This window comes from Bradyrhizobium commune (assembly GCF_015624505.1).
GTDB lineage: Bacteria > Pseudomonadota > Alphaproteobacteria > Rhizobiales > Xanthobacteraceae > Bradyrhizobium > Bradyrhizobium commune.
The window spans coordinates 115,344-171,297 of record NZ_CP061379.1; the positions used below are offsets into that span (position 1 = coordinate 115,344).

Genomic DNA, 55,954 nt, shown 5'->3' on the forward strand with positions numbered 1-55,954 from the left:
CTTCGACACTTTCGGCATCATCGACACCATGACGCGCGGCGGTCCCGGCACGTCGACGGTGACGCTGGTCTACAAGGTCTATTCCGACGGCCTGCTCGGCGGCAATCTCGGCAGCTCGGCGGCGCAATCGGTGATCCTGATGGTCATGGTCATCGTGCTCACGGGCATCCAGTTCCGTTTCGTCGAACGCAAGGTGACCTACTGATGGTCGAAGAAGAGGGCTTTCGACGCTACGTCGCCCACATCATCCTCTGGATCGGGATCGCGATCGTCGCGTTCCCCGTCTACATCGCCATCGTCGCCTCGACCCAGGACAATGCGCTGATCGCCAACGGGCAGATGTCGCTGTTGCCGGGCGGGCACTTCTTCGAGGTCTACTACCAGACCATCTTCGTCGGCACGAGCGGCTCGACCCGCGAGCCGGTCTACAACATGATGCTGAACTCGCTGGTGATGGCGCTCCTGATCGCAGTCGGCAAGATCGCGATCTCGATCATCTCGGCCTACGGGATCGTCTATTTCCGCTTTCCGTTCCGGATGCCGATCTTCTGGATCATCTTCATCACCCTGATGCTGCCGGTCGAGGTGCGCATCTATCCGACCTACAAGATCGTCGCCGATCTGCACATGCTCGACAGCTATGCGGGCCTGGCGCTGCCGCTGATCGCGTCCGCCACCGCAACGCTGCTGTTCCGGCAGTTCTTCATGACGGTGCCGGATGAGCTGCTTGAAGCGTCACGCATCGACGGCGCCGGCCCCCTGCGCTTCTTCTGGGATACACTGTTGCCGCTCTCGCGCACCAACATGGCGGCGCTGTTCGTGATCCTCTTCATCCTCGGCTGGAATCAATATCTCTGGCCGCTCCTGATCACCACCCGCGACGACATGCAGACCATCCAGGTCGGCATCCGCAAGATGATCACTACCACCGATGCGCTGACCGAATGGCCGGTGGTGATGGCGACCGCCGTGCTCGCCATGCTGCCGCCGGTGTTCGTCGTCGTCGCCATGCAGAAATTGTTCGTGCGCGGCCTGGTCGAGACGGAGAAATAGAGAGTTATGGCCAACGTCACCCTGCGCAACGTCCGCAAGACCTACACCGGCGGCTTCGAGGCCATCAAGGGCGTCAACGTCGATGTCGGCGACGGCCAGTTCTGCGTGCTGGTCGGCCCCTCCGGCTGCGGCAAGTCGACGCTGCTCCGCATGGTCGCAGGGCTGGAGACCGTCACCGGCGGCGAGATCGACATCGGCGGCCGCATCGTCAACCAGGTCGAGCCCGCCGACCGCGACATCGCGATGGTGTTCCAGAACTACGCGCTCTATCCGCATATGAGCGTGTTCAACAACATGGCCTACGGCCTGCGCAACCGTGGCATGGCGGAAGCCGAGGTCAAGACCCGGGTCGAGGAAGCCGCCCGCGTGCTCGAGCTCGCGCCGATGCTGGAGCGCAAGCCGCGCCAGCTCTCCGGCGGCCAGCGTCAGCGCGTCGCCATGGGCCGCGCCATCGTGCGCCAGCCAAAGGTGTTTTTATTTGACGAGCCGCTCTCCAATCTCGACGCCAAGCTGCGCATCGCGATGCGGGTCGAGATCCGCAAATTGCAGCGCCGGCTCAACACGACGTCGATCTACGTCACGCATGATCAGCTGGAGGCGATGACGCTCGCCGACGTTCTCGTGGTGATGAATGGCGGCCAGGTCGAGCAGGTCGGCAATCCGCTGGCGATTTACGAGAAACCGGCCACGACCTTCGTCGCCTCCTTCATCGGCGCCCCGCCGATGAATTTGATGTCGACGCGCACTGAGGAGATCAAGTCGCAGCTCGGCAGTGCCGGCGAGGCCGGCATCCTCGGCATCCGCCCGGAAGATTTTGTGATCACCGATCAGACCCCGGCCGGCGGCGTTGCGCTCCCGCTGACCGTCGAAGCCATCGAGCGCGTCGGCGCCGAAACCTTCGTTTACGGCTCGCGCGCGCAGGACGAGCAGCGCGTGGCCGCCACCCCGGGCGAGCTGCCGCCCGGTGAGGTCATCGTCCGCATTCCCGGAACCGAGGCTCCGGCCATCGGCGAGAAGATTCGTGTCGCGGCAGTGCGGGCAAAACTGCATCTGTTCAGTGGCGACGGGCGGACGCGGATCGAGGCCTGACCGGCCCCTTCGACCAAAGAGTCGAAAACAACCCCATGCACAGTAGAACGGGGTCTGTTTTCGTTTAGATAAATCGGCCCCGGACACGCCGTGTCCGGATTGGGCGACGGCGGGCATTGGCCATCCACAGGCCCCCGCTACGTCCTTGAACCGACACGGGGATATGACCATATTGCTGACCAAGGGGCGCCGCTTCCGGGCCCTGAAATGCCAAAGTCGCTTCGAGAGGACTTTGTAAACTATGTCTCGTGTTCCCACGCTTTCCAGTCCGTTCCTTCTGGGCTTCGACGAGATCGAGCGCGTGCTCGACCGCGTCGTCAAAGGCGCCGACGGCTACCCTCCGTACAATATCGAGAGGTGCAGCGGATCGGACGGCCAGCCCGAGCGGTTGCGCATCACGCTGGCGGTCGCCGGATTCACCCGCGACCAACTCGATGTAACCATTGAGGAAAACCAGCTCGTAATCCGTGGGCGGCAGCAGGACGACAAGGCCCGGCAATACATCCATCGCGGCATCGCCGCGCGCCACTTCCAGCGCACCTTCGTGCTGGCGGAGGGGATGCTGGTGCTGGGTGCGGATCTGAAGAACGGGTTGTTGTCGATCGACCTGGCCCGGCCAGAACCGGAGAGGATCGTTAAGACAATCGCTATCAATGAGCACGAATAATGGAACGAGTAGCGGACTCGACCGCTTAGTTTCTGTGAAGGAGTCGAGACCATGAGTGAAGGTCACGTTGTATTCGAATACGAAGCCAAGAACGTCTCGCCCGAGACGCTGGCAAACCTCGGCGAAGGTCACATCGCCTATGTGAAGCAGATCCGCTCCGAGGACGTGCCCGGCCTGTTTCCCGAAGCGCCCAAGATTGCGCCCGGCCTCAAGCTGTTCGCGCTCCACGCCGCCGACGGCACGCCGATCATGCTGACCGACAGCCGCGAAGCCGCGGTCGCGAACGCCTGGAGCAACGAGCTGCAGGCGGTGAGCGTGCACTGAACACGCGCGCGTCGCATCGACGAATAGAGATTCAAGCGGGCATGCCTACGCAAGAAGGCGTGCCCGTTTTTATTTTGATGCGATGAAGGTTCGGCGTCATTGCGAGTGCAACTCTCGTGTCCCGGACAAGCTGCAACGCGCAAAAGCGTTCCAGCGCAGAGCCGGGACCCGGAAAGCAACACGGTCAGCGTCAGCCGCATGGACCCCGGCTCTGCAGCGCACCTCTGAAGAAGCGCTGCGCTGCGTCCGGGGCACGAGAGCGGAGATGCTCGCTCATTCGAAGGCGTCATTTCAGAAAACCAAGCCCTTCGCGCGCCGTGTCATAGGCCCATTTGTCGCCCGGCGGCAGTACGAGCACGCTGTTGAAATCGGCGCGCGCGTGCTTGGCGTCGGACATCATCATGTAGAGGAGGCCGCGATTGACCAGGGCGATCTGGTTTTTCGGATCAAGCCGCAACGCTTCTGTATAGTCGGCGAGCGCGCTTGCGTGCTCACCGAGGTCGCGCAACGTGCTGGCGCGATTGCTGTAGGCCATCGAATTTCCCGGCTGAAGCCGAATTTCTTCGCTGTAATCGGCAACCGCGCGTCGGTCATCGCCCTTCTTGCGCCAGGCGGGGGCGCGCATGTGGTAGGCCTTCACGTAAGCCGGACTGATCCGGGTGACTTCGTCGAGCTCCCTTATTCCACCGTCGATGTCGTCCTTTCTCAGCAGAGCGATGGCCCGACAATAATGACTGCCGGCACTTCCGGGCTCCAGACCGACCGCCTTGTTGCAATCGTCCAGCGCCTCGTCGGTCTTATCCTGGTCGAGACGGACAAGTCCGCGCAGCTCGTAGGGCCATGCGGCGGCCGGATTGCTGCGCATCGCCTCGTCGTAGTCGGCGATGGCGTGGTCGTAATCGTCCTTCGCCGCGTACGATTGTCCGCGGATCACGAGGGCCAGATAGGCTTGCGCGGGATTGCGCTCGATGGCCTCGGTGAGATGCGTGATCGCCAGATCGTAGTCGCGCTTGTTGAAATGCTCGATGCCGCGAGAGGTATAAGCCGGCCCGTAGCCGGGATCGAGGCGAATGGCCTCATTGAAATCCGCCAAAGCGAGATCCCGGTCGCCTCTCACGGAATAGGTGCGCCCGCGACACTGATAGGCCCGCGCGAAATTCGGATCGATCCGTATCGCCGCGCTGCAATCCTCGAAGGCATGATCCTTGTCGCGCTTGTTGAACCAGGCTTCGCCGCGCTTTTCATAAGCAGCCGCATTGCCCTGGTCGGCGGCGATGATTTCGGTCGTTTCCGCGATGATGCGATCGTTCGAGGCATCGTCGGCACGGGCCAATGCCGTCACGGCGATGGCGAGAGCACAAAGCAGACCGAAGACACGCCCTGTCGAACCGCAACTCATGCCTCAAAATCCCCCGGATCGAATCGGAAATCCTCGGGGACGACATCGCAGCCCCGGCTGCGACATAAGTCGCGGACGGTGCGGCTCGGGTTCGAACGGGAGTTAAGCCGCCGTCGCCGGCGGCAGGGCGAGCACCGAATAGATCGCCTGGGCGTCGCGCGAGGCGCGGAGTTTTTTGGCGATGTCCTGGTCGCGCAACAGGCGGGCGATGCGGGCCAGCGCCTTGAGGTGATCGGCGCCGGCGCCTTCGGGGGCGAGCAGCAGGAAGACCAGATCGACCGGCTGGCCGTCCATCGCCTCGAAATCGATCGGGCGATCGAGACGGGCGAACAGGCCAAAAATCTTTTCCAGCTTGGGCAGCTTGCCGTGGGGAATCGCGACGCCGTAGCCGACCGCGGTGGTGCCGAGCTTCTCGCGCTGGAGCAGCACCTCGAACACCGCGCGCTCGTTCTGGCCGGTCAGCTCGGCGGCCTTGGCCGCGAGTTCCTGAAGCGCCTGCTTCTTGCTGTTGACCTTCAATGCCGGAAGTATCGCCTCGGGGGCGACCAGATCGGTAATCGGCATGGAAGTGTTCCGAGGTGAATTAAACCGTCAGGTTCCGAATTGGCCTGCTCGGTCAGACCGAGCCCGGCCGGCGTCAAGAAGGTGAAGCAGGAAGCGGACTTAGCTCAGGTCCCGCTGCGTCCTGATGTGGGGCGCTTCTACTCCAACGCAATCCCGGTGCCAACTCCCGCGTGCGGCTTTGCCACGGTCATTGTTAAGGGCTGTGGTTGATACGGGGATGTCATTTACCCGGCCTCGATTCTTGTTTTGACGCGTTTTCCTAACGCGAACCGGCATCCACTTCGCTCGAAAACGCTCTAACCGCCCGATTTGCCACCCGGCGGGTCGATCCAGCCGACATTGCCGTCGGCCCGGCGGTAGATGATGTTCACCCGGCCCGAGGAGCCGTGCTGGAATACCAGGCAGGGCGCCCCGCTGAGGTCCAGTTCCATGACGGCTTCGCTGACCGAGAGCAGCTTTAGCGAGGTGGTGGCCTCCGCAATGATCACGGGGCTGTAGCCGGTGATCTCGTCGTCGTCCTCCCCTTCGCCCGGCGCCTCGAGCACGTAACTCGTGGCGTCGAGCGCGGCGAGCGCGGCGGAGGCGACATGGGCCTTGCGGGCCGAGCGGTCCTTGAGCCGGCTCTTGTAGCGCTTGAGCCGCTTCTCGATCATCAGCAGGGCCTGGTCGGCGCTGGCATAGGCGTCCTGTGCGTTCGAATCGGCCTCCAGCGTAATGCCGGAATCAAGATGCAGCGCACAGTCGGTGCGGAAGCCGAAGCCATCCTTGGAGAGCGTGATGTGGCCGGAATAATTGCCGTCGAAATATTTTCGCAGGACCTCTTCGGTCCGGTCGGCGACGCGGCCGCGCAAGGCCTCGCCGACGCTGACGCTCTTTCCCGAGATGCGGAGAGTCATGTGATACCTCGCTTGGTTTGAATGCCCAGCTTGGATCGGTCGCGATAGGGGAATTGAGAGTAGCGCGATTTCGCGCCAGCGCAATCAGGCCGGCTCGGTGTTGCGGGAGCGATCGGACATTGCGGTGGAGAGGACGTTACCAAGAGTGCTCTGCTTGTCGCGACGGCGTTGCACCGAAGACGGAATGCGCATGGCCTCGCGGTACTTCGCGACCGTGCGGCGGGCAATATCAATGCCCGAAGCGCGCAACCGTTCCACGATGGTATCATCCGACAGGATCGCGGCAGGCTCTTCCGAATCGATCAGCTGCTTGATGTGGTGACGCACGGCTTCGGCGGAGTGCGCCTCGCCGCCGTCGGCGGACGCAATCGAGGCGGTGAAGAAATATTTCAGCTCGAACGTGCCGCGATTGGTCGCCATGTATTTGTTGGCGGTGACGCGCGACACCGTGGATTCATGCATCTGGATGGCGTCGGCCACCGCCTTCAGATTCAGCGGCCGCAGATGCGCGACGCCGTGGGTGAAGAAGCCGTCCTGCTGCCGCACGATCTCGGTTGCGACCTTCAGGATGGTGCGGGCGCGCTGGTCGAGCGCGCGGACCAGCCAGGTCGCGTTTTGCAGCGCGTCGGTGAAATAGGACTTGTCGCCGTCCTTGCCGATCTTCTTCGACAGCTCGGAATAATAGGTCTGGTTGACCAGCACGCGCGGCAACGTGTCGCTGTTGAGCTCGACATGCCAGCCGCCGTCGGGACCCGGGCGGACATAGACATCCGGCACCATGGTCTGGAGCCGCGCCGAGCCGAACTTCATGCCGGGCTTGGGATTGAGACGGCGGATCTCGCCGATCATGTCGGCGATGTCCTCGTCGTCGACGCCGCAAACCTTGCGCAGGCCCGCGATGTCGCGCTTGGCGAGGAGATCGAGATGCTCGACGAGCGCCTGCATCGCCGGATCGTAGCGGTCGAGCTCGCGCAACTGGATCGCCAGGCACTCACTCAGATTGCGCGCGCAGACGCCGGGCGGGTCGAATTTTTGCAGCACGGCAAGAACGTCCTCGACGTCCTTTTGCGTTGCGCCGAGCCGCTCGGCGGCTTGTCCAAGATCGGGCGGCAGATAGCCGGCCTCGTCGACTAGGTCGATCAGATACTGCCCGATCATGCGCTGCGCCGCGCCGGTGAAGGCGACCGAGAGCTGCTCGGCGAGATGGTCCGACAGCGTCATCTCGGCCGCGACGAACGCCTCGAGATTGTAGTCCTCGTCGCCGGAGGCGCCGCCGCCCCATTCGGTGTAGGTGGTTGGGGCCGCGTCCTGGGCGTTGCGCGCGGCAGCCTCCGCCGGCTCCTCGGAGAAGACGTTGTCCAGCCCGGTATCCAGGGTCTGCTCGATCTCGGCGCGGCTGCCGAGATCCTTGCTCATCCATTCTTCCTGGCCAGGCTCGAAGGCGTCACTGGTGCCGCCGCCCGGCTCGTCGCCGTGGCTGCCGCCGAACTCGTCGCTGTCGCCGAACTGGGCGGCCTCGGCCGGCGCTTCGCCGCCGGGGGCCTCGTCATTGGCCCGCTCCAGCAGGGGGTTACGCTCGAGTTCCTCCTCCACGAAGGTCGTGAGATCGAGATTGGACAATTGCAGCAGCTTGATCGCCTGCATCAACTGCGGCGTCATGACCAGCGACTGCGATTGCCGGAACTCTAATCTCTGCGTAAGCGCCATGAAGCAAGAACCGTTCCCAAAAAATTGGTCCGATTTTTGCTTATCCTAGTCTTGGCTCGATGTACACGCCTTGACGAAATCGAAAAACGGGCTAGAGGCGGAATTCCTCGCCAAGGTAAAGCCGGCGAACGTCAGGATCATTGACGATCTCATCCGGGCTACCCTCGGTCAAGATCTCACCGGCATAGACGATATAGGCACGGTCGGTGAGGCCGAGCGTTTCGCGGACATTGTGGTCGGTGATGAGCACGCCGATGCCGCGATTGGTGAGATGGCGGACCAGGTCCTGAATGTCGCCGACCGCGATCGGATCGATGCCGGCGAAGGGCTCGTCGAGCAGCATGTAGTTCGGACGCGTCGCCAGTGCGCGCGCGATCTCGACGCGGCGTCGCTCGCCGCCGGACAGTGCGATTGAAGGCGATTTACGCAGCCGCGTGATGTTGAATTCGTCAAGCAGCGAGTCGAGCTGCTGCTCGCGCTTCTTGCGCGAGGGCTCGACCACTTCGAGCACGGCGCGGATATTCTGCTCGACGGTGAGGCCGCGGAAGATCGAGGCTTCCTGCGGCAGATAGCCGATGCCTAACCGCGCACGCTGATACATCGGCAGCTTGGTGACGTCGTGGCCATCGAGCTCGATCGCGCCGCGATCGGCCTTGATCAGGCCGGTGATCATGTAGAACACGGTGGTCTTGCCGGCGCCGTTGGGACCGAGCAAACCGACGGCTTCGCCGCGGCGCACATAGATGCTGACGCCGCGCACCACCTGGCGGCTGCCGAAGGCTTTTTCCACGCTATGCACAGCCAGGAAGCCCGGCCGCCGCAGCAGCTGCGGTCCGCCGGTGCCGTTGGGCTTGGCGGCGGGCTTGCCCTTGGCAGCGACCTTGGGAGGCTGGGCCGCCGGCTGGCGCGGCCGTGCCTCGGCATAGGGATCCGGTGCCTGAACGGGCTGCTCGCGTGCCATCGGCGGCGCGTCCCGCACCGGGCTGGCGACGAGCCCGCCGACGCTGTCACCGAGTGCGGTGATGTCCTGGCGCGCAAATCCTGGCCGGCCGCGCTTGGCGGGGCGCCGACGGAACATGCTGAAGAGATCGACCATCCCCGCCTTCTAGCTGTCTTTCGGTGATCCTGCGCGGTCTTCGCGCGATCTACCCGCGCCGGCTTCTCGATTCGCCGACGCAGCATGAGTGAAGGGATGTCTCATGCCCAGTGAAACACGCCCGAAAAGCGGCGGACCCCGCTTCGAAAGCCCGTTGCGCTAGATACAGTCTTGTCGCGCCGGCTTCAACCTCGCGGCCGAAAATTATTAGCTAACACTTTGATTTATTTAGGCTTACCCGGAATGAGCGAGGGCATCGCGGCGCCGGAGCCAGGGGTTGCGGGCGTCCCGCATTTGCCGTTTCCACCGCCCTGGGACTGGATGAACAGGCCCTGCACCTTGCCGCTGTCGGATTCCACCCGCGAGACGCCGGTGGTCATGTCGACCATGAGGCGGTCGCCGCGCAGCACGTTCTGGCACTGGGTCAGGACCACGCCCCCGAGCATGGTGATGAGATTGGTCTTGGTGTCGAACACCGCGGTCTCGCCGGTCACCACCTGGTCCTTCTGGGTGACCACGACATTGCCGCGCGCTTCCAGCCGCTTGATCGAGGAGGCGCCGCCAGGCCCCGGCGTCGCCGATTGCATCGGCGCTGATTGCGTCGGCGCGGATTTCGCGCCCTTCGCAGGCGCGGTTTGCGCAGGCGTCGCCGCCTTGTCGCCACTCGATTCGTAGAACACCACCAGCGTCTTCGAGGTCATGGTGGTGTCGCCCTGCACGACCTTCACATTGCCGGAGAAGGTCGCTTCCTTCTTCTTGTCGCGCATCTCGAGCGAGGCGGCTTCGATCTGGATCGGCTGGTCGCGGTTCTGCGAAAAGCCCTGCATCGCGTTCGGCACGCCTTGCATCGTGCTTTGCGCAAACACTGCACCCGTCGCTATCAGCGCGACGCCGGCAAGCGCGGCAGCACTGACAATGGCGCGACGTCCGTCTGCGTTGCGCGGAAAAATGGCCATGAAAATCACTTTGAGTTCGCAGACTTGTTCTTCTTCGCCGCCGGTGCCGGCGCGGGCTGCTCGACAGGCGCGACAGCGGCGTCATCCGTGCTGATCTTGTCCAGATGCATCACCACATTGCCCTCGAAGCGAATGACGTCGCCGCCTTCGGTGATGCGCAAGCGATCGGCGGTCAGCGTGCCGTTGGTCAGCTTGACGTCGACGTGATCATCCGAGGAGACCGTGCCCTTGTTCATGTCGACGAAGGCCGAGTTCAGCCGCGCCTCGTAGCCGGTCGAGGTGCGCAGCAAGATGTCCTTGTGCAGATCGAGCTGCTGCTGCTTGTTGTCGAAGCGGCCATTGCGGGCGTCGAGGAACATCGTGGATTGATCCTCCATCAGGACCTTCGCGCGCAAATCCGCGAGATCGACATGGTCGGGATCGGTGATGTCCTGCGTCGCGGTCCTGGCCCAGAGCTCATAGGGCCGCTGGTCCGGCGTGAAGCCGGACAGATGCGGCGATTCCATCGTGATCTTGGTGCCTGTGACCACGAGGTTTCCGGAATCGACCTTCACCGGGATCATGGTGAAGGGATTGAGGAAGGTCGAGACAGCGACGATCGAGGCCATCGCCAGGACCACCGTCACCGGCACAGCGATACGCAGAATCCGCACCAGACGGCTGTGGCGCGCCGCGCTGGCAAACTTCGCCGCAAGCGCGGCGTCGTAGGTCGGAAACTGGGCCGAATTCACCGCTGCTCCAGGGTGTAGCTCACCTTTACCGGGTCAAACGCGCCCCATTGTACCCGGCACGGAAGGAATATGCAGCCCGCGACAGGCCGTTACGAAAGTGTCCGAAACGGGGCGGCGGCGCCAACCTAGCCGGTGCTGGACGTGTCAGGAATGCGCGAAAATGTCCTCCTCCTCCCAGCCCTGGAGGTCGAGCAACGCGCGGGTCGGCAGGAAGTCGAAACAGGCTTTGGCCAGCGCGATGCGGCCCTCCCGGACCAGCATCGCATCCAGCCGCTCGCGCAGCGCGTGCAGATGCAGCACGTCGGAGGCGGCGTAGGCGAGCTGCGGCTCGGTCAGGCTGTCGGAGCCCCAGTCGCTGGATTGCTGCTGCTTGGAGAGGTCGACATTGAGCACCTCGCGGACGAGGTCCTTGAGGCCATGGCGGTCGGTATAGGTGCGGGTCAGACGGGAGGCGATCTTGGTGCAGTAGATCGGGCCGGTCATCACGCCGAAGGTCTGGTACAGCACCGCGACGTCGAACCGCGCAAAATGGAAGATTTTCGTGATGGCGGGATTGGCGAGCAGGGCCTTCAGGTTCGGCGCGTCGGTATGGCCCTTCGGGATCTGCACCACATCGGCGCTGCCGTCGCCGGGCGACAGCTGGACCACGCAGAGCCGGTCGCGGTGCGGGTTCAACCCCATGGTCTCGGTGTCGATCGCCACTGCTCCGGTGTAGCGGGTGAGGTCGGGCAGGTCGCCGCGATGCAGGCGTACGGTCATGGCGTGTCAAAGCCTCGGGTCGAATCGGTTTGTCGGCAGCATAAGCTAATCGGGATTGCCTGCGATGTATCCACTACGAGCGGACGGCGCAAGCAGGGCTCGCGCCTCGCGGGCTCCGCAAATGGCCGCCGGCAGACGCTGCGGCCTGTCATAGAAAGATTAAGTCGGGTCGGTAGCGATGATCGCCGGGCCGCGGCTCTTGAAGAGCGCTCGGCTGCAATCACGACAGACCAGAGGTTTCTTCGTCATGAGGATCGACACGCCCCCTGACCTGCTGCAACTGGCGATCCAGCATTTCAACGGCGGAGAGCTGACGCAGGCGGAATCGCTCTGCCGAAAGCTTCTCAAGCGGCAAAAGGGCAATCCCGACGCCTGGCACCTTCTTGGTGTCATCGCGATGCGGATGGGACAGACCGAGAATGCGGTGGCCCACATCAGGACGTGCACCAGGCTCGCGCCCGGCAACGCCGCGGCGCTCTGCAATCTCGGCCTGGCCTACAAGGCGCAAGGGCGATTGAGCCAGGCTGCCGCCGTTCTCGAGCAGGCCTCGCGCGCGGCACCGGACAACAGCGAGATCCTGTACAATCTCGGCAACACCCGCGCTTCGCTGGGCGAATTCGAGGCTGCCATCGCAGCCTACCACCGGGCCGTGGCGTTGAACCCGGACCAGCCGGAGTACCACAACAATCTGGGACGCGCCCTGGAGGGCGATCGCAGCATCGGCGAGGCGATCGCCGCCTATGCGCGCGCACTGGCACTCCAGCCATCCTTTGCCGGGGCGCTGACCAACCTCGGCAATGCCTATCTCGACCTCGGCCGTCCCGCCGATGCGCTGCGGTGTCATCGGCAGGCGATTGCTCACCAGCCGGATTTCGATGCGGCCCATTCGAACCTGATCTTCGCACTCAACTTTGATCCGGCGGCCGGACCTGACGACCATGCGCGCGCGCGGGCGCAATTCGGCGAACGCCATCGCACGCGGATTTCGGCCGGCGCGGTCGCCCGCCCCTGCGATCCGGACCGACGGCTGCGCATCGGATATGTCAGCGGCCACTTCCGGCATCAGGCGGCGACCTACGCCTTTGCACCGGTGATCATCCATCACGACCGGCGGGCGTTCGACGTGATCTGCTATTCCGACACCGCGCCCGAGGACGGATTGACCCACAAGCTCCGCGACAGCGTGAAGACGTGGCGCGCCACGGCCGCGCTGTCCGACGCAGAACTGGCCGCCTCGATCGAAGCCGACAAGATCGACATCCTGGTCGATCTGGTCGGGCACATGGTCGGCAACAGGCTTGGCGTCTTTGCCCGCAAGCCTGCCCCCGTCCAGGTCAGTGGCTGGGGCGAACCGACCGGCACGGGTCTGTCGACCATGGACTACCTCTTTGGCGACCCTGTCCTGGTCCCGGACCATGTGCGCCCCCTGCTGCGCGAGCAGGTCATCGACCTGCCCTGCTTTCTGTGTTTCTGGACCCCCGAAAACCTGCCCGATCCAGGGCCGCCGCCGGCGCTGAACGCGGGCCATGTCACGTTCGGCTCCTTCAACCGGCCGGCAAAACTGTCCGATCCCGTACTTCAGCTGTGGGCGCGCATTCTGCGCGCCGCGCCGACCTCGCGCCTCGTGCTCAAGAGCCCCCATTTGAGCGACCTCGCCATTCAGCAGCGCATCAACGCGATCTTCGACAGCGAAGGCATTTCGCGCGATCGACTGACCATTCTCGGCAATTCAGATCGCGGCTCGCACATGAAAGCGTACCAGCTCGTCGACGTCGCGCTGGATCCGTTTCCTCATGGCGGCGGCATGACCACGCTCGATGCCATGGCGATGGGCGTTCCGGTCATCACCTGCCCGGGCCCGACGATTTCGTCCCGCCTTGCCGCCGCGTGCATCACGGCGCTGGGTCTGACCGACTGCGTCGCCGCAAGCCAGGAGGAGTACGTTGCATTGGCGCTCCGGATGACGGCGGACCTCGACGGCCTGGCGCGGCTTCGACACGCGTTGCGCGACAGGCTGGTCCGCTCGCCGATCGGAGATGCGCACGCCTATGCACGTTCCGTCGAAGCCGCCTATCGCGGCATGTGGCAGCGGTACTGCGAGGACCGCAACGAAGCAGGCGCGGTCAGATCGCCGCCAGCATGATGCAGACCATCGCCGCCACCGCGATGCGGCTCGCGCCGTCGCGGAAGGCGTAGATGATGGGGTCGTCGGGCATCTCGCGGCGATGCGCGATCATCAGCGCGCGGCCGAACCAGTAGAGCAGCAGCGGCGCGAGCAGCCATAGCATCCAGGGACGGCTGTAGAGCGGGGTCACCGCGGAGGACGACAGGTAGAGCGCAAACACCGTCACCGCGTTCATGGCGCTCGCCGCCGCCATGGCGGCGATGATGTGCAGGTCGGTGATGCGGTAGTCGCGGTTGGAGGGATCGGCGAGGCCTGCGCCCTGGCGCATGCTGAGCTCGCTGAAGCGCTTGATCAGCGCCAGCGAGGTGAACACGAACAGCGAGAAGATCATCAGCCATTCCGACAGCATGACCCCGGCGGCAACTGAGCCTGCGCCGATGCGCAAGGAATAGAGGCCGGCGAGCGTGACGACGTCGACCAGCATCTTGCGCTTGAGCACGAGCGAATAGGCGATGGTGGTGGCGAGATAGGCGGCGAGCACGCCGAGGAACAGCGGCGAGATGCAGAGACTGGCGACAAACGCGAAGGCCCACAGCACGGGGATTGCCGAAAGCGCCGACGAGATCGGCAAGTCGCCTGCCGCGAGCGCGCGATAACGCTTGGTCGGGTGCTGCCGGTCGGCGGCGAGATCGAGCAGATCGTTCATCAGATAGGCGCCCGACGCGCAGGCCGAGAACGCCAGGAACGCCAGCAGCGTAGTGCCGAAGGTGGCAACATTCATCTGATGCGCGGTGATAACGGGCACGAACACCAGCGTGTTCTTGGCGTATTGATAGACCCGCAATGCCTTCGCCCAGGTCTTGAGGTTGGGACGGCTGCGGGTGCCGCTCTCGACGCGATCAATCGAAGCGCGATCGAACGGCAGCTCGCCCGAAGCAAGATTGCCGGGCGCAACGACGCCGTCAAAGCCGAGATGCGCGGCGATGCCCGCGGCATGGTGGGCGAAGCGGCCGGCAACAAGATAGATCTTCGCGCCCCGCGCCCGCGCGGTGAGCGCCTGGTTCAGGACGTCGGCATCGTAGGGAAGATGGGCGTAATCGATTTTGGCGTCTGCCAGGATATCCGTCAGCGCCGCCATGCCGGCGCGTCCGCCTGCGCCAAAACGGGCCAGCATGCGGCCGGGGCCGGAGAACAGCGCCTCCATCAGCAGCTCCGAGCGCAGCAACGCGCCTTCGAGATCGATCACGAGCGTGCGCGCCGGCGCCGGGGTGGCCTGCGGCGCGGCCTCGTTCCGATCGTACTGCCAGACGGGCTGCTCCATCCGAAAACGCTCTTAACTTGTCGCGACACGACCGGCTCATAGGCCGGGGAGCAGGAAAATGGACGGCCGCGAGCCTAGGGGGCATTCGCTAAGGGCGGCTTAATTCGGCTGGCGCAGGGCGAGCGGCCATGGGGTCCCCGGGCTGTTGCATGGATCCCACAATCCGGCGCGGGCTCGGTATTCCAGCGGAACTTGCCGCGTGCGCCCGTGGAAATCGCCCCGGCCCGCCCTATCTGCCAGATTCGCGCTCACCGCAAACGAAGTGTCCATGACCGAACAGACGCTCGCCGCGCCGATCGACGACCAACAGGAACGCCAGCGCGGTTTCTCGCGCTACCAGTCACTCCTCATCGCGCTGCTCGCGTTCACGCAGTTCACGATCATCCTCGATTTCATCATCATGTCGCCGCTCGGCGCCATCCTGATGCCCTCGCTCAACATCACCACCGGGCAGTTCGGCATCGCGGTGTCGGCTTACGCATTCAGTGCCGGATTGTCGGGCATTATGGCTGCCGGCTTTGCCGACCGGTTCGATCGCAAGCGGCTGCTGCTGTTCTTCTATGTCGGCTTCGCGCTCGGGACCCTGCTCTGCGCTGTGGCGCAGAATTACCATGTCCTGCTGGCGGGCCGGATCGTGACCGGATTGTTCGGCGGCGTGATCGGCTCGGTCGTGCTTGCGATCGTGACCGACCTGTTTCCGCTGCACTTGCGCGGCCGGGTGATGGGATTCATCCAGACCGCGTTCGCCGCAAGCCAGGTGCTCGGCATTCCGGCCGGGCTGTTTCTCGCCAATCACTGGAACTGGCATCTCTGCTTCTTTGCGATCGTGGCGCTATCGATTGCGGCGATCGCCGTCATCGCCTTCGCGATGGAGCCGGTCGATACGCATCTGAAGCTGAAGCAGGACAGGAATCCGTTCCACCACCTGATCGCGACGGTCAGTGAGCCGCGCTACACGCTGGCCTTCGCGGTCACGACCTTGCTGGCGACGGGCGGCTACATGCTGATGCCGTATTCCAGCGCCTTCACCGTGAACAATATCGGCATCGACATGGTGCATCTGCCGACCATCTATCTCGTCTCCGGCCTGTTCAGCATCGTCACGGGGCCGATGGTCGGCCGCGCCAGCGACGCCTTCGGCAAATATCCGACCTTCGTGTTCGGCTGCGTGATGACGATCATCATGGTGCTGATCTACACCCATCTCGGCCACGTCTCGCTGGTGACCGCGATCACCGTCAACGTGCTGCTGTTCGTCGGCATCTTCTCGCGCATGATCCCGTCGCAGGCGCTGATCTCGGCGATCCCCGATCAGAGCCAGCGCGGCGCGTTCAGCGCGGTCAGCGCCTCGCTCCAGCAGCTCTCCGGCGGGCTCGGCTCGGTGCTCGCGGCCGCGATCATCTCGCAGCAGCCGGACGGCTCGCTGCTCCATTTCGACCGCATCGGCTACGTCGTCGTCACAACGACGATCGTCACGCTGGTGGCGATGTATTTTGTGCAGAAGTCGGTCGCGGATCGGGTGGCGAGGCGGGTGGTTTGAGAGTAGATGGCCTCACTCGGCGCAATGCGGTTTCTCAAACTCGAAAAACGCAGCGTGCTAGCTCCTGCTGCATATACTGAACACTATGTGTCAGCCATCTCGTAAGGCCGGCAAGATCGGGTGGCATATTCATATGCTGACCATGGACGTCGGATGTTGCCGGCAACCACCATCTCGCTGCGCTGGCGAGATGCATCTTTTCGATGCTTATCGTGCGCAGAAGATCATTCAAGTCCGGCATGCGTTGTTCCGCGCCGAAATCCTCAACCGCCTCAGCGAGCTCTACAGCAAAACCTTCGTTCTTCCTCTCAGCAAGACTTTCCAAAATGTCGATTTGCCAATGCGGGTGGCCCGCCCCTGAAGTTTGAAAAGAAAGACCAGCGCCAGTCCAATCTCGTATTCCAGGCCATTCCAGGCGAAACGCTTGGGGCTTGATAGGATCACCTAGATAACCAAAATGTACCGTGAGGCCAAGCTGGCGGAATACAAACGGGCGCGGACCAACCTCAATATCCCAGACCTCCTGCAGACCCAGCCATGCAAACAGATCTTTTTGCAGTGCTCGGAGGGGGACGACCCGGGCCGCGCCACCCCGGTTCCGATCCACGCGCTCGCACGCAGAACCCTTTAAGCCGACCCATACTCTCTCTGCTTGAGCCTCGGCATCGATCCTAAGCTGCTGAGCGTTGAAGCCGAGCAGTGGCGCCAGTTGAGAGGATATGGAGAGCCATCGCTGGTCGAGGGCTCCCTTGGTTGCGCGCAATTCAATGAGCGGCGCCTTAGATATTTGCGAGGCCTGGCGTGCCATAAAGCTCCGTCACGAGTTGGGCAGTTCGTGTACGCCAGACTGGGTCAGCAAGATCAATCGATTTTCCGTTTGCGGCCAGCCCTCGGACCAACTTCCCCTGCCGAGATGCAACACTTAGCTCGCGAAGGTTAGGAATTGGAATCGGACCGACATGGCGTGAGCTAACATCGTATTGGCCGCCAGCGACGTGGGGGGAATAGAGGGACAGTAGCTTGATGAATACAGGCGAGTTGAAAAGGGCCGTATACGCGGAAAGGATGTCCGACGTCGACAACTGTTGAGGATCATCGTCGACCAATACTGCCTTCGGCATCCAAACATGACCCATTACAGGGATGTATTCAGCTTCAAGATCAGCTGCAAAGCCACCCTCGGCAGCGAAGAATTTTGAAATGATGCGTGGTGTCTTGTCGAACGCATATGCGCGGGGATGCATCAGCCCCCACCAATCGGCTCGGCGGGCCCGAACGATCGATGCCCTACGCTCTAATCTCTCCCGATTTGGCCCAAGGTATTTTGCAAAGTAAGTTGGGACCGCCCGCTCAAGCTCCTGTTCTCTTGTGAACAAAGGTCCGCTCGGGCCATGAGGAAAGAAAACCCGGTACGGTTTGAAAAAGTGTGCGTTCTGGATCGAGTCTGACATTGTCGCCAGCCTGAAAAAGCCGCGCTCTTTATTTGGAAGGGTACGCCATTCATCAAGTGTAAGCAGCAGGACCTCGTTGAGTCCCGTTTGAACTCCTTGGGCGACATCGAACAAATCGCTGATCGAAGGCAACAAGGAATCTTTAAGGTCTCGGAGGATCCGTTCAGTGCTTGGGGTCGGGAGGCGCCATGTAGGACGTCCGCGTAAAGTAGAGACGGGGACTGGAAAGAGATTCCAGCCCTCTTCTATGACGGCGTTGCTGGGTGCTTTACCATTAAGCTTTCGCAAGTACCGGAGAGCGTTACTCGTTGCGTTCGACTCGTTTTCTGTAACTAGCGCCACGAACTCCGATGAAGGCGACTTCTTGGATTTCTGAATGACGGAACAAGCAACCTGCACCAGTGCATGCGTGAACAGGCCAAAGTCACCGATGGACCCCAACAGTCTAACTTGGCCAAGATCCAATAGGCGCTCGCGCCACGAGCCGGCTGCCTTCAACGAGAGCAAGCTCGATGGAAAAAGCGTCCCAACAACTCCTCCCTCTTTTACAGCCTCAAGCGCTCGAACTACAAAGGCCATACTGTAGTCTCCGCGCGATGCACTAGCGTCTGTTGCATCTCGCAGCTGCTCACGTTGCTCTGGCGTCTGCGCACCAAATGCGATGAAGGGCGGGTTCATCACGATGACGTCGGCGTGATGTGGCATCCCGAGATCACCAAGGGCATCCCCCACGCTCAATTTGAGTTCAACTCCGCCTTTTGGTTCCCAATCTCGTTTGGCCGCAGACAATACAAACCGCGCCATGGCGATGGCCGCGCTAGATATATCTGAGCCGACAAGAGTGAGACGGCCCTGAAAATTCATTCTTCGCAGGGCTCGATAAGCCTCGTGCAAAAAAGCGCCTGAGCCGCAGGAGGGATCGCCCAGCGTTAGCTCCGAACGTTGAGCCAAATCTGGGAGAGTATTGAAGACTTGCTCGACCAAGCTTCTTGCAAGTGCCGGAGGTGTGAAGTGAGTTCCGCCTCGGCTCGTCGGCTTCACCTCTGGAGCACCGATCAATCCGAATAGATCGAACCCGGTACCGCCACGCAAAAGCTCGAAGTGAGCCTCCTGGAATAGTTGTCCCCCAGCATGCCTTATCGCGAGGGCGGGATAGAGCTCCAGAAGAGAGAGCGAGCCAGTTGCCTGTTCAATTTCCGTTACTGCAGCTGCCAAGCCGCTTGAGTCTAGCCTGGAAAACAGCGTGGGGCCATCTCCGGATAGCCCATAAAAAGCGGGACGCTCCGATGCGTCTTCGCGTGCGATAAGGAACGCAAGAGCAGTCGCAAAGACATCAGTTGTTCTGATATCCTCAACACCAGCTTCGTGGCTCAATGCTCGGATCCGACGAAAGAAGCCCAGAAGGTGATCGACTACTGTCTTGTTCGATCTCAAACGATCGTCATTGAGGTACGCATAGAAGCGATCCAAGCCTCGGTCGACGCTATCACGATCGAAAACACGAGGTTCGGTAGGCTTATCCCATCGAACGACTGCCACTTTGGTGGGTGTAACCGTGACGTGATGAGGAATATCGCTCGACCACGCCCACGCGGCAGGGCTCGTATCCCGCCACAGCTCGTCGTCCGATGAAGATAGCGCGAACGTTCCACTGCCCCCGTCAAGCAGAACGGCGTGCTCTCCAGACGGAGCTGCTTCAGCGCCATCGAACAGCGGAGCTGTCGCCAAGCCAAATTGGCTGCTCCAAAGTTGCGTCGTCGTTAACTGGCTCATCGACGCACCTCAATCGCCGCGAACAGGGGAAGCTGCAATTCGGGTGGCGCTGCTTTATCTAATGCCAGGGCGCGCAGGTGGGGATCGAGGGGAAGGGCCACATGAGCACCCAATTCCAATTTTTCAGAAGCGCGCACCAGAACTGCATCGTTTGTGCTGGGAAACACGATCGATGTCCCCCAAAGGGCGGGAAAGGACGATTGCCGGAAGATCTTCTGGCAGTGCCCAATCGCCGGCCGCCACACGATTATCTCGATACCGAAGCGATCATGAAGTTCATTCAATACGCGCAATGACAAAATCGTTTGCCAAGAGAACAAGGCGTGTCTGCCTCGTCCTGCTGCCGGCACGTCGGGCGCAACCACGGCGCGTCTGCCACACCACTCGCGGAGCTGGTGCGCCGTCAGACCAGACAGACGGATCGCGTCGGATGCTTGAACAAGATCCATAGAGGATGGGTACCATACCCATTATAAGTTATGAAAGAATTTGTTTCTCAAGGCCATGGAGCAATTTCGGAGCCCACATCGTTTTCGGCTACGTTTAGGTAGCCAGCTTCTATTTCCGCACGATTTCCCGCAGTGAGCGCGGACCCGACTTGGCGGAGGAACCAAGGGTCGTCCGTCGGATAAACCGACGACCGCCCACAACCTTCGGAATCTGGATTGAAACGGTTCGGTCGATTCCACCACAAGGCAGAAACATCGGCGGGCTTCCAAAGCTGAAAGATGTGGCGAGAAGAGCTAGCCAGTGAGCTATGCAGGTAAGCCGTTTGGTACGCGAATAGCGCTATGGCTGGCGTCTTGCGTAGCCAGCATCTCTAAAGTCCCTGCCTGATCAATTTCAAGCGCTTGGGAGAGAGATGGTGCCCAGGAAAGGACTCGAACCTTCACGGCCGTTAAGCCACTGGCACCTGAAGCCAGCGCGTCTACCAATTCCACCACCTGGGCATGCCGTTTCGGCACGGGGGCGTGTACTACGGTTCGGTGACGCGGTTGTCAATCAGGCGATGGGTTGCGGATTGCGCAGCGCAAAACGGCCCGATACAAGCCTTTCAGGCGAACCCTTCCTGAGGAATAGACCCCATGGCAACGAATTCGGAAACTCTCGTCACGGTTTTCGGCGGATCGGGGTTTTTGGGCCGGAATGTCGTCCGGGCGCTGTGCCGCCGCGACTATAGGGTCCGGGTCGCGGTGCGGCGGCCGGAGCTCGCCGGATACCTCCAGCCCTCGGGCAGGGTCGGGCAGGTCCACACCATTCAGGCGAACCTGCGCTATCCGGCCTCGGTCGAGGCGGCGATGCGTGATTCGCATATCGCGATCAACCTGGTCGGCATCCTGGCCGAAAGCGGCGCGCAGACGTTTGACGCCGTCCAGGCCAAGGGCGCCGAGACCGTCGCCAAGGCGGTGGCCGCCGCCGGCGCCAGCCTGGTGCATGTCTCGGCGATCGGCGCCGATGCCGAGTCGCCCTCCCGCTACGCCAAGGCCAAGGCGGCCGGCGAGGCGGCGGTGACGGCGGCAGTGCCGTCGGCCACGATCGTCCGCCCCTCCGTGATGTTCGGGCCCGAGGACCAGTTCACCAACCGCTTTGCTGCGCTCGCCCGGATGTCGCCGGTGATGCCGCTGATCGGCGCGGACACGAAGATGCAGCCGGTCTATGTCGGCGACGTCGCCACCGCGATCGCGGATGCCGTCGAGGGCAAGGCCAAGGCGGGCGCCACCTACGAGCTCGGCGGGCCGGAAGTGCTGACCATGCGCGAGATCATGCAGGCGATCCTCGCGATCGCCGACCGCAAGCCGATGCTGGTGCCGCTGTCGTTCGGCCTCGCCCGCCTCAAGGCCGCGTTCCTGCAATTCGCGCCGGGCATGCTGAAGCTCACGCCCGACCAGGTCACGCTGCTTGAGCGCGACAACATCGTCTCGGACGCGGCGAAGGCCGCCGGCCTGACGCTGGAAGGCCTCGGCATCACGGCCGATTCGCTGGAAGCGATCGCCCCGCAATATCTCTGGCGCTTCCGCCCACAGGGTCAGTTCCAGCGCAAGAGCGCGTGAGGCTCAGAACTTCAGCTTCTTGAACACCGCTTCCGGCAGCGCCTTGATGATGAACATCACGAGGCGCCATTTGCCGCTGACATAGACGACGTCGGTCTTGTTCTCGACGGCAGCGAGGATCGCATCGCCGACCACGGGTGCTTCGACCGTGAGCGGGCCGATCAGCTTCATGCCCTCGGTCATCTTGGTGCGGACGAATCCGGGCTTCACCGTGACGACGTGCACGCCGCCGCGGCTCGCACGTGCGCGCAGGCCCGACAGGAAGGCCGAGAAGCCGGCCTTGGCCGAGCCGTAGACATAGTTCGAGGACCGCCCGCGATCGCCGGCGACCGAGGACACGCCGACGATGGTGCCATGGCCGCGCGCCAGAAACTTTTCGGCGAACAGGCCGAGGATCAGTGACGGCCCCTCATAGTTGGAGCGCATGATCGTGATGGCGTGGGCGAGATCGCTCTCCGCCTGCGCCTGCACGCCGAGCAGGCCGATGATCGAGATGACGACGTCGGGCAAGACCGGAAGGCTGCCGACAAACCCGTCGAACGAGGCGGTGTCGAGCACGTCGAACTTCAACGTGCTGCCTTCGATGGTGTAGCGCGCGCGCAGATCGGCGGCATCGGGCTCCAGCGCCGCAGCATCGCGCCCGGCAAGGGCGACATCGTAGCCCGCTTTGGCGAAGGCGCGCGCGGCGGCGCGGCCGATATCGGAGGAGCCACCGAGCACCAGTACGGATTTGCGCGACGTCACGGTTGCACCTCATCGAATAAACGCTGTGAAAGTTTTGAGCGGATAGCCCCGGCGGGATCGAGCGATTTTCGGATCGCGTTGAACCGCGCGAGCGCGGGATAGCCGGCCTCGAAGGTCGCGCGCGATTGCCGCGCGTCTTTCGCGAGATAAAGCCTGCCGCCGGCGGCGACGACCAGGCGGTCGATCTCGTCGAGAAAATTCAGGATCTCGCCCCTCACCGGAAAATCCAGCGCCAGCGTATAGCCCGGCAGCGGAAACGACAGCAGGCCGTCGCCCTGGCCGAGCTTCTTGAGCACCGCGAGGAAGGAGGCATCGCCGCGCCTGGAGACGCGATCGAGGATCTCGCCGATGGCGCTGCGCGCGCCCTGCTCCGGGATCACGCATTGATGCTGGAGGAAGCCGCGGCGACCATAGATGCGATTCCATGCCGCGATGCTGTCGAGCGGGAAGAAATACGGATAGAGCGAGACCACATGGCCGCCGCCGGCGCGGCGCGCGCCCATCCGGTAATAGAGCTCGTTGAAGGCGCGGATGCTGTATCGATTCAGCGTGATCGACGGCAGATCGACCGGCACGGCGAGGCCGGGATCGTTGCCGGCCGGAAATCGATCCGCGCTGTCGGCCAGTTCGTCGGCGCGCGCGTGCTCACCGAGATAGATCAGCGAACGGCCGAGATCGCTGCCGCGTGCCACGCAATCGATCCACGCCACCGAATAGGTTGCGGCATCTCCTGCATCGAGCGCGCGCATGGCGGCGTCGAGATCGGACGCGGCGATCACCCGCTCGCGGATCCAGCCGGTCTCGACGGTGCGCAGCCGCATCGTCGCTTCGAGGATGACACCGGTCAGCCCCATGCCGCCGATGGTGGCAAAGAACGCATCGGAATTCTGCTCACGCGAAGCTTCCATCACCTCGCCCTGGCCGGTGCGCAACAGGATGCTGTCGACATAGCGACCAAAACCGCCCTCGCAATGATGGTTCTTGCCATGCACGTCGGCCGCGATCGCGCCGCCGACCGAGGCGAATCGCGTGCCCGGCACGACGAAGGGCAGGAAGCCGCGCGGGCCAAAGGTGTCGATCAAGTCCGAGAGCAGCACGCCGGCTTCGAGACGAATGCGGCCGGTCGCGGGATCGAACGACCTGACCCGGTCGAACCCCGTCATCGCAATGGTCCGGCTCACCCCGATCGCCGCATCGCCATAGGCGCGGCCGTTGCCCCGCGCCACGGAGCCCGGCACGACGGCTTCGCTGACCGCCTCAAACGAGCGCGGCCGCGAAAGATCGGTATCGACGACCGGGAAGCGTCCCCAGCCGCTGACGAGGGTCATCGGTCAGCTCCGTCGCATGGCGCACACCGCCCTGCTCCCGGACCTGCCTAATGGTCAAAAGCTGATATTGCGTTGAGGCGCCTCAGCAAAGGTTAACGGCCGAGCGCCAGAGCGATCAGGCCGAGCGTGCCGACGATGACGCGCCACCAGGCGAACACCACGAAGCCGTGGCGGGTGACGTAACCGAGGAACGCCTTCACCACAATGATCGCGGTGATGAACGACACCACGAAGCCGATCGCGACGATGCCCATGTGGTCCATCGTCATCTCGGAGCGGTTCTTGTAGAAATCGTAGGCGAAGGCGCCGATCATGGTCGGGATGGCGAGGAAGAAGGAAAACTCCGCCGCCGCGCGCTTGTCGGCCCCCAAAAACATCGCGGCGACGATGCTGGCGCCGGAGCGCGACACGCCCGGGATCATCGCAATGCACTGCGCGATGCCGATATAGAGATACATCAGCAGCGGAAATTTGGTGGCGTCATGCTCGCGCGCCTTGAGATCGAGCCGATCGACCCACAGCAGGATGGCGCCGCCGACGATGAGCGAGAAGCACACCACCCAGGGATTGAACAGCACGCTCTTGATGTATTTGCCGGCGATGAGACCGACGATCACCGCAGGCAGGAACGCCACCAGCACGCCGATCACGAAGCGGCGGGCATAGGCATCACCGGTGAACATGCCGATCGCAACGTCCCACAATTTCTTGAAGTACAGCACGACGATCGCGAGGATCGCGCCGAGCTGGATCAGAACCGTAAACGAATCCCAGAAGGCGCCTTCGCCGAGGCCGAAGAAACGCTCTGCGAGCAGGAGGTGGCCGGTCGAGGAAACGGGAAGGAACTCGGTCACACCCTCGATGATGCCGAGGATCACTGCCCGTATTGCATCTGACATATTTACGGTCCATTTCCGCTGGAAAAGCGGGGCTCTTCTCGCCTATTCGCCCCTTTGCTGCAATCGCAAAATGCGCCATCACGCCCTTGCTTCGCGGTTTTGAAGGACTAGTGTGGCGCCGCACAAACATTGATGGATTCTTAAGCACCATCAAATACTCAAAGGCTTCATGTTTACGCTGTTTCATCATCCGTTCTGCCCGCATTCGCGCTTCATCCGCCTGGTCGCGGGCGAATACGGGCTCGACCTCAAGCTGGTCGAGGAGCGTAGCTGGGAACGGCGCGAGGCATTTCTGCTGCTCAATGCCGCCGGAGCCACGCCCGTCCTGGTGGATGACGAGCAGCCGCCGATCCCGGGCCCGGCCATCATCGCCGAATATCTCGACGAGGCCTATGGCGCCGAGATGGGACCCAAGCGCCTGATGCCGGAGACGATCGCCGAGCGCGTCGAGGTGCGCCGGTTGATGGCCTGGTTCAACGAAAAATTCTTCGAGGAAGTCTCGCACCCGCTCGTCACCGAGCGCATCTACAAGCGCTTCATGAGCGAGGAGAACGGCGGCGGCCCGCCCTCGGCCGACGTGATGCGCGCCGCGAAAGCCAATGTGCGCTATCATCTCGCCTATATCGGCTGGCTGGCGCAGACCCGTAATTTCCTCGCCGGCGACAGGCTCACTTACGCGGACCTCGCCGCCGCGGCGCATCTCTCGGCGATCGACTATCTGGGCGACGTGCCATGGAGCGAGGACGACGCGGCAAAGGCGTGGTACGCGCGGGTGAAATCCCGCCCGTCGTTCCGTCCGCTGCTCAGCGAATGGCTGGCCGGCGTGCCGGCGTCGCGGACCTATGTGGACCTGGATTTCTGAACTCCGATCCGTCTGAACTGAAGACGGCGCTTGCGCGCGAAGCACGCGCGCTCGGTTTCGACTGCATTGGCATCACCGAACCCGGCACGATCGAGAGCGCCGGAAAATATTTCCTCGAATTCATCGCGACCGGCGGCCATGGCGACATGGACTGGCTTGCGGCACAGCCGGAGCGCCGCGTCGATCCGCGCGGGCTGTGGAGCGACGTGCGCTCGGTGATCATGCTTGGTGTCAACTATGGCCCCGACCAGGATCCACTCGCGATCCTGGCGCAGCGCACGCGCGCAGCGATCTCGGTCTATGCACAGGGCGACGATTATCACGACGTGATCAAGAAGCGCCTGAAGACATTGGCGCGCTGGCTGGTTGCGACCGCACCTTCGGAAGTGAAAGTGTTCGTCGACACCGCGGCCGTGATGGAGAAGCCACTCGCGCAGGCCGCGCATCTCGGCTGGCAAGGCAAGCACACCAATCTCGTCTCGCGCGAGTTCGGCTCGTGGCTGTTTCTCGGCGCGATCTATACCACGCTCGAACTGCCGCGCGACGGTGCCGAGATCGATCATTGCGGCTCGTGCCAAGCCTGTCTCGACATCTGCCCCACTGCGGCGTTTCCCGCGCCCTACAAGCTCGATGCGCGTCGCTGCATCTCGTATCTCACCATCGAGAGCAAGGGCGCGATCCCGCACGAGTTTCGCAAAGCCATCGGTAACCGCATCTATGGCTGCGACGATTGCCTCGCAGCCTGCCCCTGGAACAAGTTCGCGCAACAAGGCCGCGAAGCAAAGCTCTCCGCGCGAAACGAATTGCGGGCGCCTCCACTCGCCGAACTGGCGCGGCTCGATGACGCCGCGTTTCGTGCGCTGTTCGCGAAATCACCAGTGAAGCGTATCGGCCGCGACCGTTTCTTGCGGAATGTGCTGATTGCGATTGGAAATTCCGGCGAGGTCGCGCTGGCGGAGGAGGCGCGGCGATTGATGCATGATGCAAGCCCGCTGGTGCGTGGCGCGGCGGTGTGGGCGTTGGGGCAGCTGCTGCCACCGAATGATTTCGCAGAGGCCAAGGCGACCGTGATCGCGAGCGAACGCGACGAGAGCGTTTGCGAGGAATGGCGGGCTGTTTCCCAGACTTGATTTCCCCGCGCGTTCCCGCAAAGTCGCGCGCCATGACAACAAACATGCCTTTCTTCACCCGCAACGGTGATACATTCCATCCGACGGAAGTCGCCAACGGTCCGTGGGATCCGAAATCGCTGCACGGGCGCGTCATCGTCGGCCTGCTTGGCTTCGCCATCGAGGAACGCCATTCCTGTCCTGAATTCGTGCCGGCACGGCTGACCGTCGACATGTTTCGGTTGCCGACGATCGACAAGCCGATCGAAGTGACGACGCGACTGGTGCGCGATGGCTTGCGCATCCGCGTGGTCGAGGCGGAATTCGTCTCCGGCGGCGTCAGCATGGCGCGCGCCTCCTGCCAGCTGTTGCGGCGAACGCAGAATGCAGACGGCAACGTCTGGTCGCCGCCGAACTGGGACGTGCCAAAACCCGCCGACATTCCCAAGCCGACCGATCCCAGGCTCGGCTTGAACGGCAAATGGGCGACGCGGCCGATCGTCGGCCATATGGGCTCGCTTGGTCCGCGCCGGCTCTGGATGAGCGAGGTGCGCGAGCTCGTGGCCGGCGTGCCGATGACGCCGTTCGTGCATGTCGCTACAGGTGCGGATTTCGCAAGCCCGTTTGCCAATGCCGGCGACAAGGGGCTCGGCTACATCAACAGCGATGTGACGATCTATCTGCACCGCCTGCCGGTGACGAACTGGATCGGCTTCGAGGTGGTGAACCATCACGCCACCGACGGCGTGGCGATCGGCGAATGCTGGCTCTATGACGAGCAGGGCCGGATCGGCACGGCGACGGTCGCCGCGCTGGCGCAGCGCAAGCCGATGCCGAAGCCGCCGCCGTAGCAGGGCACGCACCACCCCTCTCCGCCGTCATTCCGGGGCGCGCCCCTTGGCGCGAGCCCGGAATGACGAGAGGAGAGACCTACGCCAAATGCCGCTTCATCTCCGGCCGTGCCTTGAGCTCGGCGCCCTGCTTGCCGACGATCTTCGCAATGCGCTCTGGCGCAAACTTCAGATCGACGAATGCCGGCGCGGTGTTGGCGACCTCCTGATAGCTCACGATCTTGCCGTCGCGCAGCGTCATGATGGCGACGCCCTCGAACATCGCCCGCGCGCCGCCAGCTTCCGGCAAGGTTGACTTGTAGCTGAACGTGTAGCGCGCATAGAGCGTGGTGCCGGTGGTGACGGGGTCATGCATGTCCCAGCGGAAATCGGTCGCCGTGCGATAGAACCAGTCGTCGACCATCGCGGCGATCTTCTCGCGGCCCGCGAAGGCGCCGTAGAACACGTCGTGATAGACGCCATCCTCGGTGAAGAGACCAGCGAAGGCACGGCCGTCGCGTTGTTCGACGGCGTCGCAGAAGGCGCGCAGCATGGCGGTGGTGGTCATGGTAGTGCCTCCCGGTGTTTGTTGTTGTGCCCTCTCCCCTTGTGGGAGAGGGCAGCTCCGCTCGTAGACGCGCATTCACTTGGGTGAGGATCGGTCTCCGCAGAGGCAACCCCTCATCCGGCGCTTCGCGCCACCTTCCCCCACAAGGGGGGAAGGAAGAAGAGCACTTCACTCGATCTCGGCCACCGCGGCAAGAAGGCGCGCGATGTCCTGCGGGCGTGACAGGCGGTGGTCGCCGTCCTGGATCATGGTCAGCACGACGTCGTCGGCTGGCAGGCGATGCGTCAGCGCGAAGGCGTGCTGCCAGGGCACGTCCGGATCCTGCGCGCCCTGGAGAATGCGGACCGGACAGCCGAGATCGATGGCACTGCCGAGCACAAGGTGATTGCGGCCCTCCTCGATCAGGCTCCGCGTGATCGGATAGGGCGAGCCGTCGCCATATTCGGACGGCCGCAGCCAGAAGCCCCTGGTCTCGATCTCTTTCTTCACCTCGGGCGAAAAGTTCTTCCACATCAGTTCTTCGGTGAAGTCGGGCGCCGGCGCGATCAGCACCAAACCGGCGAGAGACGCTTTCCCCGCACGTTTCTTGATCTCGCGCGCGAGCAATAGCGCCATCCAACCGCCCATGGAGGAGCCGATCAGAACCTGCGGGCCGGTGCAGAACCGCTCGAACACCGCGACGCTGTCCTCGAGCCAGCTCCCGATGGTTCCCTCGGCGAAATCGCCGCTGGATTCGCCATGGCCGGAATAGTCGAACCGGACACACGCGCGGCCGCGTTCTCCAGCCCAGCCATCCAGCGCCACCGCCTTGCCGCCCTGCATGTCCGACTTGAAGCCGCCCAGCCAGATCAAGCCAGGTCCTTGGCCAGGTCCTTGCCCAACGCGGCGGCGCACCGCAATTCTGCGTGCTGACGGACCCTCGCCAACTTCGATGAAGTCAAGCACGGCATCGGGAATTGCATTGGTCATGGAACGTTTACTCTGGCTGTCGGGTTTGAGCTGTCCGGACGTGTTCCGCGAGATAACCCTGTACCCGCATTGACCCTTAGGGACGCTTGCGGAACAGGCGCAAGGTGTCTATGTCGAGCACCGTGCCGATGGGCGTGGCCAAAATGTCTCGCATTTGAGGGTTTTTCGCTTCTCGCACGAGCGACTTGCTTGCCCGCAAACGCATCTTCCTTCAAAATAGCCGCTTCCTTTCACAACTTTGGAGAACCACCCATTCGCCGTCCCAATAGAGCCCCGGCCCCTGCCAGCAAAGACGGGCCGCGCATCAACGATGATATTCGCAATGCGCAGATCCAGCTAATCGATCAGACCGGCGATAACAAAGGCACGGTCGAGACGATGATGGCCATCAAGATGGCCCAGGAAGCTGGCATGGATCTGGTCGAGATTTCGCCAAATGTCAGCCCTCCCGTCTGCAAGATCATGGACTACGGGAAGTACAAGTATTCCGCGCAGAAGAAAGCCGCCGAAGCCCGCAAGCGCCAGAAGACCGTCGAGATCAAGGAGATCAAGCTCCGCCCGATGATCGACGATCACGACTACGACGTGAAGATGCGCGCGATGCAGCGGTTCTTCGAAGAGGGCGACAAGGTCAAGATCACGCTGCGCTATCGCGGCCGCGAAATGGCGCACCAGGAGATCGGCACCAAGCTGCTCGACAAGATCAAGAACGACGTCGCCGAGCTCGCCAAGGTCGAGCAGGACGCCCGGTTCGAGGGCCGTCAGGTCGTCATGGTGCTGGCACCGCGCTGACGCCTGATCGTTGCAGCCGAAGTTTCAACGGCCCGTCCGGATCTCCGGCGGGCCGTTTTGTTTAATGGCTTTGTCCGACGTATCGCGGCCAGCTCCGCTGCACCTCTCCCGCTTGCGGGAGAGGTCGACACGCTCGCAAGAGCGTGGCGGGTGAGGGCTTTCTCCTCTTGGGGGTTCTCGCTTGCGAAGACACCCTCTCCCCAACCCTCCCCCGCGGGCGGGGGAGGAGCGCACCGCCGTGGTGACGACGATTTGCCTCGAACTTAGGTCCGCGTCGCCTGCCAGGTGCCGCTGCATTGGTCGCCGGAGATGATGCCCCGCCAGGAGCCTGCCCCGGCCGCGCCGCCGAGCCGGCCGCCGCCAGTGGCGTGGGAGGCGCCGACCGACACCTGAACCGCGACGGCGCCGCCACGATTGACCGTGCCAGAGACCCGTCCGCCACCAGCGGACGAGACCCGGTTGCCGGTCACGGTGAAGGGAACACTGTAGCCCGAGCTGCAATTGCCGCGGGTGGTGGCGAAGGTGACGTTCCAGACGCCGTCATAGCCGCCGATGCGGGCATCGGCGGTCGACGGGACGATGGCCGCGGCAAGCGCGGCGAGAAGCGCCAGACGGCGCGGAGAAGCGAAAACAGACAAAAGCGATTGAGAAAAATGGGCCATTTTAGTCCTGCTCTGGGCGACACGACTTGGACATGAAGGTAGCAATTCCGAATAGTCGCTGACTACGTTCCGGCGGTTCATCGTTGCCAATTCGCCCGTTCTCTGTCATAAGCCCGGCCTTCATCGCCCGGCTGATTAAGGGCTGCCGTGGCGGTGTTTCGTGCGGGTTTCGCGCTCGTTCGCAAAACCTGAGCACAATCAACGCTCTAACGAGCATTTTAGACGGCCAGCCGCCTTCGCGGGCGGCGTTCTGTTGTGGCCATAGGAGAGCAAAATGCCCAAGCTGAAGACCAAATCGGGCGCTAAGAAGCGCTTCAAGGTGACTGCCACCGGCAAAGTGATGTTCGCCCATCGCGGCAAGCGTCACGGCATGATCAAGCGGACGAAGAAGCAGATCCGTCAGCTTCGCGGCACCAGCGTGCTGTTCAAGACCGACGGCGACAACGTCAAGAAGTACTTCTTGCCGAACGCCTGATCGCGTCCACGATCATTGCCATCCACGCCGCGCCTCGCGCGGCGATCCGAAACCTAAGTCATCTCTGAAGGATTTTTGTCATGTCTCGCGTCAAACGCGGTGTGACCGCCCACGCCAAGCACAAGAAAGTCTACAAGGCCGCCAAGGGTTTCTATGGCCGCCGCAAGAACACCATCCGCGCCGCCAAGCCGGCCGTCGAGAAGGCGCAGCAATACGCCTTCCGTGACCGCAAGCGTAAGAAGCGGACGTTCCGCGCGCTCTGGATCCAGCGCATCAACGCGGCCGTCCGTCCGTTCGGACTGACCTACAGCCGATTTATCGACGGCATGGCCAAGTCCGGGATCACCGTGGACCGCAAGGTGCTGTCGGATCTCGCGATCAACGAGCCCGCGTCGTTCCAGGCGATCGCCGAGAAGGCCAAAGCTGCGCTAGCCGCCTAAAAGGCCGCGCTGGCCGCCTGAGGCTTGCGCTAGCGGGCTTTCGAGCCCGCAGCCTTCAGTGCGCGTTGCGAGTAACGCTGGGCGACCTCCGCCCGGCAGAACGCCGTGAACGACAGATACATGGTGCCGGACTTGTTCCGGTACTTGCCGTCGCACACGCGCATCTCGCGTTGGTAGGACTGCCTCTGGACGGCGCTGAGGCCGGGCCTGAAATCCGCCTCGCATTTCTTCTCGACGGCGGCGCCAAGCTCGACATCGCCGCTCGCGGTCAATTCGCAATCCTTGAAGACCTTCATCGCGCTTTCGCAGCCCTTCTGGGCACTGATGGTGTCGGCGACCTCGTCCAGCGTCATGGATTTGTCCATGCAGACCATCGCACGCGCAGGCGTCCCGGCGATGGACAGAACGATAGCAAGAACGGCCGGGCAGGATTTCGAAAGCATCGCGGAAGTCTCCTCGTATCTCCCTTGGTGCCCGGCCTCCGCGCGAGGTTCAACCCAGCCGGTCGCAAGCCCGAAATGACCGGCTTTTTGCTTGACGTTACGGCCTTCGGGCGGCGACAACCCAGCCGAATTTGGAGCTAAGGATTTGACTGTGTCCGACCTCGCAACGCTCGAAACTTCCATCCTCGACCAGATCGCCTTAGCCGGCGATGAAGCCGCGCTCGAAGCGGTGCGCGTCGCGGCCCTCGGCAAGAAGGGTTCGATCTCGGGACTCCTTGCCACGCTCGGCAAGATGTCGCCCGACGAACGCAAGACGCAAGGCGCCGCGATCAACCAGGCCAAGGACAAGGTCACCGAGGCGCTGACCGCGCGGCGCGACGTGCTGAAGTCGGCCGCGCTCGATGCGCGGCTGGCGTCGGAGACCATCGACGTCACCCTGCCGCTGCGCGATGCGCCGACCGATGCCGGCCGCATCCATCCGCTGAGCCAGGTCTGGGACGAGCTGACCACGATCTTCGCCGACATGGGCTTCTCGGTCGCCGAAGGACCCGACATCGAGACCGACGATTACAACTTCACCAAGCTGAATTTTCCGGTCGGCCATCCGGCGCGCGAAATGCACGACACGTTCTTCTTCCATCCGAAGGAGGACGGCTCGCGCATGCTGTTGCGCACCCATACCTCGCCGGTGCAGGTGCGCACCATGCTCAGCCAAAAGCCGCCGATCCGCGTGATCTGCCCAGGCCGCACCTATCGCATCGATTCGGATGCGACCCACACGCCGCAATTCCACCAGGTCGAAGGCCTCGTCATCGACAAGCACTCGCATCTCGGCCACCTCAAATGGATCCTGCACGAGTTCTGCAAGGCGTTCTTCGAGGTCGACCACATCAACATGCGCTTCCGGCCCTCGTTCTTCCCGTTCACCGAGCCGTCGCTGGAAGTCGACATCCAGTGCCGCCGCGACAAGGGCGAGATCCGCTTCGGCGAAGGCGAGGACTGGCTCGAGATTCTCGGCTGCGGCATGGTGCATCCGAACGTGCTGCGCGCCTGCGGCATCGATCCCGATGAGTACCAGGGTTTTGCCTGGGGCATGGGCATCGACCGCATCGCCATGCTCAAATACGGCATCGCCGATCTGCGCCAGCTGTTCGACAGCGACGTCCGCTGGCTCAACCATTACGGCTTCAAACCGCTCGAAGTGCCGACGCTCGCGGGAGGGCTAAGCTCGTGATGCTCGCTCTCCAATGTGAGACTGCGAAGATTCTCTCCGTTCCCTGCGTCGAGAGAGCCCTCTCCCTGCCCCTCCCCGGCTTGCGGGGGAGGGAACGGATGGAGCGAGCGCGTGGCCTCGCGGGTACGCATTCTTTGTCCGCACGACAGGTCGAACCCCCTCCCCCGCTTGCGGGGGAGGGTTGGGGTGAGGGTATCTCCTCAATGGGGTTGCCAATGGTTGATCCTAAACATCCCGATTGGAAAGTATCGACTAAGCTCCGCGCCAACGCTCGCGCTCTCAGGCGCAATTCGACCGATCCGGAACGTATCATCTGGTCAGAGCTGCGCGGCGGCCGGCTAAACGGCGCAAACTTCCGCCGTCAGGTACCAATTGAGAACTATATCGCTGACTTCATCTGCCATGCGGCCAAGCTCGTCATCGAACTCGATGGCGGCCAACATTTCTCCGATAAAGGCGAACGCGCAGATGCTCGGCGCTCTGCAATCATCGAAGCGCGGGGCTTCAAGGTGCTCCGCTTCAGCAATCTCGACGTCATGACCAATCGTGCGGGCGTTCTCGAAACCATTGCGACTACCGTCGCGGAGAGAGCCCCCACCCCAACCCTCCCCCGCAAGCGGGAGAGGGAGCAGACCGTCTCCGTGGAGAAGAAGCAGCCATGAAATTCACCCTCTCCTGGCTGAAGGACCATCTCGACACCGACGAGCCGCTGGAAAAGCTCGCCGACAAGCTCACCATGATCGGGCTCGAGGTCGAGAACATCGAGGACAAGGCGAAGGCGCTGAAGCCGTTCACCATCGCGAAGGTGATCTCGGCCGAGCAGCATCCGAACGCCGATCGCCTGCGTGTCTGCATGGTCGACACCGGCGACGGTGGCGCGCCGGTGCAGGTCGTGTGCGGCGCGCCGAATGCGCGCACCGGGCTCGTCAGCGTGTTCTCGCCGCCGGGCACCTACATTCCCGGCAAGGACATCACGCTCGGGGTCGGCACCATCCGCGGCGTCGAGAGCCGCGGCATGCTGTGCTCGGCGGCCGAGCTCCAGATCTCCAACGACCATGACGGCATCATGGAATTGCCGGCCGATGCGCCGATCGGCGCAGGTTATGCCGAATGGGCGGCGCTGGGCGATCCCGTGGTCGAGATCAATCTGACGCCGAACCGGCAGGACTGCACCGGCGTGCACGGCATCGCGCGCGATCTCGCCGCCGCCGACATGGGCAAGTTCAGGGATCCCTCGATCAAGCCGATCAAGGGCGAATTCCCCTGCCCCGTGAAGGTCACGGTCGAGGACGCCGCACTCTGTCCGGGCTTCGCGTTGCGCCTCGTGCGCGGCGTCAAGAACGGCCCGTCGCCGGAATGGCTGCAAAAGCGGCTGACCGCGATCGGGCTGCGCCCGATCAACGCGCTGGTCGACATCACCAACTTCATGACCTACGACCGCGCGCGGCCGCTGCACGTGTTCGACGCCAGGAAGGTCAAGGGCAATCTGGTCGTGCGCCGCGCCCGCGACGGCGAGACGCTGCTCGCGCTCGACGGCCGCACCTACAATCTCGATCCGGCCATTTGTGTGATCGCGGACGAGCACGGCGTCGAATCGCTCGCCGGCATCATGGGCGGCGAGGCCTCGGGCTGCGACGAAGATACCACCGACGTACTGATCGAATCGGCGCTGTGGAACGAGATCAACATCGCCCAGACCGGCCGCAAGCTCGGCATCAATTCGGATGCACGCTACCGCTTCGAGCGCGGCGTCGATCCGGCCTTCATGGTGCCGGGGCTGGAGCTTGCGACCAAGCTCGTGATGGAGCTGTGCGGCGGCACGCCGTCGGAGAATGTCGTGGTCGGCAAGACCTTTGGCGACGACCGCGTGATCGATTTCCCCGTGACCGAGGTGAAGCGTCTGTCCGGCATCGAGGTGCCGCAGCCGGAGATGAAGCGCATCCTGTCCCATCTCGGCTTCATGATGGCGGGCCCGGGCCCGGTGGTGAAGGTCGCGGTGCCGTCGTGGCGCTCGGACGTGCACGGCAAGGCCGACATCGTCGAGGAAGTCGTCCGCATCTACGGTGTCGACAAGGTGCCGATGACGCCGTTCGAGCGCGGCGAAGACGCGCGCAAGCCGGTGCTGACGCCGCTTCAGCTTCGCACCCGCCGCGGACGGCGCGCGCTCGCGAGCCGCGGCATGGTCGAGGCGGTGACCTGGTCGTTCATCACCAAGTCTGCGGCACAACTGTTCGGCGGCGGGCAGCGCGAGCTCGAGGTCGCCAACCCGATCGCAGCAGACCTCTCCGACATGCGGCCGAGCCTGCTGCCCGGACTGGTCGCGGCGGCACAGGCCAATGCCGATCGCGGCTTTGGCGATGTTGCGCTGTTCGAGGTCGGTCAGGTCTTCAAGGGCGATCGGCCGCAGGATCAGTTCATGGCGGCGAGCGGCGTGCGCCGCGGCCTTGCATCGTCGGAAGGATTGGGACGGCACTGGTCGGGCTCGTCGCAGGCCGATGTATTCGACGCCAAGGCCGACGCGCTCGCGGTGCTGGCCGCGGCCGGTGCGCCGATGCAGGCGCTTCAGATCGTGGCCGGCGGACCGGCATGGCTGCATCCCGGCCGCTCCGGCACGATCCAGATCGGCCCGCAGAACGTGCTCGGCACCTTCGGCGAGATGCATCCGCGCGCGCTCGAGGCGCTCGGCGCCGACGGCCCGCTTGTTGTGTTCGAGGTGATCCTCGACCGCATCCCCGAGGCGAAGAAGAAGCCGACCCGCGCAAAACCCTTGATCGAGCTGTCCGCGTTCCAGCCGGTCTCGCGCGATTTCGCCTTCATCGTCGACCGTGCCGTGAAGGCCGGCGACATCGTGCGCACGGCGCAAGGCGTCGACAAGAAGCTGATCACCGCTGTCAACGTGTTCGACGTCTATGAAGGCAAGGGCATCGACGACGGCAAGAAGTCGATCGCCATCGCCGTGACGATTCAGCCGCGCGAGAAAACCTTGACCGACCAGGAGATCGAAGCCGTCGCCGCGAAGATCGTAGCCGAGGTGACGAAGAAGACCGGCGGCGTCTTGCGCGGATGAGCCTCACCGATTTCCTCCCGAAGGACGTCAGCCTCACCATTGCGATGGCGCTCTGCGCCGTCGCTTTCGTTTCGGGCACTGCCCGTGGCTTCTCCGGTTTCGGCTCGGCATTGATTTTCATGCCGCTCGCGAGCAGCATCGCTGCGCCGCGGCTCGTTGCAGCGCTCTTGCTCGTCATCGATTTCGTTGCGGCGGCGCCGCTCTTGCCGGATGCGTGGCGAAAGGCGGACCGCAAGGCGACCGCCGTGATCGTGCTGGGCGCGCTGGTCGGCGTGCCCGTCGGCACCTATTTCCTCAGCGTGCTCGAGCCCGTCACCACGCGCTGGATCATCTCGTGCTTCGTCGCCGCGCTGCTGCTTCTGCTGCTGTCCGGCTGGCGCTATCGCGGCAAGGACCACGCCTGGCTCTCGGTCGGGATCGGTGGCCTCTCCGGCTTCTGTAGCGGCTTGGCGCAGACCGGTGGCCCTCCGATCGTCGGCTACTGGCTCGGCCGCCCCATTGAGCCCATTGTCGCGCGCGCCAATATCCTGCTGTTCTTCGGCGCCTCGGATTTCTTCTCGATGGTCAGCTACGCCACCACAGGCCTGATCTCACGCGAGTCGCTTGTGCTCTCGTGCATCGTCGGCCCGGTCTACGCCATCGGCGTCGCCTTCGGCGCCTCGCTGTTCGGCCGCGCCAGCGAAAAGATCTTCCGCGGCATTTGCTACATGCTGATTGCAATGGCCGTGATCGCGGGCCTGCCGGTGCTGGACGGAATCTTACGCTGGTAGCCCTGCGGGCTCACCGCCGCCGCCGCTTGGTCGATTGCGTCGGCACGTCGGCCGGCTGGTCCTTGAGCGCGCCGATCTTGCGCAAGGCCGCATCCGCGGCGCGCTCACCGCTTTCCCAGGCGCCGTCGACCGTGCCCCACAGCGTCTCGTGGGTGGCTTCGCCGGCAAGGAACATGCAGCCGATCGGCTCGCCCAGAATTTTTCGCGAGAGCTGACCGCCGGGCGAGGACGCGGACATCGCGCCCATCACATAGGGCGAGGCATTCCAGCGCGTCGCGCTGGTCTTCTGCACGACGGCTGCGGCCTCGCTGCCGAACAGCTTTGTGATCCATTCCTTTGCGAAGGCCGCCATCGCCTTCTCGCCTTGCTCTGAAAGGTTCCGGCCGAACGCGCCGCCGACATCGATCGAGCACAACGATGAGCCGCCGATATTGGCGTACATGAGCGCCGTGCGCGTTGATGTGCTTTGCTCGATCAGGATGTCGTCGCGCGACAGGCCAAGCGGATTGCCCGGCAATTGCAGCACGATGTGATCGTAACTGCCGAGGCCGAGCTTCGACGCCGCATCGAGCGTGCGCTTGGGAATGTCGGGCGCGAACTTGATTGCGCCCGCGGTGAGCACATTGGTCGAGACCGTGACGATGGCGGCGCGCGCGGCGATCTTGCCGGCCGCTGTCTCCACGCTGACATCGCGATTGCTCCAGACGATCCTGCTCGCCGGCGTCGAGAGCGCAACCGGCGCCGGCTCGCCGAGTTTTGTGATCAGTGTTCCCAGCCCCTGGCGGCATGCGATCGCGGCATTGCGGTCCTGCGCGCGCGACTTGTCGATCGCGGAAAGGTCTTTCAGATCCTTGCCGGCAAAGCTTGCGCCCAGCACGAACTCGGCCGCGCCCGCCCAGTCGCCGAGATCCTTCGGCAACACCGACCCGCACGCTGTATCGAGCTTGCCGCGCGCGGCCTCGTCGATGGCGCGGTTGGCCCGTACCAGCGCCGCCAGAAATTCCTCGGTCTCACCAGCCCGCGCATTGCGGCGACCGATGCGCATCTTCTGGCCGGCCGGCGCCGGCAAAACGTCGAGCCCGACGCTGCGCGCGAGCCGGATCATCGGGTTGGTCTCGGGATTGTGCATCCAGCGCGCGCCGCGATCGAACGGCACGTCGAAGGTTGTGCTGTCGGTGATGCAGCGCCCACCGATCTGCGAGGCCGCTTCGACCACGACGACCTTGCGGTTGGCGGCCATCACGCGCCGCGCTGCGGCAATGCCTGCCGCGCCCGCGCCGATCACGACAATGTCAGCCTCGCGCGGCAGAGGTGCGGCGGTTGCGCGCAGGATCGGCGTGGCGGCAATAGCTGCCGACGCCGATAGGAAGCTGCGGCGCGTGATTGTCATGTCATGGTTTCCGGGGACTTGCGGCGAACGGGAACAGCCCGCGAACCTTGCCGCATCCGATGTTGCGCGGCAACCATCATGGTGAATCAATCGTGTTTGACATCACAGAGCCATGAACTGAATTGCAACAGGTTTCGGCCATGATAGAGATGGAAAAAAGACGGCCAGAAAGGCCCGGGGAGAGTTCATGGGGACGGTCCTAGATTCAGTCGGCAAGGTGATTGCCGCGTACCTCTCGAAGGAGGTGCCGGGCTACGAGCCGTTCACGCCGAGCGACCCTGAGCACCTGCGCGGCGTGATCCAGCCCGGCGACGTCATGCTGGTCGAGGGCAACAACCGCATCTCCGGCATCATCAAATACCTGACGCAGTCGACCTGGTCGCATGCCGCGCTCTATGTCGGCCCCGTCGAGGGCGCGCAGGAGCCCGACGGCGAGCCGCATGTGCTGATCGAGGCCAATATCGGCGAAGGCGTCACCTCGGCGCCGCTGTCGAAATATTTTCCGTATCACACCCGCGTCTGCCGTCCGGTCGGGCTGTCCTACGAGGACCGCACCACGGTCTGCCGCTATGCGATCAACCGCATCGGCTTCGGCTACGACACCAAGAACATCCTCGACCTGATGCGCTTCCTGTTTCCGCTGCCGGTGCCGCAGCGCTGGCGGCGGCGCATGATTGCGCTCGGCTCGGGCGATCCGACCAAGATCATCTGCTCGGCGCTGATCGCGCAGGCGTTCGACGCAGTGCGCTACCCGATCCTGCCGAAGATCACCAAGGCCGGCAGCCGGGCCGCCCGCCGCGAGATCCTGCACATCCGCGATTCCTCGCTCTACATGCCCCGCGACTTCGACATCTCGCCCTATTTCGAAGTGGTCAAACCCACCATCGTGCATGGCTTCGACTACACAGCCCTGCACTGGGCCGACAAGCAAAAGCCGCTCGAGGAGGTAGCGGGCTCATTCGGTGTGTTTCCAGAAGCGCTCCGTGCGCCGCCGCTCGTTCCTGAAGCGATTGACGAAGAAACGCCGGGTGAAGTTTCGGCTACAGAAGTGACGCGCGAGCCCGCGGAGATGGGCGTCGCCTTCTCCGAGCATTTCGTGATGCTGACCGAGCTCGCGATGTACCGCGTGCGGGAGCAAGCGTGCGAGATGGCGGCGTAAGCCTCCTCTGTCGTCCCGGCGAAGGCCGGGACCCATACTGCGTGATCTCTCGGTTTGCGGGCGGTCGATGTACCAAAGACTAGTCGTCGCCAAACTGCTCCCTGTGGTTATGGGTCCCGGCCTCCGCCGGGACGACCCTGGGGAGATATCTCGTGCCTACACGAGATTGTCGCGGACGAAAACCTACCGCTCCGCCCGCCCGATCACCGCCATCAGCTCAGCGATCTTTTCGCGCTGGTCGGCCTTGTCGCCGCTCGCGATGGCGTGCTCGACGCAATGGGCGACGTGATCCTTCAAAACCTCTTCCTCGACCCGACGCAGCGCGGCGCGCACCGCCGAGATCTGCGTGACGATGTCGATGCAGTAGCGGTCGTCCTCGACCATTTTCGAGAGGCCGCGAACCTGGCCCTCGATCCGGCCGAGACGTTTCCCGACGGATGCCTTGATGTCCTTGCGCATGACGTCTATATACCCCCCTAGGGTATATGTTGCAAGGCCGGAGCATGGGAATGAACGACGCCGAACACACGCATCACCAGGATTCGGACGCTCATTCCGGATGCGGCTGCTCCACGAAGACCGCGCCGGCCGCTGTCGGGCCCGCGGCTTCCTCATGCTGCGGCGCGCACGTTGATCATGCTGGCGGCTGCCATCATCACGACCATGGCGCCACTGCTGCAAAAGTGCTCGATCCCGTCTGCGGCATGACCGTCGATCCCGCGACCTCGAAGCATCGCTTCGAGCACGACGGAACGACGTTCCATTTCTGCTCAGCCGGCTGCCGCACCAAGTTTGCCGCCGATCCCGCAAAATATCTCGCCAAGGAAAAGGCGCCCGAGCCGGAGATGCCGGCGGGCACGATCTACACCTGCCCGATGCATCCGGAGATCCGCCAGGTCGGCCCCGGAAGCTGCCCGATCTGCGGCATGGCGCTGGAGCCGGAGGTGGCGAGCCTGGAGACCGGCCCCAACCCTGAGCTCGCCGACATGACGCGACGGTTCTGGATCGGTGGCGCGCTGGCGCTGCCGCCGGTGGTGCTGGAGATGGGCGGACATCTCGCCGGTCCGCACAACTGGATTGACCCGGTGCTGTCGAACTGGATCCAGCTCGTCTTCGCCACGCCCGTGGTGGTCTGGGCTGGCTGGCCGTTCTTCGTCCGCGGCTGGCAATCGCTGGTGACCCGCAATCTCAACATGTTCACGCTGATCGCGATGGGCACGGGCGTCGCCTATGTCTACAGCCTGATCGGCACGCTGGCGCCGCAGATCTTCCCTGACACCTTCCGCGGCCATGAGGGCGCGGTTGCCGTGTATTTCGAGGCTGCAGCCGTCATCACCGTGCTGGTGCTGCTTGGCCAGGTGCTGGAGCTGCGCGCCCGCGACGCGACCTCGGGGGCGATCAAGGCGCTGTTGCAGCTCGCACCAAAGACCGCGCGGCGCGTCGATGCCGACGGCAACGAGCACGAGGTCGAGATCGATTCACTTCACGCCGGCGACACCTTGCGCGTTCGTCCCGGCGAGAAGGTGCCGGTCGACGGTATCATCTTGGAAGGCCGCTCCTCGCTCGACGAATCCCTCGTCACCGGCGAGTCGATGCCGGTGACCAAGGAGGTCGGCGCCAAGGTGATCGCCGGCACGCTCAACCAGTCGGGCAGCTTCATCATGCGCGCCGACAAGGTCGGGCGCGAGACGCTACTGTCGCAGATCGTGCAGATGGTCGCGGATGCGCAGCGCTCGCGCGCGCCGATCCAGCGTCTCGCCGACCAGGTCGCGGGCTGGTTCGTGCCGACCGTGATCCTCGTCGCCATCGCCGCCTTTGCCGCCTGGGCCTGGTTCGGGCCGGAGCCGCGGCTGGCCTTCGGCCTCGTCGCTGCCGTCAGTGTGCTGATCATCGCCTGCCCCTGCGCGCTCGGGCTCGCCACGCCAATGTCGATCATGGTCGGCGTCGGCCGCGGCGCCCACGCCGGCGTGCTGATCAAGAATGCCGAAGCACTGGAACGGATGGAGAAGATCGACACGCTCGTGGTCGACAAAACGGGAACGCTGACCGAAGGCAAGCCCAAGGTGGTGTCGATCGTGCCGGCGGCGGGCTTTGCCGAGGATGACATCCTTCGGCTGGCCGCCAGCGTGGAACGCGCCAGCGAGCATCCGCTCGCCGATGCCATTGTGCGGGGGGCCAAGGAGAAGCAGCTCACGCTCGGCCCGGTCGAACACTTCGACTCGCCGACAGGCAAGGGCGCGACCGGCAGGGTCGACGGCAAGACCGTTGTGCTCGGCAACGCCAAGTACTTTGCTTCGATCGGGATCGACACCACGGCGCTCGATGCCGAGGCCGAACGCCTGCGCGGCGACGGCGCGACTGTCATCAACATGGCCGTTGATGGCGTGCTCGCCGGCCTGTTCGCGATCGCCGACCCGATCAAGGCGTCCACGCCGGAAGCGCTGAAGGCGCTCGCCGCCGAGGGCATCAAGGTGATCATGCTGACCGGCGACAACCGCACCACGGCGGAAGCCGTGGCGCGCCGGCTCGGCATTGCCGATGTCGAAGCCGAGGTGCTGCCGGACCAGAAGAGCGCAGTGGTCACAAAACTGCAAACGGCCGGCCGCAGTGTCGCGATGGCCGGCGACGGGGTCAACGACGCGCCGGCGCTGGCGGCGGCCGAAGTCGGCATCGCCATGGGCACCGGCACGGACGTGGCGATGGAGAGCGCCGGAATCACGCTCCTGAAGGGCGATCTCACCGGCATCGTGCGCGCGCGAAACCTGTCGCAGGCGACGATGAGCAACATCCGGCAAAACCTGTTCTTCGCCTTCATCTACAATGCCGCCGGCATTCCAATCGCCGCCGGCATCCTCTATCCGGCGTTCGGCGTGCTGCTCTCCCCGATCATCGCGGCCGCAGCGATGGCGCTGTCGTCGGTGAGCGTGGTCGGCAATGCGCTGCGGCTGCGTACGACCAAGCTGTGAGGTAGGATGTGCGTAGCCCGGATTGCGCTTCGCTCCATCCGGGCTACGATTCTGCGAATTTGGCAGCGCGCCCAGAGAGGACCTGATGCAGCGGATCACGATCACGATCGAGGACGATCTTTTGGCGGAGATCGATGCCGCAGCCGAGGCGCGGGGCTACCAGAACCGCAGCGAGATCATCCGCGATCTCGCCCGGGCGGGCCTGCAACAGAGCGCGGAGGACACTGCGCAGGCCGGCCCCTGCATCGCCGGCCTCGTCTATGTCTACGACCACGCCGCGCGCGATCTCTCAAAGCGCCTCGTGCAGGAATTCCACGGTCACCACGACCTCGCGCTGGCAACCCTGCACGTCCATCTCGACGAGAACAATTGCATGGAGATGACCGCGCTGAAGGGCTCGGCCGATGAGGTGAAGCATTTCGCCGACCACATCATCGCCGAACGCGGCGTGCGCTATGGGCGCGTAGTGATGATCCCAACGGGGGAAGGGACGCAGGCGAAGGTGCGGAAGCACGGGCATAGTCATCGGCATGAGTAGGCTTGCCGCATAGACGGTGCGTTCCCCTCTCCCCTTGTGGGAGAGGGTGGATCGCCGCGAAGCGGCGAGACGGGTGAGGGGTCTCTCTCTACGCGTGCATCTCTTGCATTTGAACTCGCTGAAGCAACCCCTCATCCGGCGCTTCGTGCCACCTTCTCCCACAAGGGGAGAAGGGAAGAAAGAGCGCCTCATGCCGCCTTCGCCGCGCTGCCGCCAGGCAACCCCGCTCGCGCGAGGCCGCCATAGAGTTGCTCGTTCGGCATTTCCTCGCGCAGGATCTTCCGCACCGCGATCAGCTGCTCCAGATCGATCCCCGTCGCAAAGCCCTTGCTATCGCACAGGAACACGAGGTCCTCGAACACGACATTGCCGGTGGCGCCGGGCGCGAAGGGGCAGCCGCCGAGGCCGCCGAGCGAGCCGTCGAGAATACGGACGCCTTCGTCGAGCGCGGCGGCGGCGTTGGCGATGCCCATGCCGCGGGTGTCATGGAGATGGATGCAGATCGGCTTTCGCCCCGCGAGCTTCACCGCGGCGCGTGACAGTTCCGCCACCTGCTTCGGTCCGGCATAGCCGACGGTATCGGCGATCGCGACAAAGTCGACGCCGGCCTCCAGGCATTTGTCGACGAGACGCAGCACCTCCTTGGGATCGACCGCGCCGGTGATCGAGCAGCCCAGCGCCATCGAGATCGCGGCGTTCACGAGCGGCTTGTGGGCGCTGGCATCGCGCATCTCGCAGAGCCGCTTCACATTGGCGATCGCGGAGTCGCGCGACCGATGCGCGTTGGCCTGGCTGTGCTCCTCCGTGGCCGAGACGACGGAGGCGATCTCGCCGACGCCGGATTCCAGCGCCTCGTTGACCCCGCGCTCGTTGAGCGCGAGTGCGATGCCGTGAGCGCCGGGCAGGCTCGCGACCGTCGCGACGACATCGCGAACGTCGACGAATTGCGGAAAGGTCTTTGCCGGCAGGAACGAGCCGACCTCGAAATGCCTGACGCCGGCCGCGTATTCCTCGCGGACCCAGCGCTGCTTGGCCGCGGTCGAAGGAAATTTCTTCACGAGCTGGAGCCCGTCGCGCAGGCCGACTTCGCGCAGGCTGACGCGATCCGCGGGGTAGATGGTCTCGATCCGGCTCATGCGCGCCTCCCAGCGGCTTTTGACGTGACGTCGTTGTTATCGATCTCGGCACGAACCGCTGACGTGTCAGCGCCGAGCGGCGCGACCTTCAGGCCTTCGCCGAGGTGGTCGCCGTTCCACTCGACCGGCAGGGCCGGCACATGGAACGGCTTGCCGTCGGCGGTGATGTTGGTGACGAGGCCACCCGGCCGCAGCACGTGCGGGTCGGTGAGGAGATCCTCGGGTCTATTGATCGGCGAGAAGCAGATGTTGAGCGCGTCGAGCTTTTGCGACAGCTCTGCCACGTTCCACGCCCTGATGATCTCGGCCACGCGTGGGAGGATCCGTGGCCGCGCCAGGATGCGATCGGTTGTGGTCCGCAAGCTCGGATCATCGAGAAACTCGGTCAGGCCGAATTCGCGGCAAAAGCTCTGCCAGTGGCCCTCGGTCACGACGCCGATGAAAATGCGGCCGTCGCCAGCGGCATCGAAGATGTCGTAGATAGGCCAGGCGTGCTCGCGCTCCGGCATCGAGCGCGGCTTGTTGCCGGTCATCTCGTATTCGACCATGTGCTGGGCGACCAGGAACAGGCAATTCTCGAACAGGCCGATGCGGATGTCGGCGCCATCGCGCTTTCCGCCGCGCTTCTGGTAGAGCGCCGCGAGAATCGCGATCACGCCGAACATGCCGCCCATGATGTCGTTGGCGGAGGAGCCGACGCGCTGCGGCTTCTCCTTGGTGCCGGTCATGGCGGCGAGCCCCGACATCATCTGCACGACCTCGTCGAGCGCCGGGCGATGCTCATAGGGGCCGGACAGAAAACCCTTGTGACCGGCGACGATCAGATGCGGATGGCGGTGGCGCAATTCCTCGGCACCTAACCCCTGCTTGTCGAGCTGGCCATCGCGAAAGTTTTCAAGGAATACATCGGCTGTTTCGAGCAGACGATGCATGGTGTCGCGGTCCGCAGGGATTGCGAGATCCAGCACGACGCTGCGCTTGCCGCGGTTGAACAGCGGAAAGAACGCCGTGCCCATGCCGCCGAGGGAGCGGGTCTTGTCGCCGGCGGGCGGCTCGACCTTGATCACCTCGGCGCCGAGCTGCGCGAGGATCATGCCGCAGGTCGGGCCCATGACCATGTGGGTCATCTCGACCACCCGCACGCCTTCGAGCGGCAATCCGGTCTCAGTCATGCGTCACTCCCTGTTCATTCGTCCCAAAGACTAGGTCTTCACAAGTCTTCTGAAAAATATAATCTGTCGAAGATTGCCTTCGCGCTTATAGAACGCTTCACCACCAATGCTGATCTGACATGGATTCGCGCCAGCTCCGCTATTTCATCGCCGTCTACGAGCAGAGGAACCTGTCGCGCGCGGCCGACCAGGTCAACGTCGCGCAGTCCGCGCTCAGCCATCATATCTCGAATCTGGAGGCCGAGTTCGCCACGCCGCTGTTTGAGCGCAAGTCGCGCGGCATGGATCCGACGGCGGCCGGCGAGCGGCTCTACGAGCACGCCCGCATCATCCTGCGCGCGATGGCGGAGGCCGAGACCGAGGTGCGCGAGGGCGCCCGCGTCATCGCCGGCGACATCTCGATCGGCATGGCCAATTCCGGCGTCAAGGCGATCGGCGTCGAGCTGATGCGCACAGTGCTGACCAAATATCCAAAACTCAAGCTGTCGCTCACCGAGAGCCTGTCGGGTGCGACGCTGATGCATCTGATGATCTCCAACGTCGATCTCGCGCTTGTCTATAATCCGCCGTCGGAGAAGGAGCTGATCACGGAGGCGGTGCTCGAGGAGGAGATGTTCCTGGTCGGCATTCCAAAGCTGGTCGGCAGGGGCAAGGCTCCGATCCGCTTCGAGGAGCTGAGCCGGTTGCCGTTGATCCTGCTGCGCTACGGCCTCGGCCTGTCCTCGCGCGCGCTGCTGGACGATCCGGTCCTGCTCAAGCGGCTGGAGGTCAGCGCCATCCTGCACGCCAATTCGATCACAGGCATGACCGGCGCGCTTGTCGAGGGGCTCGGCTGCACCATCGCGACAAAACTGTTCGCGCGGGAGGAGCTCGCCGCCGGCCGCCTGGTCGCGCGCAAGGTGATCGAGCCGAAGCTGACCCGCACGCTCTATCTCTGCCGCCTGCGCAACCGCCCGATGACTTATGCCATGGAAGAGATGCGGCGCTTGATGCTGGCGTTGATCGCCGAACAGGTGCGGGGCGGACACTGGCAGGCGGAGCTGGTAAGCTAGCGCCGCAACGCCGCCGCGCTCCCTCTGCCCGCTCGCGGGGAGAGGCGAAGAAACCCCGAGTTCGAAAATCTCGAACGCTTCCATCGATATGTTCTTCTGGATTTCCGCCTTCGACCGGCCAACATGGCGCGATCCGGCAAGGCTTGCCAAAACCACAGAGATGAGCCGCCGGGAAACGCGCGCATCTCGTGCGCCACGGGGAGGACATCATGAGCGTTGTCGACATCGACACCGGCTTTGAGCTCGGCGTTGCGCCATCCGGATCGGACGAGATCTCGCGGCGGCTCGAGGCGATGCCAGGGACGGCTTACGTCTGGCGGCTCGTCATCCTGCTCTCGCTCGGCGGCTGCTTCGAGATCTACGATCTGTTCCTGACCGGCTATATCGCGCCGGGCCTGAGCCGCAGCGGATTGCTTTCCACGACGACAACGGCCTTTTTCGGCTTCTCCGGCATCGGCGCCTTCGTCGCGGCGACCTTCGCCGGCCTGTTCGTCGGCACCTTCTTCCTCGGCTTCCTCGCCGACCGTTACGGGCGCCGGGCGGTCTTCACCTACGCGCTGATCGGCTACACCGCGGCGTCGGTGATCATGGCTTGCCAGACCTCGTCGGAAGGCCTGCTGCTCTGGCGCTTCCTCGCCGGGATCGGCATCGGCGTCGAGGTCATCACCATCGACGCCTACATCACCGAGCTCGTGCCGAGCCGGATGCGCGGCCGCGCCTTCGCGGTGAACCAGTCGATCATGTTCATCGCCGTGCCCGTCGTCGCGTTCCTCGCCTGGTGGTTGGTGCCCCTTGCGCCTCAAGGCGTCGAGGGCTGGCGCTGGGTGGTGCTGATCGGCGCTGCCGCCAGCATGATCGTCTGGGTGCTGCGGTTGTTCCTGCCCGAGAGCCCGCTCTGGCTGGCGCGTCATGGCCGCACCGAGGAGGCGTTCCGCATCCTGGCGACCCTGGAAGCTGCGAGCGGCGGGGCAGCCTCACGTCCCCTCGCCTCGCCTGCACAGCAGAAGATGCAGTCGGTGGCGCGCGTTGCCTTCGCCGATCTGTTCCATCCGCCCTATCTCTCGCTCGTCGTGCTGTTCATGGTGTTCAATCTGTGCCAGGCCTTCGGCTTCTATGGCTTTGCCAATTGGGTGCCGACGCTGCTGGTCGAGAAGGGCATCACCGTCACCAAGAGCCTGCAATATTCCTTCATCGTCGCTTTTGCTTATCCGATCGCACCGCTGCTGGCCGCGAGCTTCGCCGACAGGTTCGAACGCCGCTGGATCATTTCCGGCGCCTGCATCGCGATCATCGTGTTCGGCATGGCGTTCGCGCAGTTGACCGAGCCTGGCGTGCTGATCGTCTGCGGCGTGCTGCTGACGGCCTGCAACACCACGATGTCCTACGCCTATCACGCCTACCAGACCGAAGTGTTCCCGACCCAGATCCGCGCGCAGGCCTCCGGCCTCGTCTATTCGATGAGCCGGCTCTCCGCGACGTTCTCGGGCTTCATCGTCGCCTACATGCTGAAGGAGGCCGGCGTCACCGGCGTGTTCGGCCTGATCACCGCGGCGATGCTGATCGTGGTGATCGCGATGGCGCTGTTCGGCCCGAACGTGCGCGGCAAGGCGTTGGATACGGTGTGACTGAGTTCGTCATTGCGAGCGCAGCGAAGCAATCCAGCCGGCCTCCGCGGAGAGACACTGGATTGCTTCGTCGCAAGAGCTCCTCGCAATGACGGAGGAGAGAGCGTCGCCTGGCTCATGCCGCCAGCAGATTCTGCAACGCGGCGCCGTTGGGGACGCCGAGGCCGGAGCAGGCGTCCCAGCCGGGACCAGCCTTGTACATGCCGTGCAGATCGCCGGTGATGTCGTTATTGCCTTGCGTGATGTCGCGGAATACGCCTTGTGCGTGCGAGGCGTAGATCAGCGGGTTGATGAAGCCGACCGTCTTGCCGAATTTCTTGGTCGTGGCCTCGTTGATACGGGCGATCAGGCCGGCCATCAGCGGTGCGACCGCGCTGGTGCCGCCGATCGTGGTCATGACGCCGTTGAGGAATATCTGGTAGCCGGTCGCGGGATCGGCATCGCCGGCAACATCGGGCACGCCGCGCCCGACCGAATGCGATGGCGATTTCGGCACATGGGCGTGGGCCTGATACGCCGGCCGCGGGAACACGATGCTGACGCCGCCGCCACCCGCGCCGCCTTGCGTCCCGCCGTTCCAGACCACCTCCTGGATGTGGCCGTTCGGCGCCTTCAGATTGGTGCCGCCGCAGGCCAATGCGAACGGGCTGGAGGCCGGGAAGTCCGCATGCGGCTTTCCGTCCCAATCCTGGCCCATGTCGGCCGAGCCATTGTCGCCGGAGGCGACGCAGACGGTGACACCCATCGCAGCCGCATCGCGGATCGCCTCGTTCAGGCCGTCGACAAATTGCTGCGAGCCCGCCGGATCTTCCGGTCCGCCCCAGCTGATCGAGATCACCGAAGGTTTTCGCGCACTGTCGTGGACGGCCGCTTTCACCGCGTCGATGAAGCCGTTGGTGGTGTTGGGCGCGAAATAGACCACGATCCTGGCGCCGGGTGCGATCGCACCGGCCACCTCGATGTCGAGCACGACCTCGCCGTCGGCGTCGGAATGGCCGGGCTTGTTGGCGCCGCCGTCGACGCTCGCAGGTGCGACCTGCGGCATCGGGATGCCGGCCTTCTTGAAGAAGGTCTTCAGGTCCGAGGTCTTGTAGCCGGCACCAGTGGGATGGCCCTTCTGGTCGATGTCGTTGAGCTCGATGATGGCGATGCACTGGCCGGCGCCGGTCTCGCCGCCCGGGAAATTGTAAAGCTGGGCGATCTGCTCAACCGAGAAGCTGCCGCCCTGCCCTGCGCGCGCGGTCGCGCCCTTTTTCACCATCCTGCGCCGGAAATGCGGCTGCGCCACGGGACGGTTGTCCAGGCCATGCACGCCGACCACGATGCCTTCGAGCTCGGCCGGGATCTGCACGCTGCCCTTGCGCATGCGATAGGTCGCGCCGTCGTGCCTGACCTTGTTGAGCTTGACGCCGAACGCCGCGCTCATCGCCTTCACCGTGCCGGTGAGCTTCACCGTGCGCGAGGCGAGGTGCACGCTCTTGACGTTGAGCTCGTGATGATGGGCGAAATCGTCGATCTTGGCGACGTCGGCGGAATCGGCGCCCATCTCCGCGGCGAACTCGGCGCGGGAAAGATATTGTCGCTCGCGCGGCGGTTGCGCGCCGAGCGCCATCACCTGCTCGTCGTCCGAACGCTTGGCGCGCAGACGAACGCTGATCTCGATTTCCTGCTTGGGATCGGCCGCGCCGACGAGCTTGGCGCCCTTCGGCAATTTTCGCGCGCTGTTCACCAGCGCGACACGCTTGGTCGAGCTTGCCATGACTTCCTCCGTTTGTGATGGGAAGGATGATTGCCCCACTTCAACTATAGGTGTAATCGCCGCCCCGATTTGGTTCAGAGATCACGCGATATTTTTCGAGGAATGACCTTGCGCGGCAGAGAGAAACCTCGGCGTGGCCCAAATCGGAACGATATCGGTCAATAGTTCGAACCATTCGATGCCAGGAACTTCGATCTAAGATTGCAGCGGCATCGCCTGCCGATGCCGGCGCTGGTGGCGGAGCATCAGGCCGCAGGGACCTGTAGGTCAGCCTCCCTTGCCGAAGCGGCCTAGTGTGTCTACCTCTCGCGGGTGGTTTCGTGAGAGGGTTCCCATGCTGGATGCCGCCGCAAAGGCGCTGTCGCAAATGATGTCGCCGCCGATGCGCTCGATCCTGTGGCGGTCGATCGGGCTCGCGCTCGTGCTGATCACCGTGCTGGCGATCGGCTTGCAGCGGCTGCTGAGCTGGTTTGCGACCTATGGGGAGGTCTGGCTCGAAGGCCTGCTCGGACCGGGCTGGCATTCCTCGCTCGAGGTCCTGGCCTGGATCATCTCGATCGCGGCGGGCCTCGGCGTCGTGTTCGGCAGCGTGTTCCTGATGCCGGCGATCACCTCGCTGGTGGCGAGCCTGTTTGTCGATGATGTCGCCGACATCGTCGAGCGCGAGCACTATCCCGCCGAGCGGCCGGGCACGGCCCTGCCGTTCAGCCAGGCGATCTATGAGGGCATCAAGACCGCGCTGCTGACGATTTTGGTTTATCTCGCCGCGTTGCCGCTGGTGCTGTTCGCCGGCGCCGGGTTCCTGATCTTCTTCCTCGCCGCTGCCTGGCTGCTGGGGCGCGAATATTTCGAGCTCGCCGCGATGCGCTTCCGCTCGCCGGAGGAAGCCAGGGCGATGCGGCGCGACAACGCCGCCACCATCTTCACCGCCGGCCTGATCATCGCGGCATTCGTCTCGATCCCGATCGTCAATCTGGCGACGCCGATTTTTGGCATGGCCTTCATGGTCCACATGCACAAGCGCCTGTCCGGCCCACGGCCCGAGCTGATCGAGCCGGCGCGCCAGCTGCGGTGATTGGCTGACTGCGAACCACGAAGCAGGTGCGCTCCCTCTCCCGCCTGCGGGAGAGGTCGGGGTGAGGGTGTCTCCGCAATGGGACAATCCCCAAGCGGAGAGAGCCCTCACCCGGCACTGCGTGCCGACCTCTCCCGCAAGCGGGAGAGGTGACCGCCTCCGCGGCGCGACTGAACGAACGAACGTCCACCGCGCCCTACGCCACCTTCACCCCGCACTTGCGCAGCACCGTCTTGGCGAAGCCGAACGGTGCCGGCGTGAACGGGCCTGGCGGCGCGCGGGTGATCAGGGCGATGAAGCCGAGTCCGGCCATTGCCAGCCAGAAGCACAGCCAGAAGCCGTCGATATAGGCGAGCACATTGGCCTCGCGCTGCACGAAGCTTGCGAGCGTGCCGAGCGCCCGCGCCTGGGCCGACCCGGCGCCATGGGCCGCGAAGTGATCCGCGAGCTGCTTGAGTGCGCGCACGACATTGACGTCGCCGACCTCCAAATTCTGGCCGATATAGAAGGAATGGACCTGCTCGCGGACGCGCAGCCACGTTCCCATCAGCGCCACGCCGATCTCGGCGCCGCCGAGCCGCATGATCTGGATATAGGCGGCGAAGGCGGTGGCGCGGCTCGGATCGGCATTCGACAGCGCCGTGATGATGAGCGGCAGCAGCGTCAGCGACTGCCCGATCGCCTGCAAGAGCACGATGCCGATAAAATCCTCGCGCGCCCAATCATGGGTCAGCTGGGTGCCCCAGAGATTGGCGGCGGCGAAGCACGCAAATCCCACGATGACGACGCCGCGCGCGTCGAAATGGCGGAGCAGCCAGATCGAGATCGGCACCAGCACGAACATCGGCAGCGCGCCATAGGTCAGCAGCAACAGGCCGCTCTGTTCCGGCCTGAGCAGTCCGACATTGCCGAGAAAATTCGGCACCAGCGAGGAGTTGGAGAGCGAGGTCAGCGTGTAGAGCAGGATCACGACCAGCGCGAGCCCGATATTGCGCGAGAACAGCACGTTGACATGCGCCCAGGGCTGGCGGGCCAGCATTTCGTTGATGACGAACGCCACGAACAGCACCGCGCCACCGACAAGCAGCGCCATCACCGTACCGGAGCCGAGCCAGTCGAGGCGATTGCCCTGGTCGAGGCCGGCATAGATCATCGAGACCGACGCACCGAGCAGCAGCATGCCGCCCCAATCGGCCTCGCGCAGCAGCGCGCGATTGACCGGCTCGCTCGGCGTGCCCAGATAAACCATCAGGCCCATCAGCGGCGCCAGCGCGACGCTCTGCCAGTACAGCCATTGCCAGCCGAGATGCTCGACATAGAAGCCGACCAGCGAGCTCGATGTGTCGAAGGCGAAGCCGACGCGGATCGAATAGAGCGCGATCGCCGGCAGCCACCAGCGCATCGGCAGGTTACGGAAGATGATCATCAACGTCGCCGGCACGAAGGTGCCGAGCAGCATCCCGTGGACGACGCTGAGCGCCATCAGCGTCGGATAGTCGCGCACGAACGGAATGATCAGGGAGACGATTGCGTAGACCAGGCTCGGAATACCGAGCACGCGCCGCAGACCAAACGCGGTCGCAAGCCACGCGACCGCGGGCGCGACGAAGATCTGCGAGCCGATGCCGGCGGTCGAGAGCCAAGCGCCTTCGTCGAAGGTGAGAGAGAATGCGCCGCGCAGATCCGGCAGCCCGATGGTGGTCAGCCGGCTGTCGAAATTGGCTAGGAACGAGCCGAGCAGCACGGCGGCAACCGCAAACAGCGGCTGCGGCGCGATGCCGCCACGCGAGACAGGTCCGCGACTGGCATCGTCATTTTCCGCCATCCGCGCCCTTCGTGTCGATGCTGGTGACGACCGACATGCCCGGCACGAGGCGCGTCAGCAAGGGCTGGTTGTCGTCGAACTGGATGCGCACGGGAATACGCTGCACGACCTTTGTGAAATTGCCGGTGGCGTTGTCCGGCGGCAGCAGCGCGACCTGCGCGCCGGTCGCCGGCGCAATCCGCTCGACCTTGCCGCGGAGCTTCTCACGCGGAAAACTGTCGATGGTGATCTCGACGGGCTGGCCCGGCGTGACGTGCGTGAGCTGGGTCTCCTTGTAGTTCGCAATCACATAGACCTTGGGCAGCGGCACCACGTTGATGAGGTTGGTGCCGATGTTGACGTAATCTCCGGGCTGCACCTGGCGTTCGCCGACGACGCCGTCGAACGGCGCCGTGATCTTCGTATAGCCCAGCTTCAGCTTCACGCTCGCCAGCGTCGCCTTGGTTGCATCGAGATCGGCGGCGCGCTGCTTCTTGGTGCCTTGCAGGACCTCGAGCTGATGCTGCTGGGCGGCGATCACGGCGCGGCTCGCGCGCACATCGGCCTGCGCCTTGGCGTAACCCGCGACCGCCTGCTCGTAGCGCTGCCGCGTGCCGGATTCGGTCTGCGACAGCGATTGCTGGCGATCCTGCTCCTGCTTGGCCTCGACCTCCAGCGCTTCCGCCGACAGCCGCGCGGCCTCGGCCTGCGCGATCGTCGCATATTGCAGCTCGATCTGGTTGGCGAGATTGTCGAGCACGGCCTGCGCCGCGGCAACCGCCGCTTCCGACTGCGCGACCTGCGCCTCGTAATCGGCGGGATCGATCTGGATCAGGAGATCGCCGGCCTTGACGCGCTGAAAGTCGGTGACCGCCACCGTCAGCACCTCGCCGGAGACACGGCTCGCAAGCCGCGTCAGGTCGGCACGCACATAGGCATCGTTGGTGGTCTGGATCACCGCGTCGCCGACCCATTCGTCGAAGCGCAGCGTCGCCAGCGCGACGAAGGCAAGCGCGACGGTCACGGCGAACAGCGGGATGGCGAGGCGGCTCCAGAGCGAGCTCGCCGGCCGCTGCGTCGGCTTGGATTGCATCGCCGGCGCAGAAGCGGCCGGCTGAGGCGACGAGGCTTGTTCCTGTTGACTCACGACATGACCCTAAAACTCACTCGCTTCACATCGTCCTGGAACGACGGCGGATACTGCCTCACACCGTCTTCTCCGGCCAACGGCAAAGATCGTTGATCAGGCATACCTCGCAGCGTGGCTTGCGCGCGAGGCAGGTGTAGCGGCCGTGGAGAATGAGCCAGTGATGAGCATGCAGCATGAATTCGGACGGGATCACTTTTTCCAGCCCGAGCTCGACCTCGATCGGTGTCTTGCCGGGTGCGAGGCCTGTGCGATTGCCGACGCGGAACACATGCGTGTCGACCGCCATGGTGTGCTCACCAAAGGCCATGTTGAGCACGACATTGGCGGTCTTGCGGCCAGCGCCGGGCAATGACTCGATCTCCGCGCGCGTGCGCGGCACCTCGCCGCCGAATTCGGCGAGCAGCTTTGCCGACAGCGCGATGACATTCTTGGCCTTGGTGCGATAGAGCCCGATGGTCTTGATGTACTCGCGCAAGCGCTCCTCGCCGAGATCGAGCATCTTCTGCGGCGCGTCGGCGATTTCGAACAACGCACGCGTCGCCTTGTTGACGCCGGCGTCGGTGGCCTGCGCCGACAGCACCACGGCAACCAGCAGCGTATAGGGGTTGAGATGCTCGAGCTCGCCCTTCGGCTCCGGATTGGCTTTTCGGAATCGGCTGAAGACCTCGTGGATCTCAGCCGGTGTCCAGGGTTTTACAGACTTGGGTTTGGGAGCCTTGGGTTTGGGTGCCTTGGGTTTGGGAGCCTTGGTCTTCGGCGCCTTCGGCTTCGAAGCGGCCGCCTTTGCCTTTTTCTTCGTCACGGCCGCTCTGCGCGAGGCCGGCTTGCGGATGATTTTCGCCATGATCGGGATATACTGAGGGACGATGAGCACAGGCAACGAAATTGAGCGCGAGAACGAGGTCGAGATCCTCTCCGCGCGGTTGACGCCGCATCGCTCGCTGAACCGCACCGGCTTCCTCGCCGTGATGTTGTTTCTGAGCGTGGTCAGCTTCGTCACCGGCATCGTGTTCCTGATGATGGGCGCCTGGCCGGTGTTCGGCTTCTTCGGCCTCGACGTGCTCGTGATCTGGTGGGCCTTCAAGGTCAATTTCCGCGCCGCGCGCGCCAGCGAGGAGATCACCGTCACCCCGACCGAGCTGCGCGTACGGCGTGTCAGCCACCGCGGCCAGGTCGCCGAATGGACCTTCAATCCGCTCTGGGTGCGGCTCGACCAGGAGGTCGACGAGGATTTTGGCATCGAGCATCTCTATCTGATCTCGCGCGGCCGCCGTATCCAGATCGCCGGTTTTTTAGGTCCGGAAGAAAAGACCAGTTTTTACAAGGCGTTAGTCGAGGCGCTGAACGCCGCAAGGCGCGGTCCGACCTACAATCCGATCCCCTGAACCCAGTCAGAAATCGGGTGGTTTCGCGCCCGCCCCTCTCCTACATTTCCGGTCATGATGACACTCGCCATACATGACCAGCGCCTGGCCAAGCCGGGCCCCCAGAACGCCGCGCTGCGCGATTATGATTCCGTGCGCCGAGCGATCGCCTTCATCTCGGAGAAATGGCGCGCGCAGCCGACCATCGAGGCGATGGCGGATGCGGCCGGCGTCACCCCGGATGAGCTGCACCATCTGTTCCGCCGCTGGGCCTCGATCACGCCCAAGGCGTTCATGCAGGCACTGACGCTCGATCACGCCAAGGGGCTGCTCAGGGACTCCGCGAGCATCCTCGACGCCGCACTCGACTCCGGGCTCTCGGGCCCGGGCCGGCTGCACGATCTCTTCGTCACCCATGAAGCGATGTCGCCGGGCGAATGGAAGAACGGCGGCGCGGGACTGAGGCTGCGCTACGGCTTCCATCCGTGTCCGTTCGGCACCGCGATCGTGATCGCGACAGATCGCGGGCTGTCCGGTCTCGCCTTCGCCGATCCCGGTGAGGAGAAGGCCTCGCTCGCCGACATGACGCGGCGCTGGCCGAACGCAACTTATGTCGAGGATCACGAAGGCACCGCGCCGCTGGCGCAGCGCATCTTCGACACAAAACTGTGGCGGCCGGATCAGCCGCTGCGCGTTGTCCTGATCGGCACCGACTTCGAGGTGCGGGTCTGGGAGACGCTGCTGAAGATCCCGATGGGCCGCGCGGTGTCCTATTCCGACATCGCCTGCAACATCGACAGTCCGAAGGCCTCGCGCGCCGTAGGTGCTGCCGTCGGCAAGAACCCGGTGTCCTTTGTCGTGCCCTGCCACCGCGCACTCGGCAAGAGCGGCAAGCTCACCGGATATCACTGGGGCATCACCCGCAAGCAGGCGATGCTGGGCTGGGAGGCCGGACAGCTGGGGGTGCAGTAGGCGAGAAGCCGTAGCTGCGTAGGGTGGGTTAGCGTAGCGTAACCCACCACTTCTGTCACCGCAGAAACCAAAGAGGTGGGTTACGCTGACGCTAACCC

At 63.9% G+C, this 55,954-nt stretch carries 53 protein-coding genes and 1 tRNA gene (1 of these 54 running past the window's edge); 26 read left to right on the forward strand and 28 right to left on the reverse strand.

The features are described from left to right. From ugpA to IC761_RS00525, 5 genes are all read left to right on the forward strand, one after another. Positions 1–205: the final stretch of a sn-glycerol-3-phosphate ABC transporter permease UgpA gene (gene ugpA / locus IC761_RS00505; RefSeq protein WP_195801380.1), read on the forward strand. 677 nt of this gene lie to the left of the window's left edge; the window shows 205 of its 882 coding nt (coding positions 678–882); the start codon falls outside the window, past its left edge; it ends in the stop codon at positions 203–205. After that, entirely contained in the window at positions 205–1,053 is an 849-nt protein-coding gene (ugpE, locus tag IC761_RS00510) for a sn-glycerol-3-phosphate ABC transporter permease UgpE (RefSeq protein WP_195801381.1), read from the forward strand. The genes ugpA and ugpE overlap by 1 nt, the downstream gene beginning before the upstream one ends. Positions 1,054–1,059: 6 nt before the next feature. Further along, a complete protein-coding gene (locus IC761_RS00515; RefSeq protein WP_195801382.1) occupies positions 1,060–2,142 on the forward strand; it encodes a sn-glycerol-3-phosphate import ATP-binding protein UgpC in 1,083 nt (360 codons plus the stop codon). 241 nt (positions 2,143–2,383) lie between these two features. Then, the gene (locus IC761_RS00520; protein WP_195801383.1) at positions 2,384–2,809 is read left to right on the forward strand and encodes an Hsp20 family protein; all 426 of its coding nucleotides are present in this window, start codon (positions 2,384–2,386) and stop codon (positions 2,807–2,809) included. A gap of 51 nt (positions 2,810–2,860) precedes the next feature. After that, positions 2,861–3,133, forward strand: coding sequence for a BQ00720 family protein (locus tag IC761_RS00525; protein ID WP_008141241.1), 273 nt, complete (start codon positions 2,861–2,863; stop codon positions 3,131–3,133). Positions 3,134–3,419: 286 nt separating this feature from the next. Here the strand turns inward: IC761_RS00525 and IC761_RS00530 are convergent, their stop codons facing one another. From IC761_RS00530 to IC761_RS00565, 8 genes are all read right to left on the reverse strand, one after another. Then, entirely contained in the window at positions 3,420–4,532 is a 1,113-nt protein-coding gene (locus tag IC761_RS00530) for a tetratricopeptide repeat protein (protein ID WP_195801384.1), read from the reverse strand. A gap of 102 nt (positions 4,533–4,634) precedes the next feature. After that, positions 4,635–5,096, reverse strand: a complete 462-nt coding sequence (gene ptsN, locus IC761_RS00535; protein WP_063681444.1) for a PTS IIA-like nitrogen regulatory protein PtsN — start codon at positions 5,094–5,096, stop codon at positions 4,635–4,637. Between the two features lie 296 nt (positions 5,097–5,392). Then, entirely contained in the window at positions 5,393–5,992 is a 600-nt protein-coding gene (hpf, locus tag IC761_RS00540) for a ribosome hibernation-promoting factor, HPF/YfiA family (RefSeq protein WP_195801385.1), read from the reverse strand. Positions 5,993–6,076: 84 nt separating this feature from the next. Further along, positions 6,077–7,699, reverse strand: coding sequence for an RNA polymerase factor sigma-54 (gene rpoN / locus IC761_RS00545; RefSeq protein WP_195801386.1), 1,623 nt, complete (start codon positions 7,697–7,699; stop codon positions 6,077–6,079). Between the two features lie 91 nt (positions 7,700–7,790). Continuing rightward, complete coding sequence (gene lptB, locus IC761_RS00550) at positions 7,791–8,795, reverse strand: LPS export ABC transporter ATP-binding protein (RefSeq protein ID WP_195801387.1); 1,005 nt, start codon at positions 8,793–8,795, stop codon at positions 7,791–7,793. 224 nt (positions 8,796–9,019) lie between these two features. Beyond that, complete coding sequence (locus IC761_RS00555; protein ID WP_195801388.1) at positions 9,020–9,751, reverse strand: LptA/OstA family protein; 732 nt, start codon at positions 9,749–9,751, stop codon at positions 9,020–9,022. Between the two features lie 5 nt (positions 9,752–9,756). Beyond that, entirely contained in the window at positions 9,757–10,482 is a 726-nt protein-coding gene (gene lptC / locus IC761_RS00560) for an LPS export ABC transporter periplasmic protein LptC (protein WP_195801389.1), read from the reverse strand. A gap of 144 nt (positions 10,483–10,626) precedes the next feature. Beyond that, positions 10,627–11,241, reverse strand: coding sequence for a ribonuclease D (locus IC761_RS00565; protein WP_195801390.1), 615 nt, complete (start codon positions 11,239–11,241; stop codon positions 10,627–10,629). Between the two features lie 247 nt (positions 11,242–11,488). Between IC761_RS00565 and IC761_RS00570 the strand changes: the two genes are divergently transcribed. Continuing rightward, a complete protein-coding gene (locus tag IC761_RS00570) occupies positions 11,489–13,384 on the forward strand; it encodes an O-linked N-acetylglucosamine transferase, SPINDLY family protein (protein WP_195801391.1) in 1,896 nt (631 codons plus the stop codon). On the opposite strand, the gene IC761_RS00575 is transcribed toward IC761_RS00570, so the two are convergent. Next, entirely contained in the window at positions 13,365–14,687 is a 1,323-nt protein-coding gene (locus IC761_RS00575) for a UbiA family prenyltransferase (protein ID WP_195801392.1), read from the reverse strand. The two genes, IC761_RS00570 and IC761_RS00575, sit on opposite strands and share 20 nt — an antisense overlap. Positions 14,688–14,955: 268 nt before the next feature. Here IC761_RS00575 and IC761_RS00580 point away from each other — a divergent pair, with 268 nt between their 5' ends. Continuing rightward, the gene (locus IC761_RS00580) at positions 14,956–16,227 is read left to right on the forward strand and encodes an MFS transporter (RefSeq protein WP_195801393.1); all 1,272 of its coding nucleotides are present in this window, start codon (positions 14,956–14,958) and stop codon (positions 16,225–16,227) included. Between the two features lie 34 nt (positions 16,228–16,261). Here IC761_RS00580 and IC761_RS00585 read toward each other — a convergent pair whose 3' ends face one another. The 4 genes from IC761_RS00585 to IC761_RS00600 form a co-directional block, all read right to left on the reverse strand. Next, on the reverse strand, positions 16,262–17,035 hold the full coding sequence (locus IC761_RS00585) for a hypothetical protein (RefSeq protein ID WP_195801394.1): 774 nt from the start codon (positions 17,033–17,035) through the stop codon (positions 16,262–16,264). Further along, entirely contained in the window at positions 17,007–19,451 is a 2,445-nt protein-coding gene (locus IC761_RS00590; protein WP_195801395.1) for an HsdM family class I SAM-dependent methyltransferase, read from the reverse strand. Before IC761_RS00590 ends, IC761_RS00585 begins: the two co-directional genes overlap by 29 nt. After that, entirely contained in the window at positions 19,448–19,816 is a 369-nt protein-coding gene (locus tag IC761_RS00595; protein ID WP_246791420.1) for a hypothetical protein, read from the reverse strand. The genes IC761_RS00590 and IC761_RS00595 overlap by 4 nt, the downstream gene beginning before the upstream one ends. Positions 19,817–20,314: 498 nt before the next feature. After that, a tRNA-Leu gene (locus IC761_RS00600) sits at positions 20,315–20,401 on the reverse strand. A gap of 135 nt (positions 20,402–20,536) precedes the next feature. On the opposite strand from IC761_RS00600, the gene IC761_RS00605 reads away from it, so the two are divergent. Next, positions 20,537–21,502: a complex I NDUFA9 subunit family protein gene (locus IC761_RS00605; protein WP_195801397.1), complete on the forward strand. Its 966-nt coding sequence runs from the start codon at positions 20,537–20,539 to the stop codon at positions 21,500–21,502. A 3-nt stretch (positions 21,503–21,505) separates the two neighbouring features. Here IC761_RS00605 and IC761_RS00610 read toward each other — a convergent pair whose 3' ends face one another. From IC761_RS00610 to IC761_RS00620, 3 genes are all read right to left on the reverse strand, one after another. Continuing rightward, entirely contained in the window at positions 21,506–22,246 is a 741-nt protein-coding gene (locus IC761_RS00610; protein WP_195801398.1) for an SDR family oxidoreductase, read from the reverse strand. After that, complete coding sequence (locus tag IC761_RS00615; protein WP_195801399.1) at positions 22,243–23,574, reverse strand: FAD-binding oxidoreductase; 1,332 nt, start codon at positions 23,572–23,574, stop codon at positions 22,243–22,245. The genes IC761_RS00610 and IC761_RS00615 overlap by 4 nt, the downstream gene beginning before the upstream one ends. 92 nt (positions 23,575–23,666) lie before the next feature. Continuing rightward, on the reverse strand, positions 23,667–24,473 hold the full coding sequence (locus tag IC761_RS00620) for an undecaprenyl-diphosphate phosphatase (RefSeq protein WP_195801400.1): 807 nt from the start codon (positions 24,471–24,473) through the stop codon (positions 23,667–23,669). A gap of 169 nt (positions 24,474–24,642) precedes the next feature. On the opposite strand from IC761_RS00620, the gene IC761_RS00625 reads away from it, so the two are divergent. The 3 genes from IC761_RS00625 to IC761_RS00635 are packed head-to-tail and all read left to right on the forward strand — an operon-like array spanning position 24,643 to position 27,295. Beyond that, on the forward strand, positions 24,643–25,335 hold the full coding sequence (locus IC761_RS00625; protein ID WP_195801401.1) for a glutathione S-transferase family protein: 693 nt from the start codon (positions 24,643–24,645) through the stop codon (positions 25,333–25,335). After that, positions 25,284–26,465, forward strand: a complete 1,182-nt coding sequence (queG, locus tag IC761_RS00630; RefSeq protein ID WP_195801402.1) for a tRNA epoxyqueuosine(34) reductase QueG — start codon at positions 25,284–25,286, stop codon at positions 26,463–26,465. Before IC761_RS00625 ends, queG begins: the two co-directional genes overlap by 52 nt. A 44-nt stretch (positions 26,466–26,509) precedes the next feature. Then, the gene (locus tag IC761_RS00635; protein ID WP_195801403.1) at positions 26,510–27,295 is read left to right on the forward strand and encodes an acyl-CoA thioesterase domain-containing protein; all 786 of its coding nucleotides are present in this window, start codon (positions 26,510–26,512) and stop codon (positions 27,293–27,295) included. A gap of 79 nt (positions 27,296–27,374) precedes the next feature. Here IC761_RS00635 and IC761_RS00640 read toward each other — a convergent pair whose 3' ends face one another. Together IC761_RS00640 and IC761_RS00645 are read right to left on the reverse strand one after the other, a co-directional pair. After that, the gene (locus tag IC761_RS00640) at positions 27,375–27,842 is read right to left on the reverse strand and encodes a nuclear transport factor 2 family protein (protein WP_195801404.1); all 468 of its coding nucleotides are present in this window, start codon (positions 27,840–27,842) and stop codon (positions 27,375–27,377) included. Positions 27,843–28,010: 168 nt separating this feature from the next. Next, positions 28,011–28,811, reverse strand: a complete 801-nt coding sequence (locus IC761_RS00645; RefSeq protein ID WP_195801405.1) for an alpha/beta hydrolase — start codon at positions 28,809–28,811, stop codon at positions 28,011–28,013. Positions 28,812–29,063: 252 nt separating this feature from the next. Between IC761_RS00645 and infC the strand changes: the two genes are divergently transcribed. Then, positions 29,064–29,603, forward strand: a complete 540-nt coding sequence (gene infC / locus IC761_RS00650; RefSeq protein WP_195804506.1) for a translation initiation factor IF-3 — start codon at positions 29,064–29,066, stop codon at positions 29,601–29,603. A gap of 263 nt (positions 29,604–29,866) precedes the next feature. Here the strand turns inward: infC and IC761_RS00655 are convergent, their stop codons facing one another. Beyond that, positions 29,867–30,265, reverse strand: coding sequence for a hypothetical protein (locus tag IC761_RS00655; RefSeq protein WP_195801406.1), 399 nt, complete (start codon positions 30,263–30,265; stop codon positions 29,867–29,869). A gap of 274 nt (positions 30,266–30,539) precedes the next feature. Here IC761_RS00655 and rpmI point away from each other — a divergent pair, with 274 nt between their 5' ends. Together rpmI and rplT are read left to right on the forward strand one after the other, a co-directional pair. After that, the gene (rpmI, locus tag IC761_RS00660) at positions 30,540–30,740 is read left to right on the forward strand and encodes a 50S ribosomal protein L35 (protein WP_027535561.1); all 201 of its coding nucleotides are present in this window, start codon (positions 30,540–30,542) and stop codon (positions 30,738–30,740) included. Between the two features lie 80 nt (positions 30,741–30,820). Then, positions 30,821–31,180: a 50S ribosomal protein L20 gene (rplT, locus tag IC761_RS00665; protein WP_195801407.1), complete on the forward strand. Its 360-nt coding sequence runs from the start codon at positions 30,821–30,823 to the stop codon at positions 31,178–31,180. A 29-nt stretch (positions 31,181–31,209) separates the two neighbouring features. Here rplT and IC761_RS00670 read toward each other — a convergent pair whose 3' ends face one another. Next, on the reverse strand, positions 31,210–31,623 hold the full coding sequence (locus tag IC761_RS00670; RefSeq protein WP_195801408.1) for a hypothetical protein: 414 nt from the start codon (positions 31,621–31,623) through the stop codon (positions 31,210–31,212). Between the two features lie 151 nt (positions 31,624–31,774). On the opposite strand from IC761_RS00670, the gene pheS reads away from it, so the two are divergent. From pheS to IC761_RS00690, 4 genes are all read left to right on the forward strand, one after another. Further along, positions 31,775–32,857 carry a phenylalanine--tRNA ligase subunit alpha gene (pheS, locus tag IC761_RS00675; RefSeq protein ID WP_195801409.1) on the forward strand — a complete coding sequence of 361 codons (1,083 nt, stop codon included), beginning with the start codon at positions 31,775–31,777 and terminating at the stop codon, positions 32,855–32,857. Positions 32,858–33,072: 215 nt separating this feature from the next. Next, positions 33,073–33,519 (forward strand): endonuclease domain-containing protein, encoded by a 447-nt coding sequence (locus IC761_RS00680; RefSeq protein ID WP_210338508.1) that lies wholly within the window; start codon positions 33,073–33,075, stop codon positions 33,517–33,519. Beyond that, positions 33,516–35,924 (forward strand): phenylalanine--tRNA ligase subunit beta, encoded by a 2,409-nt coding sequence (gene pheT, locus IC761_RS00685; protein ID WP_195801411.1) that lies wholly within the window; start codon positions 33,516–33,518, stop codon positions 35,922–35,924. The genes IC761_RS00680 and pheT overlap by 4 nt, the downstream gene beginning before the upstream one ends. Next, positions 35,921–36,694, forward strand: a complete 774-nt coding sequence (locus IC761_RS00690) for a sulfite exporter TauE/SafE family protein (protein WP_195801412.1) — start codon at positions 35,921–35,923, stop codon at positions 36,692–36,694. The genes pheT and IC761_RS00690 overlap by 4 nt, the downstream gene beginning before the upstream one ends. 10 nt (positions 36,695–36,704) lie before the next feature. On the opposite strand, the gene IC761_RS00695 is transcribed toward IC761_RS00690, so the two are convergent. Next, positions 36,705–38,084: a flavin monoamine oxidase family protein gene (locus IC761_RS00695; protein ID WP_195801413.1), complete on the reverse strand. Its 1,380-nt coding sequence runs from the start codon at positions 38,082–38,084 to the stop codon at positions 36,705–36,707. Between the two features lie 187 nt (positions 38,085–38,271). Here IC761_RS00695 and IC761_RS00700 point away from each other — a divergent pair, with 187 nt between their 5' ends. After that, positions 38,272–39,243, forward strand: a complete 972-nt coding sequence (locus IC761_RS00700; RefSeq protein ID WP_195801414.1) for a YiiX/YebB-like N1pC/P60 family cysteine hydrolase — start codon at positions 38,272–38,274, stop codon at positions 39,241–39,243. Between the two features lie 183 nt (positions 39,244–39,426). On the opposite strand, the gene IC761_RS00705 is transcribed toward IC761_RS00700, so the two are convergent. Then, positions 39,427–39,702 carry a metal-sensitive transcriptional regulator gene (locus IC761_RS00705; protein ID WP_045004787.1) on the reverse strand — a complete coding sequence of 92 codons (276 nt, stop codon included), beginning with the start codon at positions 39,700–39,702 and terminating at the stop codon, positions 39,427–39,429. A gap of 50 nt (positions 39,703–39,752) precedes the next feature. Here IC761_RS00705 and IC761_RS00710 point away from each other — a divergent pair, with 50 nt between their 5' ends. Together IC761_RS00710 and nikR are read left to right on the forward strand one after the other, a co-directional pair. Next, on the forward strand, positions 39,753–42,209 hold the full coding sequence (locus IC761_RS00710; RefSeq protein WP_195801415.1) for a heavy metal translocating P-type ATPase: 2,457 nt from the start codon (positions 39,753–39,755) through the stop codon (positions 42,207–42,209). Positions 42,210–42,294: 85 nt separating this feature from the next. Further along, positions 42,295–42,747 carry a nickel-responsive transcriptional regulator NikR gene (gene nikR, locus IC761_RS00715; RefSeq protein ID WP_195801416.1) on the forward strand — a complete coding sequence of 151 codons (453 nt, stop codon included), beginning with the start codon at positions 42,295–42,297 and terminating at the stop codon, positions 42,745–42,747. Between the two features lie 188 nt (positions 42,748–42,935). Here nikR and IC761_RS00720 read toward each other — a convergent pair whose 3' ends face one another. Then, positions 42,936–43,883, reverse strand: a complete 948-nt coding sequence (locus IC761_RS00720) for a hydroxymethylglutaryl-CoA lyase (RefSeq protein ID WP_195801417.1) — start codon at positions 43,881–43,883, stop codon at positions 42,936–42,938. After that, positions 43,880–45,055 (reverse strand): CoA transferase, encoded by a 1,176-nt coding sequence (locus tag IC761_RS00725; protein WP_195801418.1) that lies wholly within the window; start codon positions 45,053–45,055, stop codon positions 43,880–43,882. Before IC761_RS00725 ends, IC761_RS00720 begins: the two co-directional genes overlap by 4 nt. Positions 45,056–45,174: 119 nt before the next feature. Between IC761_RS00725 and IC761_RS00730 the strand changes: the two genes are divergently transcribed. Together IC761_RS00730 and IC761_RS00735 are read left to right on the forward strand one after the other, a co-directional pair. Then, a complete protein-coding gene (locus IC761_RS00730) occupies positions 45,175–46,107 on the forward strand; it encodes a LysR family transcriptional regulator (RefSeq protein ID WP_195801419.1) in 933 nt (310 codons plus the stop codon). Positions 46,108–46,316: 209 nt separating this feature from the next. Beyond that, a complete protein-coding gene (locus IC761_RS00735; RefSeq protein WP_195801420.1) occupies positions 46,317–47,732 on the forward strand; it encodes an MFS transporter in 1,416 nt (471 codons plus the stop codon). Positions 47,733–47,847: 115 nt separating this feature from the next. Here IC761_RS00735 and IC761_RS00740 read toward each other — a convergent pair whose 3' ends face one another. Continuing rightward, a complete protein-coding gene (locus tag IC761_RS00740) occupies positions 47,848–49,491 on the reverse strand; it encodes a S53 family peptidase (protein WP_195801421.1) in 1,644 nt (547 codons plus the stop codon). A 334-nt stretch (positions 49,492–49,825) separates the two neighbouring features. On the opposite strand from IC761_RS00740, the gene IC761_RS00745 reads away from it, so the two are divergent. Next, on the forward strand, positions 49,826–50,566 hold the full coding sequence (locus IC761_RS00745) for a sulfate transporter family protein (protein WP_195801422.1): 741 nt from the start codon (positions 49,826–49,828) through the stop codon (positions 50,564–50,566). A gap of 196 nt (positions 50,567–50,762) precedes the next feature. On the opposite strand, the gene IC761_RS00750 is transcribed toward IC761_RS00745, so the two are convergent. The 3 genes from IC761_RS00750 to nth are packed head-to-tail and all read right to left on the reverse strand — an operon-like array spanning position 50,763 to position 54,364. After that, positions 50,763–52,391, reverse strand: a complete 1,629-nt coding sequence (locus tag IC761_RS00750) for an MFS transporter (RefSeq protein WP_195801423.1) — start codon at positions 52,389–52,391, stop codon at positions 50,763–50,765. Next, positions 52,378–53,517, reverse strand: coding sequence for an HlyD family secretion protein (locus tag IC761_RS00755; protein ID WP_195801424.1), 1,140 nt, complete (start codon positions 53,515–53,517; stop codon positions 52,378–52,380). The genes IC761_RS00750 and IC761_RS00755 overlap by 14 nt, the downstream gene beginning before the upstream one ends. Before the next feature lie 58 nt (positions 53,518–53,575). Further along, positions 53,576–54,364, reverse strand: coding sequence for an endonuclease III (gene nth, locus IC761_RS00760; protein ID WP_195801425.1), 789 nt, complete (start codon positions 54,362–54,364; stop codon positions 53,576–53,578). 22 nt (positions 54,365–54,386) lie between these two features. Between nth and IC761_RS00765 the strand changes: the two genes are divergently transcribed. Both IC761_RS00765 and IC761_RS00770 read left to right on the forward strand, forming a co-directional pair. Continuing rightward, complete coding sequence (locus tag IC761_RS00765; RefSeq protein WP_195801426.1) at positions 54,387–54,905, forward strand: DUF2244 domain-containing protein; 519 nt, start codon at positions 54,387–54,389, stop codon at positions 54,903–54,905. A gap of 54 nt (positions 54,906–54,959) precedes the next feature. Further along, the gene (locus tag IC761_RS00770; RefSeq protein ID WP_195801427.1) at positions 54,960–55,856 is read left to right on the forward strand and encodes a methylated-DNA--[protein]-cysteine S-methyltransferase; all 897 of its coding nucleotides are present in this window, start codon (positions 54,960–54,962) and stop codon (positions 55,854–55,856) included. Positions 55,857–55,954 lie beyond the last annotated feature (98 nt).

What these genes read in the sequence shown, in the direction of transcription:
- nth (WP_195801425.1), bottom strand. Translation starts at nt 54,364, where the DNA reads ATGGCGAAAATCATCCGCAAGCCGGCCTCGCGCAGAGCGGCCGTGACG.
- IC761_RS00735 (WP_195801420.1), top strand. Translation starts at nt 46,317, where the DNA reads ATGAGCGTTGTCGACATCGACACCGGCTTTGAGCTCGGCGTTGCGCCA.
- hpf (WP_195801385.1), bottom strand. Translation starts at nt 5,992, where the DNA reads ATGACTCTCCGCATCTCGGGAAAGAGCGTCAGCGTCGGCGAGGCCTTG.
- lptB (WP_195801387.1), bottom strand. Translation starts at nt 8,795, where the DNA reads ATGGTCGATCTCTTCAGCATGTTCCGTCGGCGCCCCGCCAAGCGCGGC.
- IC761_RS00740 (WP_195801421.1), bottom strand. Translation starts at nt 49,491, where the DNA reads ATGGCAAGCTCGACCAAGCGTGTCGCGCTGGTGAACAGCGCGCGAAAA.
- IC761_RS00570 (WP_195801391.1), top strand. Translation starts at nt 11,489, where the DNA reads ATGAGGATCGACACGCCCCCTGACCTGCTGCAACTGGCGATCCAGCAT.
- IC761_RS00655 (WP_195801406.1), bottom strand. Translation starts at nt 30,265, where the DNA reads ATGGCCCATTTTTCTCAATCGCTTTTGTCTGTTTTCGCTTCTCCGCGC.
- rplT (WP_195801407.1), top strand. Translation starts at nt 30,821, where the DNA reads ATGTCTCGCGTCAAACGCGGTGTGACCGCCCACGCCAAGCACAAGAAA.
- IC761_RS00700 (WP_195801414.1), top strand. Translation starts at nt 38,272, where the DNA reads ATGGGGACGGTCCTAGATTCAGTCGGCAAGGTGATTGCCGCGTACCTC.
- queG (WP_195801402.1), top strand. Translation starts at nt 25,284, where the DNA reads ATGGCTGGCCGGCGTGCCGGCGTCGCGGACCTATGTGGACCTGGATTT.
- IC761_RS00530 (WP_195801384.1), bottom strand. Translation starts at nt 4,532, where the DNA reads ATGAGTTGCGGTTCGACAGGGCGTGTCTTCGGTCTGCTTTGTGCTCTC.
- IC761_RS00770 (WP_195801427.1), top strand. Translation starts at nt 54,960, where the DNA reads ATGATGACACTCGCCATACATGACCAGCGCCTGGCCAAGCCGGGCCCC.
- IC761_RS00565 (WP_195801390.1), bottom strand. Translation starts at nt 11,241, where the DNA reads ATGACCGTACGCCTGCATCGCGGCGACCTGCCCGACCTCACCCGCTAC.
- IC761_RS00525 (WP_008141241.1), top strand. Translation starts at nt 2,861, where the DNA reads ATGAGTGAAGGTCACGTTGTATTCGAATACGAAGCCAAGAACGTCTCG.
- IC761_RS00670 (WP_195801408.1), bottom strand. Translation starts at nt 31,623, where the DNA reads ATGCTTTCGAAATCCTGCCCGGCCGTTCTTGCTATCGTTCTGTCCATC.
- pheT (WP_195801411.1), top strand. Translation starts at nt 33,516, where the DNA reads ATGAAATTCACCCTCTCCTGGCTGAAGGACCATCTCGACACCGACGAG.
- rpoN (WP_195801386.1), bottom strand. Translation starts at nt 7,699, where the DNA reads ATGGCGCTTACGCAGAGATTAGAGTTCCGGCAATCGCAGTCGCTGGTC.
- IC761_RS00520 (WP_195801383.1), top strand. Translation starts at nt 2,384, where the DNA reads ATGTCTCGTGTTCCCACGCTTTCCAGTCCGTTCCTTCTGGGCTTCGAC.
- IC761_RS00580 (WP_195801393.1), top strand. Translation starts at nt 14,956, where the DNA reads ATGACCGAACAGACGCTCGCCGCGCCGATCGACGACCAACAGGAACGC.
- rpmI (WP_027535561.1), top strand. Translation starts at nt 30,540, where the DNA reads ATGCCCAAGCTGAAGACCAAATCGGGCGCTAAGAAGCGCTTCAAGGTG.
- IC761_RS00585 (WP_195801394.1), bottom strand. Translation starts at nt 17,035, where the DNA reads ATGGCACGCCAGGCCTCGCAAATATCTAAGGCGCCGCTCATTGAATTG.
- IC761_RS00620 (WP_195801400.1), bottom strand. Translation starts at nt 24,473, where the DNA reads ATGTCAGATGCAATACGGGCAGTGATCCTCGGCATCATCGAGGGTGTG.
- nikR (WP_195801416.1), top strand. Translation starts at nt 42,295, where the DNA reads ATGCAGCGGATCACGATCACGATCGAGGACGATCTTTTGGCGGAGATC.
- IC761_RS00750 (WP_195801423.1), bottom strand. Translation starts at nt 52,391, where the DNA reads ATGGCGGAAAATGACGATGCCAGTCGCGGACCTGTCTCGCGTGGCGGC.
- IC761_RS00625 (WP_195801401.1), top strand. Translation starts at nt 24,643, where the DNA reads ATGTTTACGCTGTTTCATCATCCGTTCTGCCCGCATTCGCGCTTCATC.
- IC761_RS00615 (WP_195801399.1), bottom strand. Translation starts at nt 23,574, where the DNA reads ATGACCCTCGTCAGCGGCTGGGGACGCTTCCCGGTCGTCGATACCGAT.
- IC761_RS00635 (WP_195801403.1), top strand. Translation starts at nt 26,510, where the DNA reads ATGCCTTTCTTCACCCGCAACGGTGATACATTCCATCCGACGGAAGTC.
- IC761_RS00605 (WP_195801397.1), top strand. Translation starts at nt 20,537, where the DNA reads ATGGCAACGAATTCGGAAACTCTCGTCACGGTTTTCGGCGGATCGGGG.
- IC761_RS00515 (WP_195801382.1), top strand. Translation starts at nt 1,060, where the DNA reads ATGGCCAACGTCACCCTGCGCAACGTCCGCAAGACCTACACCGGCGGC.
- IC761_RS00695 (WP_195801413.1), bottom strand. Translation starts at nt 38,084, where the DNA reads ATGACAATCACGCGCCGCAGCTTCCTATCGGCGTCGGCAGCTATTGCC.
- IC761_RS00725 (WP_195801418.1), bottom strand. Translation starts at nt 45,055, where the DNA reads ATGACTGAGACCGGATTGCCGCTCGAAGGCGTGCGGGTGGTCGAGATG.
- IC761_RS00690 (WP_195801412.1), top strand. Translation starts at nt 35,921, where the DNA reads ATGAGCCTCACCGATTTCCTCCCGAAGGACGTCAGCCTCACCATTGCG.
- IC761_RS00575 (WP_195801392.1), bottom strand. Translation starts at nt 14,687, where the DNA reads ATGGAGCAGCCCGTCTGGCAGTACGATCGGAACGAGGCCGCGCCGCAG.
- IC761_RS00555 (WP_195801388.1), bottom strand. Translation starts at nt 9,751, where the DNA reads ATGGCCATTTTTCCGCGCAACGCAGACGGACGTCGCGCCATTGTCAGT.
- IC761_RS00645 (WP_195801405.1), bottom strand. Translation starts at nt 28,811, where the DNA reads ATGACCAATGCAATTCCCGATGCCGTGCTTGACTTCATCGAAGTTGGC.
- IC761_RS00680 (WP_210338508.1), top strand. Translation starts at nt 33,073, where the DNA reads ATGGTTGATCCTAAACATCCCGATTGGAAAGTATCGACTAAGCTCCGC.
- ptsN (WP_063681444.1), bottom strand. Translation starts at nt 5,096, where the DNA reads ATGCCGATTACCGATCTGGTCGCCCCCGAGGCGATACTTCCGGCATTG.
- IC761_RS00765 (WP_195801426.1), top strand. Translation starts at nt 54,387, where the DNA reads ATGAGCACAGGCAACGAAATTGAGCGCGAGAACGAGGTCGAGATCCTC.
- IC761_RS00710 (WP_195801415.1), top strand. Translation starts at nt 39,753, where the DNA reads ATGAACGACGCCGAACACACGCATCACCAGGATTCGGACGCTCATTCC.
- IC761_RS00705 (WP_045004787.1), bottom strand. Translation starts at nt 39,702, where the DNA reads ATGCGCAAGGACATCAAGGCATCCGTCGGGAAACGTCTCGGCCGGATC.
- IC761_RS00745 (WP_195801422.1), top strand. Translation starts at nt 49,826, where the DNA reads ATGCTGGATGCCGCCGCAAAGGCGCTGTCGCAAATGATGTCGCCGCCG.
- IC761_RS00730 (WP_195801419.1), top strand. Translation starts at nt 45,175, where the DNA reads ATGGATTCGCGCCAGCTCCGCTATTTCATCGCCGTCTACGAGCAGAGG.
- IC761_RS00590 (WP_195801395.1), bottom strand. Translation starts at nt 19,451, where the DNA reads ATGAGCCAGTTAACGACGACGCAACTTTGGAGCAGCCAATTTGGCTTG.
- ugpE (WP_195801381.1), top strand. Translation starts at nt 205, where the DNA reads ATGGTCGAAGAAGAGGGCTTTCGACGCTACGTCGCCCACATCATCCTC.
- IC761_RS00720 (WP_195801417.1), bottom strand. Translation starts at nt 43,883, where the DNA reads ATGAGCCGGATCGAGACCATCTACCCCGCGGATCGCGTCAGCCTGCGC.
- IC761_RS00640 (WP_195801404.1), bottom strand. Translation starts at nt 27,842, where the DNA reads ATGACCACCACCGCCATGCTGCGCGCCTTCTGCGACGCCGTCGAACAA.